Genomic DNA, 48,252 nt, shown 5'->3' on the forward strand with positions numbered 1-48,252 from the left:
CCCGTCCTTTTTGGACGGGCGGGACGCCCATCCCACAATAACAATTAAAATTGTAAGTTATTTAATTCGCGATCCTATGAAAGTCGATCGCACTTTCCAAACAATAAAAAAACCCCCAATTGGGGGTCATACAAATCTCTTGTGGCAGAGGTTAAAAAGCCTCTGGGATCACAAAATATACAGTAACAGAAACAAAACAATCCAAATCACATCGACAAAGTGCCAGTAAATCTCAGTCGCTTCGATGCCGAAGTGGTGCTCGCTAGAATAGTGACCTTGCGCGCGCGATCGCCACACCACACCGGCCATCAGGAGCACTCCAAACGTAACGTGCAAGCCGTGAAAAGCAGTCAAAACGTAAAAGCAACTGGCATACAAATTCGTCGTCAAGCCAAACTCTAAATGAGTGTATTCGTAAACCTGACCTGCCAAGAAAACTGCGCCCATAGCAATAGTTACGAGCAACCAATTCCGCATTCCGGTGGCATCATTCTTTTTGATTGCAGTATCAGCATTGTGAATCACAAAACTGCTAGCAATCAAAATCACCGTATTAATTCCCGGCAGCAATAACTCTCGCCCCGGCGTACCTTCAGGAGGCCACACGGGGGCCATCGCCCGATAAATCAAATAGGCGGCAAACATACCGAAAAATATCATGCCTTCAGCGCACAGGAAGACAATTACACCTAACATTCGGTGGTCGGGATGCTCGACACCGTGTGCTTCTACTTCGCCCTCGTGGTGGTAATTTAGGGCTGTTTTTGTCGGATCGATCGCTGGAATTTGCATAAGAAATTGGTAATGAAGAAGTCAGTTGTCAGTTGTCAGTTGTCAGTTGTCAGTTGGCATTAGTCATCAGTCATTAGTTAACAGTCAACCGTCAACCGTCAACCGTCAACAATTCCCAATGACTAATGCCTGATGACTAATAACTATTCGCCATCTTGACTTTCATCAGCAGGAGAATCAACATCTATCTCTGATTCAGGAGCGACCAAAGTGGCAGTACCGCCAAAGAAAGTTGAAGCTTGAGCCTCCGCAATAGGAATACCTGTTTTCTGGGCGTTGCGAGTGGCATTTTCCCTCAACTTAAGTCTGAGACGTTCCCCTGTATTCTGAATTTTTTCCATGCCGTAATCGTAAGGCCCCGTTGCCAATACCGGCACTCCTTCAAAATTTTCGATCGGGGGCGGCGAAGTCGTCATCCATTCCAAACTCAAAGCTTGCCAAGGATTGTCACCTGCTTTCGGGCCATATCTCCAGCTCCAAATCACATTAATGATAAACGGGATTGTAGACACTGCCAGCATATAAGCACCGACAGTACAAATGACATTAATTGTGGTAAATTTCGGGTCGTACATTGCCACCCGCCGGGGCATTCCTTGCATACCCAAAGCGTGCATCGGCAGGAAAGTTACAGTAAAGCCCACATAGGTTAAAACAAAGTGAACTCTACCCCAAAATTCATTAATCATCCGCCCCGTCATTTTGGGGAACCAGTGGTAAAAAGCAGCGTAAATTCCAAACACTGAGCCGCCAAACAGCACGTAGTGTAGGTGAGCGACGACAAAATAAGTGTCGTGAACGTGAATGTCGAAAGGTACGGAAGCTACCATGATCCCGGTGATGCCGCCGAGGACAAATGTTGAGATAAAACCCATCCCAAATAGCATCGCGCTGACAAGCCGGAGTTTTCCTCCCCAAATAGTTGCCAACCAGCTAAATATTTTAATCCCAGTTGGTACGGCGATGATCATAGTTGTGATCATAAAAAACATCCGCAGCCAGCCGGGAGTGCCGCTGGTAAACATATGGTGCGCCCACACGATCAAGCCTAAAAAGCTGATAGCGAGACTCGAATATGCGATCGCCAAATAACCAAAAATTGGCTTGCGGGAATGCACCGGCAAAACTTCTGAAATCACCCCGAAAAAGGGCATAATCATAATGTAAACTGCCGGGTGCGAATAAAACCAGAATAAATGCTGGTAGACGATGGGATCGCCGTTGCCAGTCGGGTTAAAAAATGCCGTCCCCGCTAACAAGTCAAACGACAGCAAAATCAAAGCTGCTGCTAAGACTGGAGTAGCAATCAAAGTCAGCGCTGAAGTCGCAATCATCGCCCAGCAAAACAAGGGCATATCATTGAGACCCATGCTGGGAACGCGCATGGTAAAGATGGTAATGGCAAAATTTACCGCCCCCAAAATCGAAGAAGTTCCCAGAATCAAAACGCTGAGAATCCAAATTTCTTCTCCGGCTTGAGCCGTAACTAAGCTCAAAGGCGGATAGGAAGTCCAACCCGCCTGTGGAGCTCCTACCAAAAAACTGCTCAATAGCAACACGCCGCCTACGGGAATCATCCAAAAGGCAACGGCATTTAGCCGGGGAAATGCCATGTCTTTGGCCCCGATCATTAAGGGTATCAAAAAGTTAGCAAATCCGGCTCCGGCGGGTACAATCCACAGGAAGATCATCACCGTCGCGTGAACAGTAAATAAACTGTTATAGAGTTCGGGGGTGACAAAATCGGAGTCGGGGGTGGCGAGTTCTGTTCGCACCAAAGTTGCCATTACGCCGCCGATTAGATAGAAAATAAATGTTGTGACTAGGTATTGAATACCGATGACTTTGTGGTCGGTATTAAAAGTGAAGTAGTCGCGCCAATGTCTATCGGCGGGCGCTGTTCCGCGAGCCTCAGTGTTTGCACTTTCTTGGAACTGTGCTTGTGTCATAGTTATTAGTCATTAGTTATTAGTCATTAGTTATTAGCTCAGGGTCAAAGACCCAGTGCCAGGAACTAATGACTATTTTTAGTGATGAGTTGGGTGAAGTTGTTCTAGGGTTTCGGAATTAATTTTTATTTCCCTGACGTAGGGAGCCAAAAATTCACCGTCTGACAATTCCCCTGGATTGACTGCAACTGCTTGCTCTAAGTTTTGACTGCTAGCAACTTGCTGTTCTTGCAGCCAACTGTCGAATTCTTCGGGCGTGTGAACGACTGCTACAGCTTTCATCGCTCCGTGATAAGCGCCGCACAATTCAGCACAAACAACCCGGTATTCGCCGGTTTTAGTTGGTGTAAATCTCAGTTCGCTCGGCCGGCCGGGAATTGCATCTTGTTTGAGGCGAAATTCCGGCAGCCAAAATGCGTGCAGCACGTCTTGAGCTGAGATATTTAGCTGTACGTCGCGGTTTGCTGGCATATGCAGTTCGCCGGAACTAACGCCGCTTTCTGGATAGCTAAAAATCCAGGCGTACTGCAAACCTGTGACATTTACAACTAAGTCTGCTGGTTTGTCTTCATTTTCTGGGGAAGCGCCGACGCCTAGAGCAACAAGTTTTCTAGACGGAATTTGAGGGGCGTTTTGGGGTGTATCTGAGAGTGTGGCTGCGATCGCACTTCCCCGCATTTTAGAGTGCGCTTGCATCGTGCCGTGGTCATGATTGCCCATCGGATCGAGGCCTCCCATTGAGTTGTAAATCTCAAAACTGTAGACTCCGATTCCTAAAATAATCACCGCTGGCACGGCTGTCCAAAGAATTTCTAAGGGAAAGTTGTCATGCCAAGGCGGCCCGTCTGTGTTGTCTCCTTGACGGCGGCGATATTTAATTGCAGCAACGATGAGAATTCCTTGGACCATGATAAATAGTCCAGTGGAAATGGTCATCATTGTATTGAAAAGTGCGTCTATGTCGGATGCTTCGTCAGAGGCGGCGATCGGCATCAAACCGTGATTCTGCCCGTACCAGAGACTGATCAGAGTCACTCCGATGCCGGCGAGCATGGTGAGGATGGAACTTGGAATGTTCACGCTGGTACTTCTTAATAGCGACACTTCTTCGCTTGAAAAATGAAGGAAGCGCCTCTGGGTTATCAATTTTTAATTGTAAATGGTATTTTTAGTAAAATGTCTCTCTTAAGGGTTACTTAAGGCTTAGAATTTTTGACCGATCGCCTGCGCGCATCAAAAATACGTCTTTTGTACCTTGACAAAACTCAGTAAAAATGGTAGACAATCGCTCTATTTGGCTGCTAAATTTGAGATTTTTTCTCAAACACCATCAAATGCTGCTGGGGCAACATATCTTTTGTCTCTTTCCATACTAAACCGACGGCGGCCATTTCTTTTTTTACCTGCTTCTGCGTCATTTTGTGCAAACCTTTAATGGGAATCAGCGGGTTTTCGCCCCGATACTCGATCGATACCGTGCGGCCTCCCGGTTTAAGTGCTTTCACAATTCCTTGCATCATTTCTCTGGGATATGCAAATTCGTGATAAGCATCGACCATCACAACTAAATCCACGCTGTTTTCCGGTAAATTCGGATTGTCGATACTTCCCAAAACTGGCTCAACGTTAGCAATATTTTTTTCTTGTTTATTCAATTTAATAAAATTAATCATTTCCGGCTGCACGTCAACTGCCAAAACCTTTCCTTCTGGAACTAAGGGAGCGAGGCGAAAGCTAAAATATCCCGTTCCCGCTCCAATGTCTGCTACAATATCGGTTGGTTTTAAATCGAGATTGTTCACTAACCGAGCTGATTTTTCTTCCATGCCGCGGGACGGTCTTTCCAGCCAACTAGCGCCTTGGTATCCCATGACTTGAGCAATTTCTCGACCCATGTAAAATTTGCCGATTCCGTCGGGATTGTGGACTGTTCGCTGCTGGTAAATTGGGTCGCTGTTAGCGGTTTTACTTGCTGCTGCACAGGCATTGAGTGGCAACAGGCAAAGAATTGTCAAGATTATTGCTGTTAAGGGTTTAATTAATTGTTCAGCTTTTTTCACGATATTTCTGATTTTGTGTTTAAATTTATTTCTCGTTCCCTGGCTCTGCCTGGGAACGCAGATCCAGAGGCTCTGCCTCGGTAATATCCAGAAGAGTTCAAGATTTAATGGACAGCGGATTCTAACAATTTAATTGTACCAGAGTCAGCGTCGATTTCGACTTCTTGGCCGATCGGCAAAGTGAACTGCTCCCGAATGTGTCCCACCATTGAACCATACCACGCAGGAATATTCAAAGGGCGAATGTGGTCGGACAAGACTTGAGGCAAGGTTAGGGACTCTTGGGGTTTTTCAGCTTCGCACTTGGTACACTGTCCGAAAATAAAACCTGATATTTTATCAAGAATGCCCGCTAATTTAAGCTGCGTCAACATTCTATCGATGCGATAAACCTCTTCGCCCACTTCCTCAACAAACAAAATACTATTTTCCCACTGCGGTAAATATGCAGAACCCACCATTGCTGCTATTACTGATAAATTTCCGCCGATGAGTTTTCCCCTAGCTGTGCCGCGCCCGATTGTTTGAACTTGCACGCTTGGGGAGTTTTGCATGGTTATAGAGCCGCCCTCAAACAAAAGTTTTTTGACGTATTTTACTGTCAATGGACTCCAAGTTGACACACCTAAAGGGCCGTGAAAAGTAACTATATTAGTTTTAGCATAAATCGCCAATAATAGCGCCGTAATATCGCTGAATCCCATAATGATTTTGGGATTGTTGCGGATAATATTGTAATCCAGGAGTGGCAATATCCGACCGCAGCCCCAGCCCCCCATTCCGGTAAAAATAGCTCGCACTGAGTCATCGGCAAAGGCTGCGTTGACATCGGCGGCGCGATCGGCATCCTTGCCGGCTAAATAGCCGTAGCGGTCGTAAAAATGCTCTCCCAATTTAACTTTTAAACCCAGGTTATCCAGAACTTTAAAAAATGGCTGCACTTCTTTTTCGTAGTTGAAAGCCGCAGGATTGATTAAAGCTACAGTATCGCCGACTTGCAGGCGGCGCGGCTCGATCGCACTTTTGGGAGATAGGTTGGTTTGGGCGCTTGGCAAAAGCTGAGTACCAATAGCAGTCAGCCCAAAAGTTGTGAGCAGAGCGCGGCGGCGGAGAGTCATAGGTGTTATACCCTTGTTCGATTAAGTGAGGTACAGGTTGAGATTTTAGATTTTAGATTTTAGATTTTAGATTGGGGGATTGAGCAATTGTTAATTCATTGATGAATGGCTCACGCGAGAACTGTTATAGATGGTTTTTGCTATAATTGTATAGCAAAATATCTGTCAGATCAGTTTAAAATTGCGAGTTTCAAATGAAAACAGACACTAAAATCTCAGCTAAAAAATCTTGGGCTAAATCTTTAGCCAGTCCGGCGGCAGAGTTTCCGCTGACTCAGCTATCGGTTAAAACTGGTAAAATTCCCGACGGATTGCGCGGCACTCTCTACCGCAACGGGCCCGGACGTTTGGAACGCGGCGGTGTTGCTGCGGGACACTGGTTTGATGGCGACGGTGCAATTTTGGCAGTACATTTTACCGATGTCGGTGCTACGGCTGTTTATCGCTACGTGCAAACAGCGGGATATCTAGCTGAAGAAAAAGCTGATAAATTTCTCTACAGTAATTATGGCATGACAGCACCGGGCCCTGTGTGGTTGCGGTGGACTAAAACTGTTAAAAATGCGGCCAATACTTCTGTTTTAGCTTTGCCCGATCGCCTTTTAGCTTTGTGGGAAGGTGGCCCGCCTCACCGCCTCGATTTGCAAACCCTGGAAACTCAGGGAACGGACGATTTAGGCAGTTTAGATAGTAAATTTGTTTATTCTGCTCACTGCAAGCGCGACCCGATTACCGGCAATATTTTCAACTTTGGAATTACCAACGGTGCGACTACAAAGTTGAATCTGTATAAAAGCGATTTTACTGGAAAAATCGTGCAACAATCAACAGTTGCTTTAGATGGAATTTACGCGCTCCACGATTTTGTTTTTGCGGAAAAGTATCTGATATTTTTCATCCCGCCGGTGCAAGTCAATTTTTTGCCATTGTTAACGGGAATTAGCAGTTATAGCGAGTCCTTTAAGTGGAAACCGGAGTTAGGTACTCAGATATTAGTTTTTGACTCAGAAACTCTCTCTTTAGTTAGTCGCGGCGAAACCGAACCTTGGTTTCAGTGGCATTTTGCTAATGGTTTTGTGAAGGAAGATGGTTCGGTGGCTGTAGATTTTGTGCGCTTCGCTGACTTTCAAACTAATCAGCGACTGAAAGAAGTACCGACTGGTGAAACTAGCACCGATGCGGAGGGTACTCTTTGCCGAGTGCATCTCAATCCTCTGACGGCGAAAGTGACAGGAATAGAAGAATTGTTGGATAAACCTTGTGAGTTTCCGATCGTACCTGATGCCGAAATAGGGCAAGACGCACGATATATTTATCTGGCAATGTATCGGCCTGACGTTGATATTGTAGCCGAACGTTACGGTGCGATCGGCCGTTTGGACACGCAAAGCCGCAATCTCACAATTGCCGACTGTGGCGAAAATCGCTATCCCGCAGAGCCCATCTACGTTCCAGATATTTCCTCGGAAAAAGGTTGGATAGTAACAGTTATTTATGACGGCAATTCTGACAGCAGCGAAGTCTGGATATTTGACAGCGACGGACTTTCCCGCGAACCTGTTTGCCAGCTAGAATTGCCCGGTGTCATACCTTTGGGCTTTCACGGCACTTGGAAATCGGCAGTCTGAGAAAATTGTAAAGAAGTGTTGCGGAAGATTTATTAAAAATTGTTGCCGCTTCTCCGTCAAGTTGTTAAGGTGTGTGTAGATAGGAAATTCTCATATCTAGGAGGTGTGGAATTGATAATCTGCATTGCTCAATTATCCTGTGCTAATTCGCACGAATCCCCGGCGATTGTAAGTCGCGGTGGCACAGGATATGGTCTGCCTCTGCGGACTAAAAAAAGGGGTAATTAAGCCCCGAACAATGACTAATTCGAGGGGAATATTCCCGGCGAATAAATTCGCGGCTACACAGGCTTGCGTCCGCCTCTGCGGACTGAAGAAAACCAATCCCTGGCGAATAAATTCGCGGCTACACAGGCAAAGTCCACCTCCGCGAACAGAAGAAAAAGCGGTAACAAAGCCCGCTTGGCCATGATTTCCGACTCGGTTTGCCATCTCAGGTTTGTCTGCTTGCATGAGGTTAAATGACCAGATATTTGACTGATTCGTGGCAAACCAAAAGTTTAGTTCAACTCACGCGCACGTTAGCGATTCAACAGTTTTGGGTTTTGAGTTAACCCCACGAATAAATTAGGCTTATCGGAACAAGATAGCCTTTTAAACAATTATGAATTATGAGTTGTTATCGCCAAAACATTCAACTCATAACTAATAATTCACAACTCACAACTCATAACTCCGTGCCGCGATGAGAATCAACCAAAAGGTTTAATCTATGCAACTTCAAGGAAAAACAGCTCTTGTTACAGGAGCTTCGCGCGGAATTGGGCGATCGATCGCCCTGGCATTAGCGAGACAAGGAGTCAAACGTTTGTTGATTGTGGCGCGCAACCGCAAGCAATTAATTGAACTGGCAGAGGAAATCGATGTTTTGGGCACAGAAGTAGTGCCGTTAGCTTTGGATTTAACTCAGTCAGTTGCGGTGAATATTGCGATCGCCCAAGCTTGGCGAGATAGCGGCCCGATTCACCTGCTAGTCAACTGTGCAGGCGTCGCCCACCAAGCATCATTCTTGCGTTCCCCGCTGCCGTTAATCGAGGAAGAAATCGCCTTAAATTTGCTCGGAACCTACACAATTACCCGCTTGATAGCTCGGCGAATGGCGACTCAAAAAGAGGGAACAATCGTCAATGTTTCGAGCTTAATGGGCAAAATTGCCGCTCCGACAATGGCGACTTATTCTGCTACCAAATTTGCCATTTTGGGATTCACCCAAGCTTTACGCAGCGAGTTAACTCAGTACAATGTTCGAGTCACAGCTTTGCTGCCATCTCTAACAGATACCGACATGGTGCGAGACTTGGAACAATTCCGCTGGGTAGTGCCCACAACTCCCGAAAAAGTTGCCCTAGCACTTGTCGCGGGATTGCACAAAGATGCGCCGGAAATCTTGGTAGGATGGCAAAGTCATCTAGCAGTTTGGTGTCACCGAATTGCGCCTTGGTTGCTGGATTTTGTGTTGCGGATGGCGACTCCCGAACTTCGGGATAAATCGCGGGGCCGCAAATTGCGGGAGGCTTTAGCTAGCGGGCGATAAACTTTTTTCTGGGCGGGCTCTTCGGCCATTGGTGTCAACTTAAGCTGTCAGCCCGCCCACCCGTTAGTCCGCCAGTCCGCCAGGGGTTGAAACCCCTGTCTAATAGCTAAAGTCCTCTGAAGAGGACTGGGAAAAAGAATCTTTGACGTTGCTGATTCTGGCGTAGGAATCAACTTTTCGCTTGATGTTACAAAACTGACCATACTTGTTTTATAGCAATTGGGAAATCTGAATTCCTACCTGTATTCAGCAACGCCCAGCAACGCCGAATTTTTAAACTCATTAGTCCTCTTCAGAGGACTTTAGCTATTAGACAGGGAATTCATTCCCTGTCGGACTGTCGGACTGTCGGACTGTCGGACTATCGGACTATCGGACTATCGGACTATCGGACTGTCGGACTGTCGGACTGTCGGACTACGGATTTAACGTTAAGTTGACACCAAGGGGCATTGCCGTGTCCGTACAAGGGCTATGTACTTACTTACCAGCAAAAGTGCTATATATCATTTCCACTCCCCTTGCAAGGTAAAAGCAGCCCAATAATAGGGAGATTTCCATTTTTCCTGCTGCATCATTTCCATCTGCGCCGCCCTCAAAGCAGCAGCCGGCGCTAACTTTTGTTGCACCATGTTTTGATAAAACTTTTGCATTAACAAAGCAGTTCCTTCATCATCCACATTCCACAAACTCACCGCCACCCGCTGCGCCCCCGCATACATAAAACCCCTTGTTAATCCCACCATTCCTTCGCCTTTAACATTCTGTCCCCTGCCCGTCTGACAAGCACTTAAAACCACTAAATTTGCCGCCAGTTTCAAGTTGAAAATATCGGTGAGGCGCAAAAAGCCATTGACAAGATTGCCCTTGTCATCTACCATCGACATCACAATTCCTGAGAGTTCGGGATTTTTGCTGTTGGCAATGCCGTGGGTGGCGAAGTGAACGATTTGATAATTAGCTAAGCTGCCGTCGGTGGCGGTAGTGCGATTGGCATCAAAATCAATCTTTTGACTGCTAGAAGTTGAGGGGAATAAGCTGGATATTGTTTGGGCTTCTTGGCGGGTAAATGCGAGACGTTCGGGCGGCCATCCCCGATTAGAAGCACGAAGCGATTGATTTAAACCGAGGTTGTTTACTTCTAATTTTTCTGTTGTTGCTTGGGTGATTTTTCCTTTAATTCTTTCATCATCTGGGCTGAAAACTGGGTCTGCTAAAATTGCTAAATTTCGGTTCGGTGGTTTTCTATCTCCGTAATTTTGCCTGAGAATGGCGAGAGTTGAGGCGGAAGGCAGGGTGATAATTTCATGTTCGGCAATTAAGGGAACATTGGTGTTTTGTCCAGCGGTTTGGGGAAGAGTTAAAGCCGAAAAAGGGGTATAATGCAGCACGCCGTCGGGAACAATTAATAGGCGTTTATTGCCTAATTGGGCTGCTGCGGGTTGTAAAATCACTTGACCTAGATTTGCACTCGCTTGGGCAACTTGTTGGGGAATATCTCTTTGAACTGGGCTAGTTATTGCTTCTAGGAAGTTCTTAGCTGCTGTTTCAATATCTGCGCGTTTTGGCAATTCATAGCTAGTTAGTCCTGTTGATGTCACAACCCACAAATAACTGCGGTTTGTGCCGAGGGAATACTGCAATAAAATCGTGTTTTCATCGAGAATCTGTTTCTGAATTTCTGGCAGTGTTAAAGGTTGGGGTTGGGTGAGGGCAGCGTAGCGGGGGCTAGCGGTACGAATCTTGGTTTGAAGTTCCTGATATTGTTCCAAAAGTGCGAGGCGCTGTTTGTCGATTTCAGCGATTTTAGTTGCGTTGGGATTGGGGGTGCTGATTGTTTCGATGCGCTGCTTTTCAATGGCATCGAGTTGCTGTTGCAAGCTCTTTTCTTGTTGCAGTAAATCGGGGGAAATACCTTCGCGAATGTTGGCGTTACTTTCAACGAGGAGTTCGAGGAGACTGCGGGCCCTCGAACGTTCGCTGGCTTCTAAGGCTTTTGTATCGTAACCGGATTTAGGATGAGTTTTATGCAGTTGCATTAACAAATCGATGTAGAATTCATAGTAATCCTGTACTGTGGAAAAGTATGAGCTGCGGAGTTCAGGACTGACAATTTTAGTGCGGAGGTTTTCGATGATTTTGAGAGAGGATTCAATATCGTTGAGGGCTTCGGTAAAATTGTTTTGAGCGCGTTTGGCAACAGCTATGTTGTAAAGGGTGATAGCTTCCCCAGCGCGATCGCCAACTGCCCGAAACAGGGGAAGCGACTGGCTGTAATACTCTAGCGCTTTCTGTTTTTCTCCCAATTGTGAGTAGACTACGCCGATGTTGGTGAGGGTGTAAGCTTCTCCGCGGCGATCGTCGGTTGCCCGACTCAGGGAAAGCGACTGGCTGTAATACTCTAGCGCTTTCTGTTTTTCTCCCAATTCTGAGTAGACACTGCCGATGCTGTAAAGGGTGACAGCTTCCCCACGGCGATCGCCTACTGCCTGCACTAGGGAAAGCGACTGGCTGTAATACTCTAGCGCCTTCTGTATTTCTCCCAATTCTGAGTAAACACTGCCGATGCTGGTGAGGGTGTAAGCTTCCCCACGGCGATCACCTACTGCCCGCACTAGGGGAAGCGACTGGCTGTAATACTCTAGCCCTTTCTGTATTTCTCCCAATTCTGAGTAGACTACGCCGATGCTGGTGAGGGTGTAAGCTTCCCAACGGCGATCACCTACTGCCCGAAATAGGGGAAGCGACTGGCTGTAATACTCTAGCCCTTTCTGTTTTTCTCCCAATTGTGAGTAGACTACGCCGATGCTGGTGAGGGTGTAAGCTTCTCCGCCGCGATCGCCGGTTGCCCGAAATAGGGGAAGCGACTGGCTGTAATACTCTAGCGCCTTCTGTTTTTCTCCCAAATCTGAGTAGACTACGCCGATATTGTTGAGGGTGCGAGCTTCCCCACCGCGATCGCCTACTGCCCGCCATAGGGGAAGCGACTGGCCAAAATACTCTAGTGCTTTCTGTTTTTCTCCCAAATCTGAGTAGACACTGCCGATGTTGCTGAGGGTGGTAGCTTCCCCGCGACGATCACCCGCTTTTCGATACAGTTTTAATGCTTCTTCATATTTGACGATCGCACCTCTTAAAGCTTCCTCCGTTCCTTGCTGGGACAGTCGCATCGCCTCTTGGAATGCTGTTTTAGCAGCGTCGTTACTGTTAGTTTGTGCTGTTTGTACGACTTTGCCAACGGGCACGGCTGCTGCCACTGGCTGACTTAACTGAAGCGAAAGTGCGATCGACATACCAGCCAAAAACCATTGAGTGCGATCGAACATAACCACCCTTTTTGTATTTTTGTCGATTTTAGTTACTAGCCTGCTTAGTGTTAAGGCAGGAAGAAGTCAGGGCGATCGGCATTTTTGCTAGAGTTAACGAGTAGGTGCGATTCCCTACGGGATCGCTACGCCGCGCGTACTTTTTCCCAGCATGAACAACATCCTAACTACCCCCGATCCCGTAACAACCCACTGGGATTGCCCCGAATGCGGCGGCACTGGTACCCTCAGCCCAGAAATTTGCCCTGTTTGTCTGGGAGCAAAATACATCGATCTCGCTGCGATAACTAACTGGATGCTCGATTTTATGGAATCTCGCGGCTGCGATCGAGCTGAGATCGATCGATTGCGAACCGAAAGCCCAGACCCCCTAACATTAACTTTTTGCCTCGAAGTTTGTATCGCCCTTAAATAAACAACGATATCAAGTCTACTTAAGGGCTTATCAATCATTTACGGGCATCGAGCATAGGGCATCGAGCATCGGGCATTGTCGGAAAAAAAACGCACTCTACAAGTTGATTTAATTTATATCTTGCATTATTCTAAATTAGCCTTTTAGGAACAGGCAAGATGCCTGTTCCACAAAGAGTAGATTCTCTTGTGGAACAGGCATCTTGCCTGTTCTTGAGAATGGTGCAAGATGTGAGTTTAACTGAAACGAAATAATGCCCAATTCCCTATTCCCAATGCCCAATTCCCTATATTCAGTGTCCCTTAACCGGATGTTGACCGTAAAAAGGCAAAGCATCCGACCAATCAGGACGACTTCCCATTTGCCACTCCAAATAAGCCAATTCCAACACACTAGAAACCGACCATCCCAACTCGCTACCAACTTCAATTAACTGATAAGAATTCCCCCAATTATCCAACTTTTCCTGCCAAGATTCAGGAGTCATCACCGTATCAAGAAACAACTCAGTTAAACCAGAATCTTTGTTAACTGAATAAACCGCCCCAAACAATTGTCCCCGCTGTGCAGGCATTTGCAGCGCTATATCCTCTCTCAAAAGCCCCCCCTTAGCAAGGGGGGGTTGGGGGGGTTCGGTATTCAAAAGCCCCTCCTTAGCAAGGAAAGGTTCTGCACTCAAAAGCCCCCCCTTGCTAAGGGGGGGTTGGGGGGGTTCGGTATTCAAAAGCCCCCCCTTAGCAAGGGAAGGTTCTGCACTCAAAAGCCCCCCCTTAGCAAGGGGGGGTTGGGGGGGTGCCGCCCAAGCGACAGCCGCCAAAGTTGAAATCGCAAAAACCGGAATATCCAACTGTTGAGCCAAAGTCCGCGCCGTCACCATACCCATGCGAGTCCCCGTGAAGCCTCCGGGCCCCTTCGCCACAGCAATAAAAGCCAAATCCGCCCAAGTTTGCGGCTGAATAAACTCGACTAAATACTGATGCAAATGAGTTGCTAAATCGCGATCCAAATTCCAAGTTTGGCAGCGAGAATCCCCGGCAAAATTGCTGATGGCTAAACCGAGTTCGCGACTAGCTGTGTGCAGGGCTAAGCCGTATTTTTTAACTAATGTTCCGTCTTGGGGATTGCTATTCACGATTACTGATAATTTTCCTTAACAAAAAACAGCGGTAAAGCCACAACTAAGCAACCCAAAAGAATGCCAAATATTCCCGTATTTAAAATCCTCGAATTACCCATGCCCCCACTCACCAAAAACAGCACTACTAAACTTGCAAATAAATTTTTGTTGGCAAATTCTTTGTGTTGGGAAACTTGATGCTTCACCGTCATAAAACCCGACGCAACTATTAGGGCGAACCACGAATTAAAAATGACTATTTGAGAGCCAAAGATAAACCAAACTAAGGCAAACATTAGCGCATCTATCCAAAAATCCTGACTTTTCAACTTCGGCAGCCAAAATTCTTGGGTAGTAACAGAGGCCGCCTTCTTGAGTAATTGATTGTGTTGCAGCCGCACGAGTTTGTTTCTCAATTTAATCTTGGGATCGATTTGCAATATTTGCTTCCACTCCGGGCGGCGAGAATTGTTGACTCTTCCCAACAGCTTCACGGCTGCGACTTTATTTAACTGCAAATCGGTGAGTCTGGTGGCAATTATTTGAGATAAGTGCGGATAGTAAACGGGGTTGTCTTCGGTTCTGTTGATGACGATATTGAGCTGTTGCTTGGCTTGACTGACTTGGATTGTAACATTGTACGGGGCGAGATCCTCTTGTAAAGCTTGCTGAATTTCGGCTTGCTCTTGGCGAGTGAAAAGCGACACACCGGGCGCAGGTGTAAGAACCCGTTCTGCGGGCGTTTCCGGCGCGTCTAGCACCGGCTGTGCGTCTAAATACACCGGTTTGGGGTTCAAGTGCCGGATGACTGCTGATGCTGAACTGTAGCGCCGATTGGTGGCACTTTGAAGCATGGTGTCGAGGATGCGGCCGAAATCATCGCTAACAGCGGTTTTCAAATAATTTCGCCAAGCCCAAGAATCCTCTGTACTGTCGAACAAATCGAAGGGAGGAATTTCTGTCAGCAAGTGAATGCAGGTAACGCCCAAACTGTAAATATCGCTGGCAAAAACTGCTTTTCCCATCAATTGTTCTGGGGCTGTATAAGCAGCACTGCCGATGATTGTACCTGTTTGCGGCAATCCGGTTGCTGTTACTTTCTTAGCTGCACCAAAGTCTACTAAAACAATATCTTTTTGGAAAGGAGAGGGTTGATAGGAAGTTTCTAAGACGGGTAAAGGAGTTGGAGATAGTCGGCGGCGAATGATATTTTCTGGTTTGATATCGCGGTGAATGACTTTGGATTTGTGGACGAAGTGGAGCACTGGCAATAAATCGTTGAGGATTTGCCGAATTTGAGTTTCGGTGAATGCTCCTTTTTGTTCTAATTCTCTGGCTAGGTTTTTGCCGTCTATAAATTCTTGTACTAAATACTGTCTCCCGTCTTGTTCAAAATGCGCGATTAATTCGGGAATCTGGGGATGTTTTCCCAAGGTTTGTAGCTGGGCTGCTTCTTGGTGAAATAGTTGAGCGGCTTTTTCGGCTGCGGTATTTTGCTGCAAAAATTGCTTGATTACGCACTGCGAAAAAATCAGGGGTTTGGTTTCATCAACTGCTAGAAATGTTCGGCCAAAGCCTCCTTGCCCGATCGGCTTTATGGTTCGGTAGCGAGATGCTGATGGCGTTTCTGAATCAAGAGTTAACAACAAATTGGAGCCGCAACTTTGGCACAATTCTGCATCCCCTGGGTTTTGCGGATTCTGACAAGTTGGGTTTAAGCAATAGCACATTGGATTTTAGATTTTAGATTTTAGATTTTAGATTTGTAATTGGGAATGGGAATGGGGAATGGGGAATGGGGCATCGGGCATCGGGCATCGGGCATTGGGCATCGGGCATCGGGAATTGGGCATCGGGAATTGGGAATTGGTTATTGGTTGTTATCGCCAACAACTCACAAAAAACCTATAAAAAACAACAAATAGCAACCAACCAACAACCAACAAATAACTAATGACTAATGACTACTGACTAATGACTAATGACTACTGACTAATGACTACTGACTACTGACTAATGACTTCTTCCTTAAGTCGGGACGAGTTCGCCTGGCCGCAATTTTGCCCATTTGCCGGTCTCTTGCTTGAAACTTTGACAGCCAACTACATCCCATTCCATTTCAATTTCGTCTTGGCGGGGGCGGATGTTGACGTTGATGGTGGGTTCTACGGGGTCGAAATCGGGTGTTTCGGTGAGGTGAAGCTGTTCGTGCTGTTCTTCTACGGCGTGGTAGGTGAAGCAGCGGTCTACATAGTGGCAGTTAATACAAATACACATTCTTGATATCCTCTGTGCATTTCAAAAAGATTGGTGAAATTTGAGCTTTCTGTTAATCTAGCGTAGCAAGAGTTTAATTGTTTGTAAGGAAAGTAGATTTTTGTTGCGATGCCGATTAATTTGCCCTCTTCATTATCTCCTGATACTTGGCCGTTTGATTTGGAACTGCTGACACCGCCTGCTTATTTGGTGGGCGGTGCGGTGCGGGATGCGCTGCTGGGGAGGCGATCGCACTATTTTGATTTAGATTTCGTTATGCTAACACGGGCCGTGAAGACTGCTCGAAAAATTGCCGATCGCACGAAAGGTGGATTTGTCTTGTTGGATGCGGAACGCCAAATTGCGCGGGTGGTGTTTGCGGGCGGTACGGTGGATTTGGCGCAGGCGGAAGGGGGGAGTCTGGAGGGGGATTTGCTGCGCCGAGATTTTCGGATAAATGCGATCGCCTGCAATCCTTTTACCGGAGAAATCATCGATCCTTTGGACGGTCAAACTGATTTGCGGTTGGGTTTGCTGCGGATGATTTCGCGGTCAAATTTGGAGGACGATCCGCTAAGGTTATTAAGAGCTTACCGCCAAGCGGCGCAGTTGGGTTTTGCGATCGAACCTGAAACTCAATCGGCGATTCGGGAATTAGCGCCGCTGTTGAGTCGGGTAGCGGTGGAACGGGTGCGGACGGAATTAGGTTATTTGTTGAGTAATCCTGACGGTGTTCCTTGGATTTGTCGCGGTTGCGAAGACGGTTTGTTTTCGATTTGGTTTGAAAGTGCGATCGACCGTTTTGATATTTTGACAAAAATTGATGCGTCTGCTGCCAAGTTAGCGGCAATTTATCCAGATTTGGGGAGAGAATTTTCGCGATCGATTCGAGATACAATTAAAACGCCTTTGTTGGCGGTTGCGAAGTTGGCTGTTTTGGCAGATTCCGACCCGACAATTGCTGAAACTCAGTTGCTGCGGTTGAAGTACAGCAATGCGGAGATTAAAAGTGCGATCGGGCTTTTGAAATACTTGCCCAAATTGCAAGCAAAACCTATCGCGGAAATGTCTTTGAGAGAACAGTATTTTTTGTTTCGGGATGTGGGAATAGTATTTCCTGTTTTAGCGGTTTTGGCGGTGGCTGCGGGAGTTGCGGTTGAGGATATTTCACTGTTAATTAATCGCTATCTGGATGCTGATGATATTATTGCTCATGCCACACAATTAGTTAGCGGTAATGATTTAATGGAATATTTGAAATTGCCCAGAAGTCCACGCATCGGTCAATTGTTGATGGAGATTCAATTAGCGCGGGTGGAGGGTAGAATTGCGACTCGCGAAGATGCGCTGAAATTGGCGGCAGAGTTGGTTGATGTTAATTGATATTTTGCAGAAATTAGAACGGGCAAGATGCCCGTTCCACAAAAGATAAAATTTCTTGTGGGGAGTAGGGGTTGGGCTTCTAGCCAGCCCTAAAAAGTTAGTATACAATGCTGCCAAATGTGCATATTAACTTAGATATTGCACCATTCTCAATTAGCCTTTTCTTAACAGGCAAGATGCCCGTTCCACAAGACACTTAATTCTCTTGTGGAACGGGCCGGAGAGCCCGTTCTTGAGAATGGTACAAAATGTGCATATTAAACAACATCCCTTAATTCTTCTGGCAGTTCAAACTTGCCATCGGCACCCGGTTCAAACTCAACAACTTTCAACACAGCATCAACATTCAGCGGCCCGTAAATGTGCGGGTAATTCTCACCTGCTGCCAATTCATACTTAAGTTCAGCTTGCACTTTGTCCGAGTCAATCCAAAGCAGCAGCAATCCTGTTTGTCCCACAAAAAATTTATTAGCAGATCTAAGAACTTGTGTCAGAGTCGAACAGTGGATAAATCCTTCAGTATCTAGCGTATCGCCGCGATAGGATTGAACTTGTTTTGCTTCTTCCCACTGTTGACTGCGGGTGATGTGAAAAATAATGCTCATAATTGAATAAGTTCTAGGTTTAATTGACAATTGGCAGCAAAATTTGAGAGGGACAATTCCCGCCACAACTTACTGTCAGCGTGATAATTTTAGCATCCATCGCCCGCGCTTCACCGTCCGGCGCACCCGTTCCCGGATTCACGCCGTAAGCGGGAAAACAAGCCGCACTCAAACTCAGACGCAAGGCATTACCTTTGGCAATTTGCATACAAGTTGCTTGCAGCACAATTCTTACAGGTGTTTCACATAAATTTACCCGCACGTAACCTTGAGTAAAATTGTAGACGCTGCCGCTATCTTTGACCTCGGAAAGTATTGCACACAAATCAAAACTCGGCGCATCTGCTGTACAAAATACTTCGATAATTATATCTCCAGCTAAGCGCAAATCGGCTGTTAGCGGTGCCGAAGTGTAGGTTAACACATCGGTGCGACAGTCAATAGTCGATCGCTCCATCGCACCTGCAGGAAATGCAGCGTGACCTCCCAAGGATGGCACCGGCCGCCAAGGGTCATGTACGAATATATCATCAGTGCAAACATCCGCGCCACTCTCTGTTAAAATACCCGCATCTTCTCTCATGGCGGCAAGTCCGGTACTTGCTAAAAAATAATATTTATGATTATTATTAGGCCATTTATCAAATTTCCGCCAATCATTCCTCCCCATCTCAAATAGCGAAATCTGCCGATCGTCTAATATTCCTGTATCAACTCCTTTGAGGAATTGATCAAACCAGCGAATTTGCAACTCATCCACAGGATTTGAAGCTGCCAAACCATAATCCAACGCTCCAAGTTTTCGCCCCCAAGGTAAATGCGCCCAAGGGCCAATTATCAAATGCTGCGGATAGGAACTCCGGGTCACCATTTCCTTATAAAGATGGATTGTTCCCCGCAAATAAGTATCAAACCAACCACCAATGTGCAGCATCGGTAAGTCTAAATCTTTGATGTTTGGCGATAACTTTTCCCAATAGTCGCTCGGTCGATAATTATGCAACCAATCGTGATAATATGAGTCTGGCGCAAGATTTTTAATAATCTCAGGACGCGCAGGCACGGTATCGTATAGCGGGAGATTTCTCGAAGCTGCATAAAAGGCTTGATAGGCAGAAATATCGGCTTTTAAGCGAGCGGTTTCTGCGGCTAGTTGAATTGCCCAGCCGAGATTTGATTGCAGGCAAAATGCGCCACCTTCATAGGCCCAATCTGCATATAAATTGCAGCCTACCATTGCCGGACAAATTGTGATTAATGCGCTCGGTTTAGCAGCCGCCGCGTAGAGTTGAGTCATTCCTTGGTAGGAAAAACCGTACATTCCGACTTTGCCGTTACTCCCCGGCAGATTAGCAGCCCAATTGACGCTATCAAAACCGTCTTGTGTTTCGCTAACAAATAGGTTAAATTCCCCTTCGGAAGTGCCGCGTCCCCGCACGTCTTGGATGACAACGATGTAGCCGTGTTTGGCGTACCATGCGGGATGGGAATATACTACTGTAGAGGCGAGATCCCTTCCGTAAGGTTGCCGCATTAATAATACTGGAAATTCGCCCTCCGCATCGGGGCGGTAGATGTCAGCATCTAAACGAACCCCATCTTTAGTTAGCATTGACGCTTTTTCTTTCGGACAAAGTTTCAGCATAAAGCCTAAAAAACATCAACTAAAAAAGTTCGTAGTAACTGAGATGTTGCACCATTCTCGATAAGCATTTTATGAACAGGCTTTCCGGCCTGTTCCACAATAAAATTCATCTCTTGTGGAACGGGCCGGAGAGCCCGTTCTTGAGAATGGTGCAACATCTCAATAGTAAGGGCTTTAGCTTTTTCTCTAAGCACTCAAGTTTTTACTACAAACCTAAAACTCAAGTCCTTAGTACAAACCTAGCACGGTACGAGTACATCCGATCGCCCCAGAACTCTCATATCCTCCTCATCGAGTTCGACTGGTGTGCCGCTGCGAATTAGTTCCACAAAATCCTCATTCGGCACCATGATGCACAAAGTGTACAAACGTTCACTGCCCGTATTCTCAATTACGTGAGTGCCTGTTGGAGGCACTAACAAACTATCTCCAGGTTGAATACTAACTGTTTTGCCGTCGCAGGTTGCTTGCCCTCTTCCTTTGAGTACAAAAAACATTTCTACTGCGAATTGATGGCGGTTGGGAGGAGTTTTGCCACCCACATCGAAAATCTCCACGCAAACTGTTAATGAAACATTAGCTATTACCGGATCGAAGACGATAGCTAATCTATTAGTATCGCCCGGACTGATGCGAAATGCTTGGTAGTCTTTCGGAGACTTTATAACAGGAATCATGCACTGGTTTGTCATTTTTTTATTGTTAGTTGTCAGTGGTTATGTTTCTGCTGTCATTAGTGGTAAATCCAGAGTCATTAGTCCGCCGCTCAACCTCCAAAGTTTATGGATTTCACAGGAGAGTTCGCTGTCAGAGCAGGAAGCGAGATATAGGCTTTGCTGTACGGGACTCTCGCACTCCTAAAAAACGCTTTTTCTACTCCAGAGGGATACTCCCCTGATGACTGCTATTTAATTGCTTCTAACATAGCCTGAGAATCCGACAAAAAACCAAAACATTGTTTAACGTTATAAAGAGTAGCTTGCCAGCAATACTCGGGAGATGTCGTAGCTGTACAATCTTTGACTAAAATACAATCATAACCGAGGAAATTAGCATCTTGCAGCGTAGCCATCACGCACTGATCGGCGTTTACTCCTCCGAAGAAAAGTGTAGTTCTGCCGAGGTTCCGCAAGATACTATCTAAAGGAGTATCCCAAAAGCCGCTCATCCGATATTTATCAACGCAAATATCCTCCGGTATGGGTTTTAATTCATCGACAACCTGCGCCGCCCAACTCCCTGCCATCAGTACAGGTGCGTTGTTTTTTGGCAGCGGATCTCCCAAACCTACGCCGGATCCTGTGGGATTGTAAACGTGACGGGAAGCTGCACTAATATTGAGCAAATCGGGGCGGTTTCCCCAGTTTATCCAAATAATTGGTACTGCGTGCGATCGCAATTTTGGCAGTAAATTTGTTAAAGGATTAATTGGAGTTCGGGCGGGCGTTACATCTACGCCAATATGTGCTAGCCAACCGTCGGGATGACAGAAATCGTTTTGCATATCTATCACCAACATTGCTGCTTTTGCTAAGTCCAAACGCAGGGTTTTAGTTTCTGTTTCCAGGGTAACAGGTTGAGGCGCGATCGGCGATCGGGTGATATCGGCAATTTTGGCATCAACTTTCCAAGCATTCGGCGGTACGCCCAAGGTGCGGAGAGAATCAGGATTCATATGATTGTGACTCAAAAACAATTTCAATCTTATAACTATTTGATTGTTACTAACTTGTCATATCTTAAATCTTTGTTATAATTAAGTATCCGGGGTAACTTTTTGAGAAAGTTTAGGATTTATTAACTTTATTCTCGTTGGGCGATCGCAAATGTTAGCGCCAGGGAATCATACAATAAAAATCAATGTAAATTTACAAAAAGGGTAAATCTATGAGCTTGACAATTCAAAATACTTTAATTCCGGTTGATAGCGGTTATGAAACCGCAGATGTGCAAGTGGTGGATAATTGCATAAGTGCGATCGCCCCCAATAACCCCTCCTCTAATTCCCCCGCTTACCAAGGGGGGAACCCCCCCTCTAATTCCCCCGCTTACCAAGGGGGGAACCCCCCCTCTAATTCCCCCCCTTACCAAGGGGGGGATAGGGGGGGTCAAACAGTTATCGAGGGCAAAAATAAGCTGCTGCTGCCCGGTTTTGTCAACGCCCACACTCACTCTTCAGAAATGTGGCAACGGGGCATTATTCCCCCTCTGCCCCTAGAGTTGTGGATTGCCGAATTGTACGATTTTACACCTCTCGATCCCGAACAAGTTTACTTGAGTGCCTTGGGAACTGCGGTAGAAACATTGCTGTCAGGCGGTACAAGCGTAGTCGATCATTTAGTTTTGATTCCGGGGCAAGAATTAGAGACGATCGCCGCCGCAGTTCGCGCTTATCAAGAAATCGGTATCCGCGCTTTTATCGGGCCATTAATTCAAGATGAATCCCTGACGGCGGGAATGCCTGCGGGCGATAGCGGTATCGAACACGCGGCTTACATTCGATCGACTAAGGCCACTTTGGAATTAATGGAAACAGCCATAAAACAGTTTCACAATCCCGAAAAAGGTGTTAATATGTTGTTGGCGCCGACGGGAATTCAACTGTGTTCCGATGCTTTGTTTGAAGGCTGCATCGAATTGAGCGATCGCTACAATCTTTGTCGGCACGCCCACCTCTTGGAAACCCCCGCTCAAAAACAGTTAGCTCACGAAAAATACGGCTGTAGCGCTGTCGAACACCTGCAAAAAATTGGTTATTTGAGTCCCCGAACTTCTTTAGCGCACTGCGTTTGGCTGGACGATTCCGACATTGCAATTATGGCAGAAACGGGAGCGACTGTTGTACACAATCCCCTCAGTAACTTGCGCTTGGGAAGCGGGATTGCACCGATTTTGAAATACCGGCAAGCGGGAGTCAACGTATCTTTTGGCTGCGACGGCGCTGCTAGCAATGACTCTCAAGATTTGCTGGAAGCGATTAAAATTGGTTCGATTTTGCACAATATCACGGATTTGGATTACCGCCAATGGATTACACCGCGCCAGTCTGTAGAAATGGCATCCTTGGGAGGAGCAAAAGGCTTGAATCTCGCCGATGAAATGGGTTCGCTTACAGTCGGTAAAAAAGCCGATTTTGTGCTGTATGATTTAACCAGTTTATCATTGCTGCCGCGCACCGATCCGATCGGCTTGCTGATTTTGGGACGCCCGACTAATGCGGTAGACGGCGTTTGGGTAAACGGCAAGCAAATTGTCGCCGAAGGTAAGGTGAAAACGATCGATGTTGATGCTTTGAGGCGGGAATTATTCGATCGCAGCGAGTGGACTAGCAAGCGTCAATCGCAAACAGTAAGTGAAATAGAAGCCCACTATCGAAAAGTCATGAACCTGCAAGGTTATTCTTAAAAAAACAACCAATAGAATATGATATCATGTCCGGTTGAATCACATAATTAGCGCGGCAACTAAAAATTAACGCAATCAACCTCCCACATCCCAATCACTTAGAACTTCTAGCCATGACACCCCCTAACAACCAGATAAATGTAGACGCCAGACTTGTTGCAGCTAATACCCAATTTGGCTTTAACTTGTTCAACACCCTCACCAAACAAGAGCCGAATCAAAATATCTTTATTTCCCCTACTTCTGTCGCCCTCGCACTGTCAATGGCATACAACGGAGTCAGCGGAGAAACCAAACAAGAAATGACAAAAGCTCTCGAATTAACGAAAATGAGTCCAAAAGCAATCAACGCAGCCAATCACAATTTGCAAAAGAGTTTGCAAAAAGATGACCCCAAGGTTCAAGTATCAATTGCCAACGCGCTTTTGGTCAGACAAGGCTTCTCATTAAAACCCGAATTTTTGCAAATAAATCAACAATACTACCAAGCCAATCTTACCGAAATAGACTTTGAGAGTCCGCAAGAAGCTCTCAGCATCATTAACAACTGGGTGAGCGAAAAAACTCACGGAAAAATTGATAAAATAGTCACTAAAATCAACCCTAATACACTTTTGTTTTTGATTAACGCCATCTATTTCAAAGGCAACTGGGAAACGCCCTTTGATAAATCTCACACTGCCAACAAAACTTTTTATTTAACAGACAGCAGTTCCAAACAGCATCCAATGATGTCCCAGATGGGCTCTTATCGGTGCTACGAAACAGACACTTTTCAAGCAGTCAGTTTACCTTACGGCAAAAAAGGCGCTCTGAGTATGTATATTTTCTTGCCAAACTCCCATACCAATTTGGCAACTTTCTCGCAGCAATTAACACCAGAAAACTGGGATAAATGGATGCAAGAATTTAGAGTTAAAAGTGGAATGATTGAAATACCGCGCTTCAAAATGGAGTATGAAGTTCAACTGAAAGACACACTTATAGCTTTGGGAATGGCAGAATTTTTCGGTGGATTGAAAACAGACTTTTCCCCGATGACTGATAGCCAAGTAGCAGTAGAATCGGTAAAACACAAGACATTTGTCGAAGTTAACGAAGAAGGTACAGAAGCAGCAGCCGTGACTGTAATAGAGATGACGAGATCTATGCCGGCTTTTGAAATGAATGTCAACCGTCCATTCTTTTGTGCCATTCGAGACAATACTACAGGAACAATATTATTTATGGGTAACATCGTTGACCCCCAATAATATCAAAAATATTAGGTGCGTCAGGAAATGTTCGAGTGACTTTTAATAAAATAACCTTCGCTGAAGCACCCTAACAAGCTAATTATACGGTAAAATATCAGTCTAAAAATAATCATATTTGCGACAAATTGATGATTAAAGTACACAAATGGCAGCGGATACTGGCTTTAATAGTTGTTTTTACGATCGCCCTTACCTCCTCCGCGATTTTATCCCCGCGTCTCTTGGCTCAAACCCCGCTCAAAACCCCAACAACCGAATTGCGCGGCGTCTGGCTGACGAACATTGACAGCGAGGTTATTTTCTCCCGCAACAACATCATTGACGCTGTAAATCGACTGGACAAACTTAATTTTAATACCATCTATCCCACGGTTTGGCAAGGAGGCTATACGCTTTATCCCAGCGCTGCCGCCCAACGAGTATTCGGACAGTCGATCGACCCATCCCCCGGATTGAAAGACCGAGACATCCTCAAAGAAATTATAGCACAATCCCGCCAAAAAGGTATAGCAGTAATCCCCTGGTTTGAGTTTGGTTTCATGGCTCCAGCAGAATCAGAATTAGCCACACTTCACCCCGACTGGCTGGCGCAGCGGCGCGACGGTTCAACTATTTGGAAAGAAGGCAAACATGATCGAGTTTGGCTGAATCCCTTTCATCCCGAAGTTCAGCAATTTATCTTAGATTTAATCCTAGAAATTGTCGATAATTATGATATAGATGGCATTCAATTTGACGACCATTTCGGCTTGCCAGTAGAATTTGGCTACGAGCCATTAACAGTGTCAATGTATCAGGAACAAATCAAAAGTCCTCCCTCCAACGACCCCCGCGAAACCTTTTGGGTGCGCTGGCGCGCTGACAAAATCAACGACTTCGTGGGCAGAGTTTCCCGCGCCATCAAATCCCGCAAAGAAAAATGTATTGTCAGCTTATCTCCAAACCCTTTTCACTTTTCTTTACCCGCCCACCTACAAGACTGGTTTACCTGGGAAAGACGCGGCTACATCCAAGAAATTGTGTTGCAGGTTTATCGCAGCGATATCAAGCGTTTTAGTGCCGAACTGGAACGGGAAGAAGTTAAACTGGCTAAACTTAACATTCCAACTGCGATCGGCATTTTAACTGGTCTTAAAAATAATTCTGTTCCCCTCAAACAAATTCAAGAACAAGTGCAAGAAGTGCGAAAAAGAGATTTCGCTGGCGTGTCGTTCTTTTTCTACGAAAGTTTGTCGAATTGGGCGAGGGAAACCCCCGAACAGCGCAATTCGGCTTTGCAAGAATTCTTTCCCACAAAGATGCAGCGCCCGCCCTCCGAAGGCATAATTTGAAACCTACGGTTAAAATGAGAAAAAGCATACAGCGCTTAGGAATTGTCATCTTATCTTTGAGCGCTTTCCTAACAATTGGCTATCTCACTCCCAGAAAGTGGGGAAATTACTCGCAAGCAGATTGCACAATCTCTCTATACATTTCCGACCAAGGCATCCACACCGAAATCATTGTTCCAGTTAAAAATGAATATTTTGACTGGAATCAATTTTTACCGCTAACAGAAATAGGGCGGGATGCCACTTCTGATTATAAATATTTGTCTTTTGGCTGGGGAGATAGAGCTTTTATGCTGGAAACTTCCACCTCAGCAATCGTCAACCCAGTTACAGCTTTCAAGGCGCTATTTCTCCCTACTCCGTCTACCGTACACGTTCAAAGTTATCGGGTCATCCCCCGAAATCTAGAAACCAAATGTGTGAAAATTAGTGGGGAAAATTATCTGAGGCTGGTAAATTTTATTAAAAATTCATTCCAATTAGACGCAGCCGGTAATAAAATTAAAATTAGCTACGGCTACGACAAAAGCGACAGTTTTTATGAAGCAAAAGGTAGTTACTATGTTTTGAGAACTTGCAACGACTGGACGGCAGAAGCTTTGCAAAAAGCTGATATCAATACTCCTTTATGGTCTACGCTTTCTTCGGCGATTATGTTTCATCTTAATAGCGGTTGCGAATGTCACAAATAAATGGTACTAGGCAATCGTAAGACTCTCTTTACTTTAGGTTATAAAATTTATAATGAATGATTATGTATGGGTGGGAATCTTCCCTAAAGTTGCATTCTTTTTTTTAGCTGGTATAATTAGCAATTTGAGGAAAAATTATGAATGTAATTCCAGCGATCGACTTATTGGATGGAAAATGCGTCAGATTATATCAGGGAGACTACGCGAAGTCTCAAACTTTTAACGACAACCCCGTCGAAGTAGCCAGACAGTGGGTAAATGAAGGCGCAACCATGCTGCATTTAGTAGACCTCGACGGCGCCAAAGCAGGTCATCCAGTCAACCAAGCAGCCATTGAAGCGATCGTCCGATCCGTAGACGTTCCCTGTCAAGTAGGTGGGGGAATGCGCGATCGCGCTTCTGTTGCTGCTATCCTCAATTTAGGCGTCCGGCGCGTCATTCTCGGCACTGTCGCCGTCGAACAACCGCAATTAGTCGGCGAATTGTGCGCCGAATTTCCCGATCGAATTCTGGTTGGCATCGATGCCAGAAATGGTAAAGTTGCTACTAGAGGCTGGCTAGAAACTTCGGAAGTTTTAGCGGCAGAATTGGCGCAAAAAATGGCCGAGTTAGGGGCGGCTGAAATTATATACACCGACATTCACCGCGACGGTACTATGGAAGGGCCGAATTTGGACTCTTTGCGCGAAATTGCTAACGCTATTTCGATTCCGGTGATTGCTTCCGGCGGCGTTAGTTCGATCGCCGATTTGTTGAGTTTGCTGGCTTTGGAACCAATTGGTGTCAAAAGTGCGATCGTCGGTAGGGCAATTTATACCGGCGATATCTTGCTAAAAGAAGCAATTCAAGCAGTCGGGCAAGGGCGGTGGCAGGATGTACCGCCAGATTTGGGTTCTTCAAGTTTTGCTTGATAGTCATGTCGAGTTAACTGGCTACCCAATATGTAACAGTTATCAATTTTCCGACTCACAGTCATCAGTCATTAGTCATTAGTCATCAGTCAACAGTCATTAGTCATCAGTCATCAGTCAACAGTCAACAGTCATTAGTCATTAGTCAACAGTCAACAGTCATCAGTCAACAGTCAACAGTCACCGTAGAATCGTCTTTCTTACCATCATCGTACCCATGTTTTTAAACCATACAATTACAGCTTTAAGTTCTGGGATGGCTTCTCTAGTTGCCCCCATACCTTTGTTAGCAACAGTCGAGGCAGAAAATTCGCCGATCGTCCTCAGCGGAGTTTTGCTCACTTTGGTAGTGATTTATATCGCCAGTAAATTAGGCGCAGAAGCGGCTAGAAACTTCGATTTTCCGCCGGTTTTGGGTGAACTTGTAGCAGGGGTAATTGTTGGGGTATCTGCTTTACACCTAGTCATTTTTCCCGAAGCAGGGCTGTCAGCATCCAACTCAGGGATTATGACAGTTCTGCAATCGATTAATCATCTGTCTCCTGCCGCCCTCACCAGTGTGTTTGAATCCCAGAGTGAAGTCATTTCAGTGCTGGCTGAATTGGGCGTAATTATTCTGCTGTTTGAAATTGGCTTAGAGTCGGATATCAGACAACTCAAGGAAGTGGGGGTTCAAGCTGTCGTTGTCGCTTGTGTCGGCGTGGCAGTTCCCTTTGCCGCCGGTACTGCGGGCTTGATGATCATTTTCCACACGGCGGCGATTCCGGCGATTTTTGCAGGGGCTGCTTTGACGGCAACCAGCATCGGAATTACCTCCAAAGTTTTGTCGGAATTAGGACAACTCAAATCTAAAGAAGGTCAAATCATTGTTGGTGCAGCGGTGATTGATGATGTGCTAGGAATTATTGTCCTAGCTGTTGTTGCCAGTTTAGCGAAAACTGGTGAGATTGATGTTGTTAATGTCATCTATTTGATTGTCAGTGCAACTGCCTTTCTGCTTGGTTCGATTCTATTGGGCGGTGTGTTTAACAAAAGCTTTTCTGCCATCGTAGACACACTCAAAACTCGCGGCAATATAGTCATCCCAGCATTTATCTTTGCTTTCTTCATGGCGTTTCTGGGCAATGCAATTCATCTCGAAGCGATTTTGGGTGCGTTTGCGGCTGGTTTGGTATTGGATGAAAGCGATGCCCGCGAGGAGTTGGATGAATTGGTGAAACCCATCGCCGATTTATTTGTACCCATCTTTTTTGTAACTGTGGGAGCTCGGGCGGATTTGGGGGTTTTGAACCCAACAGTGCCGGATAATCGGGCTGGTCTTTTGATTGCCGTATTTTTGATTGTGGTTGCGATTTTTGGCAAGCTGGTGACTGGTTGGGTGGTGTTTGGTCTGCCGGGAATCAATCGATTGGCGATCGGAGTGGGGATGATTCCTCGGGGCGAAGTCGGGTTAGTTTTTGCCGGCATCGGTTCCGCGAGTGGGATTTTGGATAAACCGTTAGAAGTCTCGATTATTATCATGGTGATTCTGACGACATTTTTAGCGCCGCCTTTTCTGCGGGTTGCCTTTGGCGATACGGTAGAGCCTCCTGCTAGTGGGGAACTTTCTAGCGAGAAAATCGTTTGATATCAAATCCGCCCTTCATCGTCCTGTATTCATCTCTCTGTTCTCGAACTCTGCGTTCTCTGCGTTCTCTGCGGTTTAATCATTCCAATGCAACCGGAAACGATATGATTGAGGGAATTTGAGTCTGGGCGATCGACTGATTGAGAAACACAAAGGTCGATCGTCCCAATTGTTTTACCCGTAATATCCTGTCCCCTCGATTACCCGAAATCAGGTAGGGGCCCGTGAGCCAACCATATCTGCCAATAATTGACAATCTCAAAAACCCGCCCCGGCCGGGATATTATGGTCAATCGATCGTCCCAATTGTTTTACCCGTAATACTTTTTATTCAGCAACTTTAATATCCTTCTCTTCCTAGGGATCTTTCGTAAGTCCTAATTTAGATAAATCAGTTAATTCCATAATGATATCCGTTTTAAAACTCAGCGTTAAATCTTTGAGAGCCTTCGCGATCGCCACTTGAGAAGTAGGTAGTTGTTCAATTAATTGCAGCATGAGATCCCCATCACAATAGTACGCCGCATCATACATTTTCTGTAACCATTCGCGGGGCATCATTGCTACAGCATCTCTAGACAATTCAACCCTCGGCAGTGAAGAAGACTCTTGAGAGGTACGGGGCGGGATGCGATTTGCTTTATTCTCCTCTGCCGGCAGTATCTCCGCTAACATTTGTAATAACTGTGCGATCGTGTAAGGTTTTAACAAAAATGTTTTGACATTAGCATCTAATGCCAGCTTTTTGTTAGCAAATAGTCCGCTAGTCGCAATGATCTTCACCCCAGGATTAATTTCTTGCAACGCGCGCATTGCGGAAACACCATCTAGGTTGGGCATCATCATATCCATTAAAACCACACTAATTTCCTGTTGATTTTCCCTATAGACAGCGAGGGCTTCAAGCCCATCACTAGCGAGTATTGTTCTGTAGTTATAGTTTTCTAGAGAAGTCTGTGTTATCTCTCGAATAGAGGCTTCATCATCAACAATTAAAATCAACTCCCGCTTACCTCTAGGCATTGCTTGCTCTATCGTTGTGAGGCTCACTTCTCCCTCTATAGCTGGAAAGAAAACCCGAAATTCCGTACCCTTACCCAACTCGCTATAAACCTTAACAAAACCGCCATGATTTTTGACAATCCCCCTTACTGTGGATAATCCTAGCCCTGTTCCTTTCCCAACTTCCTTGGTAGTGAAAAAGGGGTCAAAAATTCGGTTTAACAATTCGGGCGGAATACCAATTCCTGTATCAGCCACCGTCACAGCCACATAACAGCCTACTTTTGCTTCCACATTCAGCAGGGCATCATCTTCATCAAAGGAGCGATTTTCGGCAGAGATGCTCAAAGTTCCTCCTGATGACATGGCATCCTTAGCGTTAATCATCAAATTCATAAATACTTGGTGTAGCTGGGTAGCATCACCCGATATTGTCCATAGTTCCATTGCGGGAATTTTAGTCGAAATAGTTATTGATTTGGGAAATGTGTGTTGAACAACACCGATTACTTCGAGGAGCAAATAGCCTAGTTGTAATATTGCATATTCACCATCCGTTGTTCGACTAAAAAAAAGAATTTGCTTGACCAAATCAACCCCACGTTTAGCACTACCCGAAAGGAGTTTTAACAGTCTTTGTGTCGGTTCATTCATATTGGTAATTTTGAGAGGAAGCAGTTGACTAGCTCCCAAAATCGGGGTGAGAATGTTATTTAAATCATGGGCAATTCCACTTGCCAACGTTCCTAAACTCTCTAATCGCTGGGCATGATAAAACTGTTTTTCAAGTAGTTTTTTTTCAGTAATATCACTATTAACAACGAGGATAGAGCGGGATTGGGAAAATTTATTGTGTATCAGTGTTTTACGACTTTCTACGATTATATTATTACCGATTTTAGTAAGTTGCTCTATTTCCCCCTGCCAACTGCCTTGCTCGGTAGTGATTTGGATCGGCTCAGTTAGTTTACAGGGTTGATTAAATAAGGTTTGAGTTTTCTGCCCTATAACTTCGGCTTCTGCCCAACCATATAAACGTTCAGCTCCTTTATTCCAAAATAAAATATGATCGTCTAAATCCTTTACAAAAATGGCATCACTAGCAATATCAATTAAGGCTGCTTGTTCGGCAATTTTTTGCTCTGTTTCTTTACGTTGGGTAATATCCGTAATAATTTCTATGCCCACCCAACAATCTTGTTCTTTATCCCATTCAGCAACATAGTTGGAGGCAAGCCATCGAATCCTGCGATCGCCATGCAAAAACTGATATTCGATAATACCCGATCGCCCTGCTTGAATATTTTCGATCAATGAGGCGATCGTTTTGTCTCGATCTTCGGGCAATATATTCGCTATGAATAAGGCAGAATCTGCTTGCACAGCTTCTAAGCTATAGCCCAAAATCTGTTGAGTTCCGCCTGTCCAAGAATCAATCTCTAAAGTACCATCAGTCCAAAGACGAAAATTTTTAATAACTGCGATCGCGCTGTTGAGAATCTGACTGATTTTCGCAGCTTCTTTTATTTTAGATTCTGTAATATCAGTAACAATAATACTATTCACTAAAATCTCATCTATCTGAAGTTGTTTCAACGATAATTTAACAGGTACTTCCTTATTTCCCGTTGCTGTGAGCAAAGATAATTCTCTAGTGAAAGTTCCATCGGTCTGAACCTGCTGCAAAAATAGTAAAAATGCTTTTTTATCCTTGGGGCTAATAAAGGTTTCTAACTGAGAGCCTATCAGATTTTTTAAAGGAAAATTTAATAGTTCTGAGAGTCGCTTATTACAGTACAAAATCAAACCTTCAGAAGATACGGTAGCCGCTCCTTCGCCCATTTGTTCCACTAAACACTGATAAACATAATCTGCCCCCTGAAGCGTAAAAACTCGATCTCCTCGCGGAGTAGAAACAACAACAGCATCAACTTCCCCACAACGAATCGCCTGCAACGTTTCTTCCGCTACATTTAGGCGTTCCTGCACCTGGGCCAATTCCCGATTTAGGGTTGCGACTTCTTGGCTCATTTTTTCAATAGGGGTCAGAGAATCCTTCATTGTTTCCCTCTCCAATTATATTTTTTTTCGGCACTAGATTAAGACCAAGTAAGACTTTTTCTGTATTCGATAAATTGCCAATCATCTTTTGTAAGGGCAGAGGTAACTTTTTTATCAAGGTGGGAACAGCCACAATGTTCTCCGAAATAACAGCTTCTGTCTGTTGATAAATATCAATAACTTCTAACTCATAACGCCCTTGGAGATGTTCCTCACAAATCTTTTTGATGTTTTGCAACGCCGTCACCGATTGAATCGTTGTACCTGAAATATAAAGACGTAAGATATAAGGCTCTTCCTTTGATGAAGAAAGAGACTCTTCAAAAAGTTCTGTGGTTGTTGGTTTAACCTCTTCGGAGTCAATCATTGTTAGTACCTATATCTTAATGGGTTTAATGGGTTATTGTTCATCGACTTGACGAAGAATTTGCAGTCCTACCAGAACTTTTTCAGTATTTGATAAATCACCAATAATCTTTTTAATCGGTTCTGGCAATTGTCTCACGAGAGTCGGTATAGCAACGATGCTATGTTCTATGGCTAGCTGCGGCTGTTGACTTAAGTCAATAATTTCAATGTTATATTGACCCTGAAGATATTCCTCACATATCTTCTTCAAATTGGCAAAAGCCACCAAAGATTTAGGTGTTTGTCCCGCCACATATAATCGCATTTGCCAAATCTCTGACCCTTTTGTGTTAGTTGGATCTGAGGAATTATCTGTTAAATGAATTGTCATGTTTTTTCTCCTTATAGATAGGTTTTAGCGATTAAGATGACGTAACCTTGCCATAAAGGTTCGATTCTCCTGCACCGCTTTTTCTTCCTCTTGTTCTTCTTCAAGCAGCCAATCTAACTCCGCCTCTCGATTGAGCAATTGCATTTGTAGATCATTTATCTGAGCTTGTACGAGTTTTTTCTCTTGTTCATACTCACGTTTTTTTAGTTCAAAATTCTGTCGGCGTTTTTTAGCGGCAGATTTTTCCTTTAGTTCTTGATTGACTCTTTCCGTTCCTGTTAATACCTTGCCATCTCCCAAGTAAACCTCGACCAACTTTACACCTTCATTGGTGACGATAAATTCCCGTACTTGATTTGAGTGCATCATGCCGCGAGATTTGAGGGCATAGATAATGCGATTGCGCTCCCCATTCACCTTGAGCGTTTGGAGCTCTAACCAAGTATCCATCAGAGAGGAAACACCCACTTCTGTCTGTTCGTGGTCATGGTCAGCATCACCAGCCGTTAAGTTGGTCATAAAAACGGTTATTTGCTTACTCTTTAAATAGTCAATTAAACGCATGAAAAAGTTTTTTGTTTGCATCAAACTCCCACTCAAGACGAGATTACTCATCGGATCAATGATGATTGTCCTTGGTTGAAATTCTTGTACCCAGCGATGGATTTTAAACAAACGCATTTCTAAATTGTAATTGGTGGGACGTACCGCATCAAATTGGAGTAATCCCTGCTCTACATAAGGGGCTAAGTCAAGACCAATCGACCTTAAATTGCGGATAATTTGTTGGGGCGATTCTTCAGTGGCGAGATATAAACACCGTTCGCCCCTCAAACAGCTTGCATGGGCAAAATAATTTGCAAGAGTCGTTTTGCCCGTTCCAGCCCTGCCTGTGACTAGAATACTGCTACCCCGATAATAGCCTTGGCCACCAAACATTTCATCAAGTTCGGCGATGCCCGTTGAGACTCGCTCATTAGAAACCACATGGTCTAATTTTAAGGAAGTAACGGGTAAGACCGAAATGCCATTTTCTTCAATTAAAAAAGGATATTCATTATTACTATGACGAGAGCCGCGATACTTGACAACTTGAAGGGTTCTTGTGGCGATGTCTTCAAAGGTTTTTTGATCTAATTTGATCACACAATCCGAAACGTATTCTTCTAAACCTTGACGGGTTAAGGTGTTATCTCCTCGCTCCCCTGTGATCACGGCTGTCACACCTTGGTCTTTTAACCAATGAAATAAACGGCGTATTTCTGCTCGGACAATGTTGGAATTGGCTAAACCAGCAAACAAGACTTCAATCGTGTCTAAAAGCACCCGTTTAGCGCCAATTTTTTTGATCGCATACCCTAGACGAAGAAATAGGGCTTCTAGGTCATATTCTCCTGTTTCCTCAATTTCGCTGGGTTCAATATAAATATGATCTATTAATATTTTCCCCTCAGCAATTAACTGATTTAAATTCCACCCTAAAGAGGCGACGTTTTTGGTAATTTCTGACGCAGTTTCTTCAAAGGTGACTAAAACGCCTGGTTCTCCGTACCGCGTTGATCCGCGTACGAGAAACTCCACACCAAATAAGGTCTTACCGCAACCTGCAGAACCACAGATTAAAGTTGGTCGGCCTTGGGGCAAGCCTCCATCGGTGATTTCATCGAGTCCCTGAATTCCCGTTGGGCATTTGGATAATTGTAACTCTTGAATTTTTTCCATAAAAACACAAAAATTCCCTTTTTGATAGGAGTTACATAAGCGCACAACTATCCTACCTGCGACACTTTAGGAATCTGTGCTCTTGTCTTGACTACCTGTATATGATCAACGATAGCACTGTTCCTCACTTGAGTATCCATAGCTTTTCGTTTCTTAATGGAATCGTAAGCAGGTGGCGGATTACATCGCGGCGGAGCATCTCACTTGTGTAGTCCAGCAAGCTAGAAATTGGAGTTGTGAGGCAGAAGGCACGAGGAAGAAGGAAGGAGCCAGAAGAAGTGTGGTTACAAATATGAGAGGCTCCCCATCGCAACCATTCTTGAGTTGATAAAATATGCCCGCATAAAATTTGTCACTTTGTCTAGAGTGGAGCTCAAGTTTTCTTCTTCTGAGGCAGTAAGGGCTCGATAATTTCCCACTCTTTATCGAAAAACTGGGTTAAAAACCCCGTCCTTCTAGGACGGCTTGAATTGTAACTTTTCATTGCACATATCTCCGTTTTGTGCCGACTGCGGTAGCATAAGACTGGAGGTAGAGCAATGCTAGTTTTTGAGTTTAAATCTTACGGAAAATCAAGCCAGTTCAAGGCAGTAGATGAAGCAATTCGTACCGCTCAGTTTGTCCGCAATAGCTGTTTGCGCTATTGGATGGACAATCCTAAAAAGAACAAATACGACTTGAATAAATACTGTGCTGTACTGGCAGCTACGTTTCCGTTTGCTGATGAACTCAACTCCCAGGCAAGGCAGTCGAGTGCTGAACGCGCTTGGGCAGCTATCTCTCGATTCTACGAAAACTGCAAGAAAAAGATTCCTGGTAAAAAAGGGTATCCGCAATTCCAGCGAGACTGCCGTTCGGTTGAGTACAAGTCAACTGGATGGAAGCTTGCAGATGACAGAAAATCGATAACTTTCACTGACAAAAAAGGAATTGGCAAACTTAAACTCAAAGGTACACGCGACCTGCATTTTTACCAAATTAGCCAAATTAAACGGGTTCGATTGGTTAAACGTGCTGATGGTGTGTACGTCCAGTTCTGTATTGATGTCAGCCGAAAGGAAAACACAGAGCCAACTGGTAGCACAATTGGATTAGATGTTGGACTGAAAGAATACTATACTGATTCAAATGGAGTCACGGTTGAAAACCCTAGATTCCTGAGAAAAGGCGAACGCATTCTCAAACGCAGTCATCGTCGAGTATCTAGGAAAGTTAAAGGTTCAAAAAACAGAGGCAAAGCTCGACAGATTCTCGGCAAGCGCCATCTCAAAATAAGCAGGCAACGTAAAGACCATGCCGTGAAGTTGGCAAGGTGCGTAATTCAGTCAAACGACTTGATAGCCTACGAAGATTTGAGAATTAAGAATATGGTGCAGAATCACTGTCTTGCTAAGTCTATTAACGACGCATCTTGGTATCAATTCCGTGTCTGGCTCGAATATTTGGGAAAAGTATTCGAGCGTGTAACAGTTGCGGTAAATCCGCAATATACCAGTCAAGAATGCTCTAGTTGCGGTGAAATTGTCAAAAAGACTCTATCTACAAGGACTCATGTTTGTAAGTGTGGATGTTTGCTAGATAGAGATTTCAACGCCGCGAGAAATATCCTAAGTCGGGGATTGGGTACGGTAGGGCATACCGGAACCTTTGCACTAGATGCAAACAACGCTTCGGGAGAATTGACCTCTACTTTGGTTGGAGAAATCCAATTAGAGCAAGTCAGCTCGTAGATCGAAGAATCCTCATGCCTTCAGGCCCAGGAGTGTCAATTACCAACGAGTGCTACAGCACCGCTTTGCAACACAGGAATTTCAATTAGGAACTCTGTTCCTTGAGCTGGTTGAGAGAAGCACTGGAGTAAGCCACCGTGCTTATCAACTACAATTTGATAGCTGATGGATAGTCCTAATCCAGTTCCTTTACCAGTGGGTTTTGTAGTGAAGAAGGGATTGAACGCCTGTTGTCTAACAGTTTCCGTCATCCCAGGCCCATTGTCTTGAACTTGAATTACCACATTTTTTGAATAACCAGAATGAGTTTCTTTTGTGACTAGCTTAGTCCGAATAGTGATGCGACTGGGATTCTTTTGGATGTCTTTTGTATAACGCTGATTGTCGTAGTTTTCTAAAGCATCGATCGCATTTGCCAGAATATTCATAAAGACTTGGTTCAACTGTCCGGCATAGCACTCTACTCGCGGTAAGTCGCCGTACTCTTTAACAATTTCAATAGCAGGATGAGCCGGATTTGCCTTCAGTCGATTTTGCAAAATCATCAATGTGCTGTCAATTCCCTCGTGGATATCAACAGGCTTCATTTGGGCCTCATCCAGCCGCGAGAAGTTTCTTAGCGACAGGACAATTTGACGAATGCGATCGGCTCCTACCTTCATTGAAGTCAGGATTTTGGGCAAATCTTCACTAATGAAGTCCAGCTCGAACTCTTCAATTTTTTCCTCAATTTGGGCATTAGTTGGATAGGTTTGCTGGTAAAGCTGAATCAACTTTAGTAAAATTTGCGTGTAGTCGGCAGTATGGCTCAGGTTGCCATAGATAAAGTTGACTGGATTATTAATTTCGTGAGCAACACCAGCAACCAGTTGCCCCAAACCTGACATTTTCTCTGCCTGAATAAGCTGTGCCTGAGTTTGCTGCAAGGTTTTGAGTGCAACCTCCGCTTCCTCTTTTGCTTGCCTTAATGCAGCTTCGGCTTGCTTGCGCTCAGTAATATCCAGTGCCAAGGATGCAACTCCAACAATCTTTCCAGCATCCCCTACTAAAGGCGTATTGAACCATTCGCAAATAATGGTTTTGCCGTCTCTGGTAATATTTTCGTTGACACTGTAGATTCCTCCAACCTGAACCAACAACTCGTTCATAACTCGATCGACGACCTTTCGGGCAGACGCAGGCACAATTAATTCTGTGACATGGTGTCCGATCGCCTCTTTCGCCGTGTAACCAAAAATCTGCTCTGCCGCTGGATTCCAGGCAGTGACTTTAAAGTTTAAATCCCATTCCACAACTGCCAGTGAAGTTTGGCGGAATAGAAAAGATAGTCGCTGTTCCGACGCTTTGAGTTCTTCTTCTACCTGTTTCCGTTCCGTAATGTCAATCCCTGTTTTGATGATGTACTCAATTTCACCTTCATTATCCAGTAAAGCAGTATCTGACCAGGCAATGAGTCTGAGTTGTTGATCTTTGCTCACCCAACTGCCTTCATACTGCTGGGGAAAATTACCAGATTGTAAAGACTCAAAAGTAGTTTTGGCTTGTCCTGCTAAGTCTGAGTTCGGGAACAAGTCCCAAATGTAGCGCCCTTTTACTTCACTAAATGAGTAATGAGTCATTTGTTCGCAAGCTCGGTTAAAGCGAACGATTTGTCCCTGCGGGTCGAGCACAACTACCAGGGCACCTGCAATTTCAAGAATTGCTGAAACAAAATTGCGTTCCACTTCAACTGCTGTAATCAGTTCCTCTAACTGGGTTGCCATAGTGTTAAAGGCGATCGCCAATGTCCCCAGTTCGTTTTGGCTGTCGATGTTGACCCGCGTCTCTAATTGCCCCGCACTGAGTTCAGTAGCTGCCGTGGTTAAGTGCTGTAGCGGCACCACAATTTGCCGAATAAATAGATACCCAATGCCAACAGCGACGATCGTCACCACCATCAATGAGCCTCCCATAATTGAGAGCATTTGGTAAACGGGAGCATAAGCCTCAGCCGTTGGCAGTTCTACAACCACATTCCAATTCACACTCCGAACTAAGGCACTGGCTCCCAATACTTCTACCTGCTTTAGACCCTGATAAACGTTAAGGTGCTTAGTATTTTCGGAGGCTTTCAAGAATTGAAAGAAGGGGCGCTTAGAAAGATCTTGAAGTTGAAAGGTTTCTGGCTTACTACCCTTTTGAGCAATCACAAAATTACGCTCATCGACTACATAGACATAACCCGTCTTGCCAACCTCGATTTGGGAAACAACAAACCAGAGAAAGTTGAGATTTATCTCTGCTAATAGCACCCCATCCACCTCATCTCGCTCATTCCGAATCGGAACCGCCAGAATGGTGGTTGGTTGGTTTGTTTGAGGATTAATTTCTACAGGACTGACATAATCTTCCTGTTGTTTGAAGGCACGAATAAACAGTGGCGAATTGGCTGGATTTTCTAACTTGAGCGGTTCGTAGGGTGAAACTGACGTGACAACTTGTCCCTTCCGGTTCAAAATGGCAACGGCTTCATAAGCATCATGATGACGAATCAATCCTTCCAACAGGCTCTGCTGCACTTGAGGTTGAAAGTTTGTGAGTCCTTTGACCCTAGCTAAATAGCTCAGTTTTCGTTTCAAGTCATCTAAATAATTATCAATCTGCCCTGCTGCTGTCTGACTACGCTCTTCTTGGAGCGATCGCGATTGCTGGATCTGCGCCTGAAAGCTGAGGTAGATCAGCAAACCACCTGTGGGCAGTAAGCTCAGGAGAACCAAAAATATCAAACCATAGCGGAGCTGATTTGCAATAGAAAAGAAGCGTTGCCAGAGAAGTGAAGGGGAGCTTTTGGCAATCGGAAGAGCGCGATCGTTGCGTTGATTTTGCATCGGACTTAGAATCAATATTGGTAAATCAATTAATGCGCGCACTAAGGAGAAACATCAATTTGGCCAGTCGTCACAGCTTCTCGGATAATCTTGAAAGTGTCCTCTTCCTGAGACGTGAGACTACCACGGAAAGGGGCAAAGTCGTAGATTTTTTCCTTGAGTCCAAACTTGTAAAGTTTTCCTTCCCAGCGACCTTCCTGGGTTAATACGGCCGCATTTAGCACCAGATTGGGAATGTCCTGCAGAACGCTAGTTAGGACTTTGCCGGGAGCCAGTTCGTACTGATCCTTGGCCCAACCAATCACAAGGACTCCTGGCTTTTGCGTAACGGCTTTTAGCGCGGCTAATCCTGCCTCATCCGCGTTGATTGTCAAAACATCTACTCCAGAGGCAACCATATCCGTTGCGACTTTGGTGGCTTTTTCCGTATCAATCCAAGAGTTGAGAAAAGCTGTCGAGGCTTGAACAGAGGGATTCGTTGCCTTCACTCCCCGCCTAAACAAAGCTTCTTCTTCTTTGTAAACCGGATAAGCAGCACCCACAATATAGCCAACTTTATTGCTTTTAGTCTTCATGGCAGCCAAAGCACCTGTGAGGTACCCCACCTCACCCGATCGAAAGGCAACAGCCCCCAAATTTTTGTTATTCCCTGGATAGGTTGTAACCAGGGCAAATTTCGTTCGCGGAAATTCTTTAGCGACCTTTTCGGCCGCTTTGATATAGCCACCACTGGCTGCAATTACCAGGTTATAGCCTGACTGGGCATATTTGCGAAGGGCAGCTTCACTATGTTCACCGTCAATACTGCCAGTAAAGTCTACCTGAGCATTAAATTTATCTTTGATTAGGTTTAACCCTTCAAAGCAGGCTTGAGCCCAACTGTTGTCGTCTTTGGAGCCTGTCGTGATCAACGCCACTCTAAAGCTGCTAGAGGTACTTGCTTCAGGGGAAGAGTTTACGTTCGGAGTCGATCGACTGCAACTGATCGCAAAAACCAGAGCTAGAGCCGCCACAGTCATTTGTTTCAAGAGAGATTGAATTCGCATAATAGCTTTTCGCAACCCGATTACTTTTTCTACGCGATAAATTTCTTGAACGGTAAGCTGTTCTACATTTAAATTGTGTGCCAAAAATCACTAAAACTTTTGTGGGACGGGCTTCTAGCCTGTCCCGAATTTCCAATTTAAATGCGTAACAGCTTATCTCAACAATCTTCACAAGTTTTACTCTCGTTCGTATTTAATGCCTTTGGCAGATTTAACGTAACACTCATTTAACCTCAAAAACAAATAAGGACACGGCATTGCCGCGTCCTTACAAATCTAACCTGCAATTAACCGAATTTGCTATTACTTAACAAACAGCATTTCTTGATAAGTAGGCAGTGGCCACAAATCATCAGCCACTTCACCTTCCAGAGCATCCGCATACTTGCGAACCTCATCCATCAAAGGACGAATTGTTTGCGAAGCATATTGCATATGGTCTTCGGTCGAAGCAAAATCGTGCTTGCTCAAAGCATCACTCAATTTGCTCGCAGTATCCATCATGGACTTAACCAGCACCGCTACTTTTTCGGCACTTTCTTTTTCCAGTTCAATCCCAATCTCTTTCAATTTAGAAATCGTGCCAGAAAGTTCAGCTAAATACCTCACCGCTGCGGGGTAAATAATGGTTTTTGCCATGCTTATTACCAGTTTGGCTTCGACTTCAATTGCCAGCAAATACTGCTCAGCATAAACATCGTAACGGCTTTCCAATTCAATTGGAGTCAGAACACCTGTCTTTTCAAACAAGTCTTCAATGTATCCTTCCTTCAACACGGGTAAAGCATCGGCCGTAGTCCGCAAGTTAGCTAAACCCCGTTCCTCAACAGCCATTTTGTGCCATTCTTCGGAATAGCCGTTGCCACCAAATACAACCGCACCGTGCTCGTCCATCACTTCTTTGAGAATGGTTTGGATGGCAGCATTCAGTTCAGTTCCGTTAGCCAAATCGCTTTCTAATTTGTTAGCAATCCAGTCCAAAGAATCTGCAAGAATTGTATTCATCGCCACCAGCGGCCCGGAAACAGACTGACCGGAACCTACTGCACGGAATTCAAATCGGTTTCCTGTAAAGGCAAAGGGCGAAGTCCGGTTTCTGTCTCCAGCATCCTTCATGAAAGTAGGCAGTGTTTCTACACCTAAGTTCATAATTCCCCGACCTTGAGAGTCCTTAACTTCTCCTCGGCTAATTTGCCCGAAGATATCTTCTAATTGGGAACCCAAATAGACAGAGATAATTGCTGGCGGAGCCTCATTTGCACCCAATCGGTGGTCGTTGCTGGCAGTAGCAACTACCGCGCGCAATAGAGGGCCGTATTTATGAACTCCGCGAATCACAGCGCCGCAGAAAACTAGAAATTGTATGTTCGAGTGCGGTGTATCGCCGGGGTCTAATAAGTTTCCTTGGGTGGCATTGCCGACCGACCAGTTGACGTGTTTGCCAGAACCGTTAATGCCGGCGAAAGGCTTCTCGTGCAGCAAACACATAAAACCGTGTTTCTTCGCTGTGTTGCGGAGAATTGTCATGGTTAATTGTTGGTGGTCGCTGGCGACGTTTGCTGCTTCAAAAACGGGTGCAATTTCAAACTGACCGGGAGCGACTTCGTTGTGGCGGGTTTTGGCAGGAATTCCCAGCCGGTACATTCTTTCTTCTACTTCCTGCATGAAGACTTGAACGCGCTCTGGAATCGCTCCAAAATAGTGGTCGTCAAATTGCTGACCTTTCGCAGGAGGTTTGCCAAACAGGGTGCGACCTGCTAGCAGTAAATCGGGGCGGTTGTTGGTGAAATTGGCATCTACCAGGAAGTATTCTTGTTCGGAACCGCAACTAGAATTTACTGGAGCAACTTCGGTATTTCCTAATAGCTTTAACACTCGGGTTGCTGCTTTGTTCATGGCGGCAATGGAACGCAAAAGCGGCGTTTTCTTGTCTAAGGCTTCACCTGTCCAGGAGATGAAAACAGTAGGAATGCACAATGTCATGCCGTTGTCTGTTTCCATGACATAAGCAGGGCTGGTGACATCCCAGGCTGTATATCCGCGAGCGGCCGCAGTCGAGCGAATGCCGCCGTTGGGGAATGAGGAGCCATCGGGTTCGCCTTGTACTAGAACTTTGCCTGCAAATTCTGAGATGACGGAGCCGTCGCCTTGCACTGAGATGAAACCGTCGTGCTTTTCGGCGGTGCCGTTGGTTAGCGGGTAGAATACGTGGGCGTAGTACAGGGCTCCTTTGGAAATAGCCCAATCTTTCATTGCTACTGCAACTACATCAGCTACGGAAGCATCGAGTTTTTGGCCTGTTTGAACGGTGTTTTTTACTGATTTGAAAATGCTTTTGGGCAGACTTTCTTGCATCTTGCTCAGAGTAAAAACGTCTGTTGCCCACATATCTTCGAGCCGCTTGGGAGGCCGACCAGGCATCAATTTGCGGTTGACGATTTGAGAAATTGCTTGAACGCGAGATTCATTTCCACTCATGGTTATTTTTATTGGTATTGCGGGACGAGTAGTTGAGAAAAAATAGATGTTAGCAAAAGTTTAACGATTGACGAATATTTTGGATTTACCAAGATTTTTTGTCAAAGCTAACTTTTGGGAGGATGCCTTTTTTGGCAGGCTCTACAAGATTGGTGGAGCGAGGCTCAATCAGTTCGCCGTCCACCGGGCGTGACAATCCAGTGTGAGATGCGGTTGGATTTCGGTTATTAGCAATAAAATAGATGACAAGAGCCTGTACTAATTTGAGTCAACATGATAGATGTCTGCACTGCACAAATTTCGTAACTAATCTTCACCCTGGTCAGCTCAAAAATTTTGTGCAAATCAATTCCGATGAATTCAGGTCAAAACTACTTATGGTTTTTAACGGTTCGACGATCGATAAATCGCAGTCCAGCAAACAACGCACTCGTTTAGGGGTTTTGGAGAATTATGGAGAGTACACAATCTACAATTGGAGAGTTTAAACAATCATTAACTAAATAAATGTATTGTAGGCTACAGAATTTTAGGTTTTTTTCAGAAAGGTCGATCGCACCAAGCGCACACAACCGCAGGGTTTCAGTGTAACAGGACGCGGGGCGCTCAAACTAAGGGCGATCGTACTCGCATAGGGCATAGGGCATAGGGCATAGGGCATAGGGCATAGGGCATAGGGCATAGGGCATAGGGCATAGGGCATAGGGCATAGGGCATACCTCACTTTCTTAAGAACTGCTATATGATAAATAAAGTCTGGCAACTCTTCTAAAAGTTGGTGCGACAATTTGCCGTAGAAATCTTTACGAGATTTGGGAACTTATTAAACTGTTATAGCCGCAGTTTATTGAGCATAAATGAGTAAGTTGATAGTTTTTATTTAACTCGTTGGTAATCCGAAGACTTCAGAGCATGAGCCAAAAAGCGTTCTGTGTAGTACAAAGCTAATTGATTGCTCGGCCCATTAAAAACTGCATCAAAGGCGTGTTCAGCCCAAGGAATTTCGAGCAAAATAGCCCGTGAAGCGAAGCTATCCCGTAGGGAATCGCCCGTGGCTCGCAATCGTTCGTAGAGCGATCGACCAAACTTGGGCTGAACGATATGGTCGCGACCGGCATAAACCAGTAAAGAAGGGGGAAGATTCGGTTTAATATAATTGATGGGAGAAGCCCGACGGTAAAGCTCATTGAGTTCGTCTGGCGTTCCTCCCAGAAAAGCACGCAAGACGGCTCGAACATTTATGGCATCAGGAAAAGGTGGGTCATTATATCCCCGAATCAGGTCATTTGGCCCGTAATAATTTACCACTGCTCTAACTGGAATCACACTTGAATTATAAGCAGTTAGCATTGCTAAATGGGCACCTGCAGACCTTCCCATCAGAGCAATGCGATCGAGATCAATTTCCCAATCACCAGCATGAGTTCTGATATAGGAAAGAGCGGCTTGTACGTCGTCAAGCTGAGCAGGAAATCTATACTTAGGAGCGTGGCGGTAATCAATTGCGACAACACAATAGCCTTGGGCGGCCATATAGCGGCTGAATTCCTGATTGTAATCGGGATTGCCTCTTTGCCAAGCTCCCCCGTAGAGTGTGATAATCGCGGGATATTTGCCAATTTGCATCGGCCGATAAAGGTTTAGTTGCAGTGAAACTCCGTTAGGGTTGGCAAATCCAATAGCCCGATCGATCCTAACGTCTCTGATGGGAATTCCTCGGAAGGCATCTGCGAGGATAAACGGTTGAGGGCGTAGCTGCGCGCGTAAAGCTTGAGGAATGGCTGCTAAATAGTTTTCCCCTAAAACTGCTTGCATTTGGGTAGCTATCGCTGCATTGGCTGCTGGGAACTGAATCAGGGGAAGCAGGCCCAGGATGAGGGCGAACAGGTTACAAATTGACAAAATAATGTAGACTTTGCCTTGATGCCGCCTCAAAAGGTTTAGCATAAGGGCGATCGTATTGATACCAACCAACCAAGGACTGATTTCTGGTGCTCCCACCGCCAAAGGGTACAGGAACATCGTGGGTGCTGGTACGATGATCCAGAGACTGAGAAATAGGGCGATCGCACTCAGGAACCAAGAAATAAATGGCGTGACTAAGAATGCTGCCAATAAGGGTAACTTTTTGCGGTTCTTCTTGTGGATCATCGGATTTTCGCAGCCTAATTTTTAATCAGTTTAAATTAATCGGGCGGTTCCTAGATTGATAATAAAACCGCAGATTAAGGCAGATTAACACAGATTAACGCAGCTAATTTCAATAGCTGCCGGAGAATGGCAATCACTTGTAGAACAAAGCACTGCTTTGAGCAGCCTCCGAAAATTTGATTAAAAAGACTTTTGCAAGAGGTCTAGTAATCACCTCATTGTGCGAGGCACAATGCTTGCGAATGGATATCCCATCGCTTATAATTAACTCTGCCTCCAAAGCCTTTTACGAGGTTAATAAAAATATTTTTAGCTGTTAAAATGTACAGAAAAAAACATTTCATTGACTTATAATTTCTATCTTTTAACTGCACGAGGTGCCACCAGATTCCAATTCACCTGAGAAACACCGTACAAAATAAAATTATCCAAAAGTCCGTAAGCATCCCCACAATTGTAACCTTTAGCATTAACACATTTCTTGTCCGCCCTTTGATTCACAGCCACAAAAATATCAACTCCATCCGGCAACACACCCGCATACATCTTTAAATTAGCAAAATCATCAAGGATGCGACCGTTATCATCCAGCGGCGGCAATTTCCACTCTTTCGGATTGCGATTTCCCCCTAACTGGATTGCCCAAGCATAAGTACCGTCTAGCGCTCCGTTGTGGGCAGTATATCGATTCCAAACCTGCTTTCGCTTTTCTCCGATGCGCGGATTATTTTCATAGCCGCCCACCCAATATTGTGACATAAATTTGAGGAAAACTTCAGCTTCTGCAGCTAGGGAACCAGTACCGGGACTCAAATCAGTGTTTCTGCTGCTAAAAGGAACTTGGCTTAAATTCCAAGACCAATTTATCCTCCCCGGCTTCGGATTTAGCCAAGTAGCCAAATCGCAGAAGCTACCCTTCCAGATGCAGTGCGGACGCTTCACATCCCATCCTTGACCATAATAACTTTTCCCGTTCCAATGGCGTTTTTCTGGTTCGCGAGCGCCAATATTTTCTACTCCTTGGGTCATGAAAATTCCCCGATCAGCCGCAGTAGAAATTCCTAACTCTGTTTTGAAGAAAACCTCCAAAGCCGAACCTTGATGAGTTGCTGGTTTACCCATTTTAGCAGCATAGCTGCCGGAAGCTATAAGCTGCTCCAAAATAATCGTAGGAAATGCGGGACTGGTATTGGAATAGTGATATTGACCGAGAGGATACTGAAGACATCGCCCAGCCAAAACCTGCATAGTTTCTGTTAAAGTAGGACTTGGCAAAAAATAGCCCGCGCTAGGAGAAATGCCGAGTTGATTTTTTGCTAAACTGACAGATTTGCTGCCCCACTCATTGACAAGTAGCTGTTCTTGTGCATGAAAATCGGCTGGAATTTTGAGATTGCGAAGGACGGGCAAATTTGCAATTATATCTTCACCGTATCTGGGCGCGCTGCGCTGAAGTCCCGATCTGTGCGACAAAAAATGTCCGAGGGTGACATTTTGCCACTGTTTGTCTGCAAATCCTGAGTTAAGATTGGCGCAATTACTGTCTTTCACGGGAACGGGAAATTGTATTTTTCCCGAAAATACGGCGTGCAAGTTTTCAGGGATAATCGCTACTGGATATTGCTTGTTCAAACCGGGAATTAGCGGCGGATAATGCTCTGGATCGAACAATTTCATCCCTTCAATTTGGTCGTCAGTCAGTTCTAAACCGGCCCGATCGCGCGCCGTCTGTTTAAGCGCCCAGCGTACCATTGCAAAGGTAACAGGCTTGCTGATACTGCCCATACGCATGGGGGTATCTGCCGCGACAGAGGGAGCCAGAGGAGCCTGCATATCGTCGCCACAAGCCGGATTCCAGTTATTAGTAGGTCTGCCTTTCATGCGGCCGAAACCCCAAACACCGACGGGTTTACCTTTAACAGAAACACCCAGTACGGCCGCACCGACGCAGCGGTGGCGCATGAATTCAGTTAGGGATTGCTTTAGAGGCTGGAGTTGCGCGTCACCGCTACCACTAATGGGGATGTTTTCTTGCGCTAAAGCTGTGTTGTTGTTGGACTCGGAAACCTTTCCCAAGCCTCCTAATAGGATAGCTGAAATTAAGGTCAAACTTGTGTATAAAAGTCTGTTGATTCTTTGGCGATCGCCCCTAACATTCCTCATAAAAAACTCCTGTTTAAAAATGTAGGTGGGTTCAAGTCTGTCAGATCGATTTGAGTAACAGATACGTTATTGAGAGTGGCTAAAATTTTACCTGTTGCTGTCAAGCGGATTAAGGTGTCGCTGTTGGCTTGACTAATTGACAGTTGAGAGGCAGTCAAACCTCTAGTAAGGGCGATCGCATCTTTTCCGGGTTCAAAATCTCGAATGATATCCATCCCTGAATCTGCCCAAAGCAGAAAACGATCGTTCCCACTTCCTCCACTTAAAAAATCATCTCCCAAATCGCCGCTTAAAAAGTCGTCTCCCGCTCCCCCAAATATGGTATCATTGTCATTTCCTCCCCAAATCGTATCATTTCCTTCACAGCCATCAAGTAGGTCGTTATTTTCACCACCCAGCAAGTAATCGTTGCCACCGCCACCACAGGCAGTATCGTCACCTACATTTCCCAACAGAGTATCGTTTTCTTCACCGCCTAAAATTAAATCTCTATCCTTACCTCCCAATAAGAAATCGTTTCCTTTGCCCCCATCCAAGAAATCCGAGTCTTCGTTGCCGTGAATGAAGTCGCTATCTTCTCCGCCATTTAGCGAATCTTCTCCTCGATTTCCAAATAATCTATCTCTTCCTTCATTACCAAGAATAATGTCTTGATTCGGGCCACCCAAAAGCAAGTCCTCTTCCGTTCCACCCGATATAAAGTCATTGCCTTCGTTACCGTTTAAAAAGTCATTTCCTTCGCCGCCAAACAGGTTATCGTTACCTTCTTTAGCCTGGAAATAATCCTCGCTGCTGCTGCCATCGAATGTCTCATTGCTAGCAGTACCTGTGAGGGGTAGATCGATCGTACTATTCACAACTACCTTTTCTACAGGATTGGGTTGGTTGAGATTTGGGAGGGATAGAGAGTTACAAAGGCAATCTTCTGTCGGAATTTCTGTCGGTGTCGGAGTTGCTGTGGGAATGTCTGCGGGAATTTCTGTCGGAATTTCTGTCGGAGTTGGCGTTGGTGTTGGCGTTTCTGTCGGAATTTCTGTCGGAGTTGGTGTTGGCGTTTCTGTCGGAATTGGTGTTTCTGCGGGAATTGGTGTCGGAATTGGAGTCGGAATTGGTGTTGGCGTTTCTGTCGGAATTTCTGTCGGAGTCGGCGTTGGCGTTTCTGCCGGAATTTCTGTCGGAGTCGGCGTTTCTGTCGGAGTTGGTGTCGGGGTTTCTGTCGGAGTTTCTGTCGGCGTTTCTGTCG

36 protein-coding genes are annotated in these 48,252 nt (G+C 45.2%); 12 read left to right on the top strand and 24 right to left on the bottom strand.

What is annotated here, in order from left to right:
- Window positions 1-168: 168 nt before the first annotated feature.
- The 5 genes from QUB10_RS08855 to QUB10_RS08875 all read right to left on the bottom strand — a co-directional run bounded on the left by QUB10_RS08855 (window position 169) and on the right by QUB10_RS08875 (window position 5,919).
- Window positions 169-792, bottom strand: a complete 624-nt coding sequence (locus tag QUB10_RS08855) for a heme-copper oxidase subunit III (RefSeq protein WP_333201321.1) — start codon at window positions 790-792, stop codon at window positions 169-171.
- 143 nt (window positions 793-935) lie between these two features.
- Window positions 936-2,741 (bottom strand): cytochrome c oxidase subunit I, encoded by a 1,806-nt coding sequence (gene ctaD / locus QUB10_RS08860; protein ID WP_333201323.1) that lies wholly within the window; start codon window positions 2,739-2,741, stop codon window positions 936-938.
- 78 nt (window positions 2,742-2,819) lie between these two features.
- Window positions 2,820-3,821, bottom strand: coding sequence for a cytochrome c oxidase subunit II (locus tag QUB10_RS08865; RefSeq protein ID WP_333055530.1), 1,002 nt, complete (start codon window positions 3,819-3,821; stop codon window positions 2,820-2,822).
- A 221-nt stretch (window positions 3,822-4,042) separates the two neighbouring features.
- Entirely contained in the window at window positions 4,043-4,801 is a 759-nt protein-coding gene (locus tag QUB10_RS08870) for a class I SAM-dependent methyltransferase (protein WP_333201326.1), read from the bottom strand.
- A 104-nt stretch (window positions 4,802-4,905) separates the two neighbouring features.
- A complete protein-coding gene (locus QUB10_RS08875) occupies window positions 4,906-5,919 on the bottom strand; it encodes an LD-carboxypeptidase (protein WP_333201328.1) in 1,014 nt (337 codons plus the stop codon).
- Window positions 5,920-6,113: 194 nt separating this feature from the next.
- Here QUB10_RS08875 and QUB10_RS08880 point away from each other — a divergent pair, with 194 nt between their 5' ends.
- The gene (locus QUB10_RS08880) at window positions 6,114-7,547 is read left to right on the top strand and encodes a carotenoid oxygenase family protein (RefSeq protein ID WP_333201330.1); all 1,434 of its coding nucleotides are present in this window, start codon (window positions 6,114-6,116) and stop codon (window positions 7,545-7,547) included.
- A gap of 712 nt (window positions 7,548-8,259) precedes the next feature.
- Window positions 8,260-9,081, top strand: a complete 822-nt coding sequence (locus QUB10_RS08885; RefSeq protein ID WP_333201331.1) for an SDR family NAD(P)-dependent oxidoreductase — start codon at window positions 8,260-8,262, stop codon at window positions 9,079-9,081.
- Between the two features lie 506 nt (window positions 9,082-9,587).
- Here QUB10_RS08885 and QUB10_RS08890 read toward each other — a convergent pair.
- Window positions 9,588-12,407 (bottom strand): tetratricopeptide repeat protein, encoded by a 2,820-nt coding sequence (locus QUB10_RS08890; RefSeq protein WP_333201333.1) that lies wholly within the window; start codon window positions 12,405-12,407, stop codon window positions 9,588-9,590.
- A gap of 151 nt (window positions 12,408-12,558) precedes the next feature.
- Here QUB10_RS08890 and QUB10_RS08895 point away from each other — a divergent pair, with 151 nt between their 5' ends.
- Entirely contained in the window at window positions 12,559-12,822 is a 264-nt protein-coding gene (locus tag QUB10_RS08895) for a hypothetical protein (protein ID WP_333201335.1), read from the top strand.
- Window positions 12,823-13,114: 292 nt separating this feature from the next.
- Here QUB10_RS08895 and tsaB read toward each other — a convergent pair whose 3' ends face one another.
- Entirely contained in the window at window positions 13,115-13,954 is an 840-nt protein-coding gene (gene tsaB / locus QUB10_RS08900) for a tRNA (adenosine(37)-N6)-threonylcarbamoyltransferase complex dimerization subunit type 1 TsaB (RefSeq protein ID WP_333201337.1), read from the bottom strand.
- A 2-nt stretch (window positions 13,955-13,956) separates the two neighbouring features.
- A complete protein-coding gene (locus tag QUB10_RS08905) occupies window positions 13,957-15,669 on the bottom strand; it encodes a serine/threonine-protein kinase (RefSeq protein ID WP_333201339.1) in 1,713 nt (570 codons plus the stop codon).
- Between the two features lie 65 nt (window positions 15,670-15,734).
- Between QUB10_RS08905 and QUB10_RS08910 the strand changes: the two genes are divergently transcribed.
- Window positions 15,735-15,893: a hypothetical protein gene (locus QUB10_RS08910; RefSeq protein WP_333201341.1), complete on the top strand. Its 159-nt coding sequence runs from the start codon at window positions 15,735-15,737 to the stop codon at window positions 15,891-15,893.
- A 74-nt stretch (window positions 15,894-15,967) separates the two neighbouring features.
- Here QUB10_RS08910 and QUB10_RS08915 read toward each other — a convergent pair whose 3' ends face one another.
- Entirely contained in the window at window positions 15,968-16,216 is a 249-nt protein-coding gene (locus QUB10_RS08915) for a Ycf34 family protein (RefSeq protein ID WP_006632635.1), read from the bottom strand.
- A gap of 108 nt (window positions 16,217-16,324) precedes the next feature.
- On the opposite strand from QUB10_RS08915, the gene QUB10_RS08920 reads away from it, so the two are divergent.
- The gene (locus QUB10_RS08920) at window positions 16,325-17,578 is read left to right on the top strand and encodes a CCA tRNA nucleotidyltransferase (protein ID WP_333201343.1); all 1,254 of its coding nucleotides are present in this window, start codon (window positions 16,325-16,327) and stop codon (window positions 17,576-17,578) included.
- A gap of 257 nt (window positions 17,579-17,835) precedes the next feature.
- Here the strand turns inward: QUB10_RS08920 and QUB10_RS08925 are convergent, their stop codons facing one another.
- The 5 genes from QUB10_RS08925 to QUB10_RS08945 form a co-directional block, all read right to left on the bottom strand.
- Window positions 17,836-18,183 carry a DUF952 domain-containing protein gene (locus QUB10_RS08925; RefSeq protein ID WP_333201345.1) on the bottom strand — a complete coding sequence of 116 codons (348 nt, stop codon included), beginning with the start codon at window positions 18,181-18,183 and terminating at the stop codon, window positions 17,836-17,838.
- Window positions 18,184-18,202: 19 nt separating this feature from the next.
- On the bottom strand, window positions 18,203-19,795 hold the full coding sequence (locus tag QUB10_RS08930) for a CocE/NonD family hydrolase (protein ID WP_333201347.1): 1,593 nt from the start codon (window positions 19,793-19,795) through the stop codon (window positions 18,203-18,205).
- 38 nt (window positions 19,796-19,833) lie between these two features.
- Window positions 19,834-20,022, bottom strand: coding sequence for a hypothetical protein (locus QUB10_RS08935; protein WP_333201349.1), 189 nt, complete (start codon window positions 20,020-20,022; stop codon window positions 19,834-19,836).
- A 45-nt stretch (window positions 20,023-20,067) separates the two neighbouring features.
- Window positions 20,068-20,505, bottom strand: a complete 438-nt coding sequence (locus QUB10_RS08940; RefSeq protein WP_333256453.1) for a cupin domain-containing protein — start codon at window positions 20,503-20,505, stop codon at window positions 20,068-20,070.
- Window positions 20,506-20,732: 227 nt separating this feature from the next.
- Window positions 20,733-21,503 carry a cysteine hydrolase family protein gene (locus QUB10_RS08945; RefSeq protein WP_333201353.1) on the bottom strand — a complete coding sequence of 257 codons (771 nt, stop codon included), beginning with the start codon at window positions 21,501-21,503 and terminating at the stop codon, window positions 20,733-20,735.
- Window positions 21,504-21,715: 212 nt separating this feature from the next.
- Here QUB10_RS08945 and QUB10_RS08950 point away from each other — a divergent pair, with 212 nt between their 5' ends.
- From QUB10_RS08950 to QUB10_RS08975, 6 genes are all read left to right on the top strand, one after another.
- A complete protein-coding gene (locus tag QUB10_RS08950; RefSeq protein ID WP_333201355.1) occupies window positions 21,716-23,233 on the top strand; it encodes an amidohydrolase in 1,518 nt (505 codons plus the stop codon).
- A 113-nt stretch (window positions 23,234-23,346) separates the two neighbouring features.
- Entirely contained in the window at window positions 23,347-24,486 is a 1,140-nt protein-coding gene (locus QUB10_RS08955) for a serpin family protein (RefSeq protein ID WP_333201357.1), read from the top strand.
- Between the two features lie 131 nt (window positions 24,487-24,617).
- Complete coding sequence (locus QUB10_RS08960; protein ID WP_333201359.1) at window positions 24,618-25,820, top strand: glycoside hydrolase family 10 protein; 1,203 nt, start codon at window positions 24,618-24,620, stop codon at window positions 25,818-25,820.
- A gap of 14 nt (window positions 25,821-25,834) precedes the next feature.
- Complete coding sequence (locus QUB10_RS08965) at window positions 25,835-26,512, top strand: TIGR02117 family protein (protein ID WP_333201361.1); 678 nt, start codon at window positions 25,835-25,837, stop codon at window positions 26,510-26,512.
- A gap of 137 nt (window positions 26,513-26,649) precedes the next feature.
- Window positions 26,650-27,423 (top strand): 1-(5-phosphoribosyl)-5-[(5-phosphoribosylamino)methylideneamino]imidazole-4-carboxamide isomerase, encoded by a 774-nt coding sequence (hisA, locus tag QUB10_RS08970; protein ID WP_333201363.1) that lies wholly within the window; start codon window positions 26,650-26,652, stop codon window positions 27,421-27,423.
- Between the two features lie 217 nt (window positions 27,424-27,640).
- On the top strand, window positions 27,641-29,050 hold the full coding sequence (locus QUB10_RS08975) for a cation:proton antiporter (RefSeq protein WP_333201365.1): 1,410 nt from the start codon (window positions 27,641-27,643) through the stop codon (window positions 29,048-29,050).
- Between the two features lie 357 nt (window positions 29,051-29,407).
- On the opposite strand, the gene QUB10_RS08980 is transcribed toward QUB10_RS08975, so the two are convergent.
- Genes QUB10_RS08980 through kaiC form a run of 4 tightly spaced genes read right to left on the bottom strand, consistent with a single transcriptional unit; the run spans window position 29,408 to window position 34,574 of the window.
- Window positions 29,408-32,113, bottom strand: coding sequence for a PAS domain S-box protein (locus tag QUB10_RS08980; protein ID WP_333201367.1), 2,706 nt, complete (start codon window positions 32,111-32,113; stop codon window positions 29,408-29,410).
- Window positions 32,088-32,480, bottom strand: coding sequence for a circadian clock KaiB family protein (locus tag QUB10_RS08985; protein WP_333201369.1), 393 nt, complete (start codon window positions 32,478-32,480; stop codon window positions 32,088-32,090). Before QUB10_RS08985 ends, QUB10_RS08980 begins: the two co-directional genes overlap by 26 nt.
- A 33-nt stretch (window positions 32,481-32,513) precedes the next feature.
- Window positions 32,514-32,852, bottom strand: coding sequence for a circadian clock KaiB family protein (locus QUB10_RS08990; RefSeq protein ID WP_333201371.1), 339 nt, complete (start codon window positions 32,850-32,852; stop codon window positions 32,514-32,516).
- A 24-nt stretch (window positions 32,853-32,876) separates the two neighbouring features.
- Window positions 32,877-34,574, bottom strand: coding sequence for a circadian clock protein KaiC (kaiC, locus tag QUB10_RS08995; RefSeq protein ID WP_333201373.1), 1,698 nt, complete (start codon window positions 34,572-34,574; stop codon window positions 32,877-32,879).
- A 539-nt stretch (window positions 34,575-35,113) separates the two neighbouring features.
- Between kaiC and QUB10_RS09000 the strand changes: the two genes are divergently transcribed.
- Window positions 35,114-36,304 (top strand): transposase, encoded by a 1,191-nt coding sequence (locus tag QUB10_RS09000; RefSeq protein ID WP_333201375.1) that lies wholly within the window; start codon window positions 35,114-35,116, stop codon window positions 36,302-36,304.
- A 35-nt stretch (window positions 36,305-36,339) separates the two neighbouring features.
- On the opposite strand, the gene QUB10_RS09005 is transcribed toward QUB10_RS09000, so the two are convergent.
- The 6 genes from QUB10_RS09005 to QUB10_RS09030 all read right to left on the bottom strand — a co-directional run.
- A complete protein-coding gene (locus QUB10_RS09005; protein ID WP_333201377.1) occupies window positions 36,340-39,171 on the bottom strand; it encodes a PAS domain S-box protein in 2,832 nt (943 codons plus the stop codon).
- A 41-nt stretch (window positions 39,172-39,212) separates the two neighbouring features.
- Window positions 39,213-40,301 carry a BMP family protein gene (locus QUB10_RS09010; RefSeq protein WP_333201379.1) on the bottom strand — a complete coding sequence of 363 codons (1,089 nt, stop codon included), beginning with the start codon at window positions 40,299-40,301 and terminating at the stop codon, window positions 39,213-39,215.
- A 219-nt stretch (window positions 40,302-40,520) separates the two neighbouring features.
- Entirely contained in the window at window positions 40,521-42,695 is a 2,175-nt protein-coding gene (locus QUB10_RS09015) for a glutamine synthetase III (protein ID WP_333201381.1), read from the bottom strand.
- 876 nt (window positions 42,696-43,571) lie between these two features.
- The gene (locus QUB10_RS09020) at window positions 43,572-44,846 is read right to left on the bottom strand and encodes an alpha/beta hydrolase (RefSeq protein WP_333201383.1); all 1,275 of its coding nucleotides are present in this window, start codon (window positions 44,844-44,846) and stop codon (window positions 43,572-43,574) included.
- Between the two features lie 357 nt (window positions 44,847-45,203).
- Window positions 45,204-47,009 carry a serine hydrolase gene (locus QUB10_RS09025; RefSeq protein ID WP_333201385.1) on the bottom strand — a complete coding sequence of 602 codons (1,806 nt, stop codon included), beginning with the start codon at window positions 47,007-47,009 and terminating at the stop codon, window positions 45,204-45,206.
- A partial coding sequence (locus QUB10_RS09030; protein ID WP_333201387.1) for a calcium-binding protein occupies window positions 47,006-48,252 on the bottom strand: 1,247 nt, incomplete at its 5' end. The genes QUB10_RS09025 and QUB10_RS09030, both read right to left, overlap by 4 nt.

This window comes from Microcoleus sp. B5-D4, assembly GCF_036705145.1.
Taxonomy (GTDB): Bacteria; Cyanobacteriota; Cyanobacteriia; order Cyanobacteriales; family Microcoleaceae; genus Microcoleus.

What these genes read in the sequence shown, in the direction of transcription:
- QUB10_RS08960 (WP_333201359.1), top strand. Translation starts at nt 24,618, where the DNA reads ATGATTAAAGTACACAAATGGCAGCGGATACTGGCTTTAATAGTTGTT.
- ctaD (WP_333201323.1), bottom strand. Translation starts at nt 2,741, where the DNA reads ATGACACAAGCACAGTTCCAAGAAAGTGCAAACACTGAGGCTCGCGGA.
- QUB10_RS08955 (WP_333201357.1), top strand. Translation starts at nt 23,347, where the DNA reads ATGACACCCCCTAACAACCAGATAAATGTAGACGCCAGACTTGTTGCA.
- QUB10_RS08910 (WP_333201341.1), top strand. Translation starts at nt 15,735, where the DNA reads ATGGGGCATCGGGCATCGGGCATCGGGCATTGGGCATCGGGCATCGGG.
- QUB10_RS08925 (WP_333201345.1), bottom strand. Translation starts at nt 18,183, where the DNA reads ATGAGCATTATTTTTCACATCACCCGCAGTCAACAGTGGGAAGAAGCA.
- QUB10_RS08950 (WP_333201355.1), top strand. Translation starts at nt 21,716, where the DNA reads ATGAGCTTGACAATTCAAAATACTTTAATTCCGGTTGATAGCGGTTAT.
- QUB10_RS08880 (WP_333201330.1), top strand. Translation starts at nt 6,114, where the DNA reads ATGAAAACAGACACTAAAATCTCAGCTAAAAAATCTTGGGCTAAATCT.
- QUB10_RS09020 (WP_333201383.1), bottom strand. Translation starts at nt 44,846, where the DNA reads ATGATCCACAAGAAGAACCGCAAAAAGTTACCCTTATTGGCAGCATTC.
- QUB10_RS08990 (WP_333201371.1), bottom strand. Translation starts at nt 32,852, where the DNA reads ATGACAATTCATTTAACAGATAATTCCTCAGATCCAACTAACACAAAA.
- QUB10_RS08985 (WP_333201369.1), bottom strand. Translation starts at nt 32,480, where the DNA reads ATGATTGACTCCGAAGAGGTTAAACCAACAACCACAGAACTTTTTGAA.
- QUB10_RS08885 (WP_333201331.1), top strand. Translation starts at nt 8,260, where the DNA reads ATGCAACTTCAAGGAAAAACAGCTCTTGTTACAGGAGCTTCGCGCGGA.
- QUB10_RS08855 (WP_333201321.1), bottom strand. Translation starts at nt 792, where the DNA reads ATGCAAATTCCAGCGATCGATCCGACAAAAACAGCCCTAAATTACCAC.
- QUB10_RS08945 (WP_333201353.1), bottom strand. Translation starts at nt 21,503, where the DNA reads ATGAATCCTGATTCTCTCCGCACCTTGGGCGTACCGCCGAATGCTTGG.
- QUB10_RS08875 (WP_333201328.1), bottom strand. Translation starts at nt 5,919, where the DNA reads ATGACTCTCCGCCGCCGCGCTCTGCTCACAACTTTTGGGCTGACTGCT.
- QUB10_RS08905 (WP_333201339.1), bottom strand. Translation starts at nt 15,669, where the DNA reads ATGTGCTATTGCTTAAACCCAACTTGTCAGAATCCGCAAAACCCAGGG.
- QUB10_RS08975 (WP_333201365.1), top strand. Translation starts at nt 27,641, where the DNA reads ATGTTTTTAAACCATACAATTACAGCTTTAAGTTCTGGGATGGCTTCT.
- QUB10_RS08940 (WP_333256453.1), bottom strand. Translation starts at nt 20,505, where the DNA reads ATGATTCCTGTTATAAAGTCTCCGAAAGACTACCAAGCATTTCGCATC.
- QUB10_RS09015 (WP_333201381.1), bottom strand. Translation starts at nt 42,695, where the DNA reads ATGAGTGGAAATGAATCTCGCGTTCAAGCAATTTCTCAAATCGTCAAC.
- QUB10_RS08980 (WP_333201367.1), bottom strand. Translation starts at nt 32,113, where the DNA reads ATGAAGGATTCTCTGACCCCTATTGAAAAAATGAGCCAAGAAGTCGCA.
- QUB10_RS08895 (WP_333201335.1), top strand. Translation starts at nt 12,559, where the DNA reads ATGAACAACATCCTAACTACCCCCGATCCCGTAACAACCCACTGGGAT.
- QUB10_RS08920 (WP_333201343.1), top strand. Translation starts at nt 16,325, where the DNA reads ATGCCGATTAATTTGCCCTCTTCATTATCTCCTGATACTTGGCCGTTT.
- kaiC (WP_333201373.1), bottom strand. Translation starts at nt 34,574, where the DNA reads ATGGAAAAAATTCAAGAGTTACAATTATCCAAATGCCCAACGGGAATT.
- QUB10_RS08915 (WP_006632635.1), bottom strand. Translation starts at nt 16,216, where the DNA reads ATGTGTATTTGTATTAACTGCCACTATGTAGACCGCTGCTTCACCTAC.
- QUB10_RS08965 (WP_333201361.1), top strand. Translation starts at nt 25,835, where the DNA reads ATGAGAAAAAGCATACAGCGCTTAGGAATTGTCATCTTATCTTTGAGC.
- hisA (WP_333201363.1), top strand. Translation starts at nt 26,650, where the DNA reads ATGAATGTAATTCCAGCGATCGACTTATTGGATGGAAAATGCGTCAGA.
- QUB10_RS09005 (WP_333201377.1), bottom strand. Translation starts at nt 39,171, where the DNA reads ATGCAAAATCAACGCAACGATCGCGCTCTTCCGATTGCCAAAAGCTCC.
- QUB10_RS08930 (WP_333201347.1), bottom strand. Translation starts at nt 19,795, where the DNA reads ATGCTAACTAAAGATGGGGTTCGTTTAGATGCTGACATCTACCGCCCC.
- QUB10_RS09000 (WP_333201375.1), top strand. Translation starts at nt 35,114, where the DNA reads ATGCTAGTTTTTGAGTTTAAATCTTACGGAAAATCAAGCCAGTTCAAG.
- QUB10_RS08890 (WP_333201333.1), bottom strand. Translation starts at nt 12,407, where the DNA reads ATGTTCGATCGCACTCAATGGTTTTTGGCTGGTATGTCGATCGCACTT.
- QUB10_RS09025 (WP_333201385.1), bottom strand. Translation starts at nt 47,009, where the DNA reads ATGAGGAATGTTAGGGGCGATCGCCAAAGAATCAACAGACTTTTATAC.